Genomic DNA, 57,671 nt, shown 5'->3' with positions numbered 1-57,671 from the left:
TTGATCCAGCCATTCCCGATCATTCAGAGCCTTGCACCCTATGGTAATCGCAGCCGTTCCCACGGCCCATGCGCCAAGCATACCCCTCATACGCTCAGCCAGAGTTTCCGCAGTCAGCAAAAAGCCCAACCGAATGCCGGGAAGACCATAAGTTTTTCCGAAAGATCTCAGAACACTCAAGGCAGGATGTGGAAGATAGGGAGCTACGCTGATATGATTTTCAAAATCAGCATAGGCTTCATCGATAATCAAATGACTTCCCACACGCGTGCAACGTTCGGCCAAAGCCAGAAGAGTCAGCGGATCGTGACAACGTCCATCCGGATTGTTCGGATTGCATAGAATACCAACACGACCCGGCTGCGCTGTTTCTTCCCTGAATCTCTCAATCTCATTGACAGTATGAACATCAGAACCAGCATTGCGCCATGCTGTCGCATGGCCACTGTAAGTGGGACCGAGCACAATGACCTGTCTGCTTTTCAGCACATAAGGAAGCAGAGAAATCAGAAGCTGCGTTCCCGGACCAGTAACAACAAGCTTTGACGACTGTACGCCGTATGCCTGCATGGCCGCATCAATCAGTCTTGTTTCTTCTCCGTGCTCAGGAAGACGGACCAGATCAGTTTGCTGCACTTCTCCGAATGGATAGGGATAAGGGCTGATACCCGTCGAGAGATCAATAAATGGCTCTAGAGCCTCTGGAAATGCCCGCATGACCAGTTCAACCTGTCCGCCATGCTCAGGGATTTCTGGCAGAACAGTCATGGTCTTTTCACTACACGAGCCAATGCCAGCAACGCTCCGATATCAACATGCTTTTCGAGATGATCAGCCCAAGAATCCAGAGCTTCTTCCACGTCCTCATTGTGATCTCTCAATGGGCCCGTATCCAGCCCGATCCTGTTGAGCAAAGCCTGTCTTGCTGCACCATTGGACAGCACCCCATGCAGATAGGTTCCCCATATACGACCATCTGCCGAACAGGCCCCTTGATTCTGCCCAGCTATTGACGCAAATGGTCGTTCACATGCGGCACCTGTTGTTCGCCCCATGTGAATTTCATAGCCACTGACAGGAACTTTTTCAGGGAGAAGCAGTCCCTCCACTTCGACAAGCTGCTTATCCAGCGTCAGACGTGTCGTCACATCCAGCAAACCCAAACCCGCTGTTTCAGTCACGCTTCCTTCCACGCCGTCAGGATCAGAAATCAACTGCCCCAACATCTGGTAGCCACCACAGATTCCCAGAACAGCCCCTTTCCGTCGGACATGTCCGGCAAGATCTACATCCCATCCATGATTTCTAAAAAACTCCAGATCAGAAATGGTCGCTTTCGATCCGGGCAGAATAACAAGATCGCAAACGGGAAGTGGCTGACCGGGTTCAACAATCAACAGGTCCACGTCAGGCATCGCATTCAATGGGTCAAGATCATCGAAGTTGGCGATGCAGGGCATATGCGGCACGGCAACTCTGACCCGTGCGCCGCGTTTGGAAACCGTCTGCAAATCGGCAGCATCTTCTGCAGGCAGAGCACGCACGGCATCACAGTGCGGGACCAGACCAAGTGCTTCCCACCCTGTCCTATCAGCAATAAAATCCATGCCATCAGCAAACAACAATGGATCGCCACGCATCCGGTTTACAATAAACCCCTTGATACGGTCAGAGTCTTTTGCATCACAAACAGCCTTCGTTCCCACAAGACTGGCTATGACCCCACCCCGGTCAATATCGCCGACCAGCACGACATCCATATCCGCCGCCTGCGCAAAGCCCATATTGGCAATGTCATGTGCACGTAGATTGATTTCGGAAGCAGACCCGGCCCCTTCCACCAGAACGATATCCGCCTGATCGGTCAATCCGTAAAATGCGTCGAGCACCTCAGGCATCAGTGTAGGTTTGATCGAAGCATATTCCTTCGCCTGAAAAGCTCGCTGAACCTTTCCCCGAACAACAAGCTGTGCACCAATTTCACTCTGCGGTTTCAGCAACACAGGATTCATATCTACGGTTGGCGGCACACCACAACCCCGCGCCTGCAATGCCTGTGCTCTTCCAATTTCACCACCATCAGCAGTGACCGCAGCATTGTTGGACATGTTCTGAGGTTTGAAGGGGCGCACACGCAAACCTCGCCGGGTCAGCACCCGGGCGAGGCCTGCCACCAGCACGGACTTGCCGACACTAGAGCCAGTTCCCTGAAACATCAGCGCACGCGCCATCAGAATTCGATACCTTCCTGCGCTTTCACACCCGCCTTGAAATGATGCTTCACAAGCGTCATCTCCGTGACCAGATCAGCAGCTTCCACCAGAGAAGCCGGAGCGTTACGGCCGGTTATCACCACATGCTGCATGGTCGGACGCGCCGCGAGATCCTCAAGCACCATTTCCAGCGGCAGATAATCATAACGTAAGGCGATATTCAGTTCGTCCAAGACAACCAGCCCCACATCTTCGCGACGCAACGCTTTGCGAGCGACATCCCACGCACGAACTGCCGCCGCAATATCCCTGCTTCTATCCTGTGTTTCCCACGTAAAACCTTCGCCAAGCGTGTGCCATTCAAGAAGATCATCAAACCGCTCAAGTGCGATTTTCTCGCCTGTGGACCAGGCTCCCTTGATAAACTGAACCACAACAACCCGCTTGCCGCGCCCCAGCATCCGCAAGGCCAGACCGAACGCTGCTGTCGACTTCCCTTTCCCCGGGCCTGTATTGATGGCGAGAAGACCTTTTTCAATGGTCTTTTCAGCAACTTCCTGATCCTGCACTTCCTTGCGTCGCTGCATCTTCATCTGATGTCGCTGGTTGTCTGCCTCATCAGTCATGCTTGTTTTTCCCATTCTGCCATCACATGAAAATACGAACCCGAGACCAGACCACGCTGCCCGCCGGCTGGCCCAAGCTCTTTCCCGGTTCCATCAAAAAGATTTACGAGAGGCTGATCTGAACCGGGATCAGTCACTTGGGCGTAATGAAACTCATGTCCCCGAAAACGTGTTCCTGCTTCTCCCAGTGCACAGGATGCGCGTAGCACAGCTTCACGGTAGCCCAGATTGATCTTTCGTTTTGCAAAACTAGTGACATGCCCAAGCAGACCAGCCATCGGATGAAGGATGCCTTGCGCATCTTCCAGCGCCTTTCCCAGCACCATGAACCCACCACACTCACCATGAACAGGGCGGGATTCTGCAAACTTTCTCAATCTATGATGAAAGTTTCTGGATGATGATAAGACTCCAGCATGTAATTCAGGATACCCTCCTGACAACCAGCATACATCGCACGACGGATCTGGAACTTCATCCGCTAACGGTGAAAATGGCACAATTTCCGCACCGGCTTGTCGCCAACTCTGTGCGATATGTCCGTAAAAAAACGAAAAAGCCGCATCATCGGCTAAGGCAATCCGCTGTCCGGGAGGCGACACAGCCACAACCGGTGAAGCAGTTTCCACGGACAGTGGTTTTGCCACCGCCAGCAGGGCGTCCATATCCAGCGCCTTGAGCGTCCGATCCGCCAGACGATGTAGCACTGTGTGCAATTCGGACTGCTCCCGTGCCTGCACCAATCCGAGATGACGTTCAGGCAGCACCAGCGTCTTATCCCTCATAAACGCACCCAATACGGGCAGGCCAGCGGACTGAACCGCACCTGCCGCCATAGCAAGATGACGCGGTGAAGCAACCTGATTGAGAATAATGCCCGCAATCCGCACATGCGCATTCAGCGTTGCAAATCCATGCGCTACGGCGCCAGCCGATTGGCCCTGCCCCGAAACATCGAGCACAAGCACAACAGGAATATCAAACCGGGCAGCAATGTCGGACGGTGCTCCACGTGCTCCTTCCGGCTCCATCAGGCCATCAAACAGCCCCATGGCGGATTCCACAATCAAAAGATCCGTGTCCTGCAAAGCACTCGACAGCAATCCTTCAAGCACGGGCGAGGGCATCGCCCAACTATCGAGATTGAAACTTGGTTGTCCTGTCACAGCTTCATGAAAAGCTGGATCAATATAATCCGGTCCTGTCTTGGCTCCCCTCACCCGTATACCTTGTTCTCTGAGTGCTGCCAGCAATCCCAGAGTCACGGTTGTTTTTCCGCCACCAGACCGCGGTGCGGCAATCATGAGAGCCTTCGGCATCATGCCCGTCACAGCAGTTTTCGAAATCGTGCTCATGCCTGGCCACTCAAGCTATCATACGCACTGTTTTTCCGGGGATGCCACAGCCCCCGTCGCAGCATTTCCTTGAGTCGATCGTGAATAGCCTGATGTGCGGCAGGATTCGCTGCTCTTATGAAAGAATCATTGTCAGAATCAGCCAGCATCGCGTCAAAAACCAGATCGAACTGATGATCGAGCCGCACTGGCAGCGTAGCAGCGAAAGCAGCCAGCGCGTCCACTCCACGCGACATTTCCGCAGCTCCCCGATAACCATGTCGTCGCATCCCTGACAGCCAACGGGGATTTGTCAGTCGTCCTCTCACGACACGTACAATTTCTGCCTCTGTATTCCGCAGTTTCGGGCCATCGGGATCTGATGTATCGCCGTGCCACATAACCGGTTTCTTATCGAAAAATGCCGCGACAGCAGCCAGTCCGCCTTCATGCGCAGCCATGTCAGACGTTTCCAGAATATCCGTTTCGGCATGATCCTGTATGTGCAGAATAACATCCGCCTGCCCGATCTGACGGCTCAGACCGTCATTACCCTGAAACTGAGCCTGTTCCTTGTCATAACTCCAGCTATTGGCATCAAGATACGCATTCGCAAGATCAGCACGTTCCGTCCAGCTTCCTGTCTGCAAGACATTTTCCAGACCGGTGCCATATGATCCGGGTGCGGGCCCGAAAACACGTGGAGGAACAGAAGCGTTGTCTACACAAGCTGCGGCGAGCGGATTCCATTCGTCACTTTCCCGGCGCGCAGCAACAGCTTCAACGGCTTGTCGAAAAAGACCAATTTGTGCTGGGAAGGTATCCCGGAAAAAACCGGAAATACGCAATGTGACATCGACACGTGGACGATCAAGCACTGGCATGGGAACAATGTCGATCCCACTGACCCTGCCACTGGTGCGATCCCATAGCGGTTCGACCCCCATCAACAGCAGCGCGAGCGCCAGATCCTCTCCACCAGTCCGTAAACTTGCCGATCCCCACAGATCCATGACCAAATGACGCAGCGGCTCGCCTTCCTCCTGCAAATGCCGCGTCAAAATCTGCTCTGCCTGCGCACGAGCCAGTTCTACGGCAATAGGAGTTGGAATCGCCCGAGGATCAATTGTGAAAAGGTTTCTGCCTGTGGGCAGGACATCAAGACGCCCACGTGTCGGTGCACCAGCTGGACCGGGCTCAACAAAGCGCCCTTCGAGTGCCGCCAGAAAAGATTCACGCTCCTGCTGAGCGCTGAGAACGAGGCGCTGTATCACGCTCTTCTCATCAACACCGGAGCGATTCGAAACAGTTTTCGCCAGATCAGCACTTTTTGGAGCCATCTGTCCGAAGACATGCAGCCCATCGCGAATCTGGAGGTCCTTTACGTCGCAGAGATAGGCATCCAGTCGGGCAAGCGCTTCTGCCTCATCACCCTCGCCGGACTGCACACCACTTTCCGCCAGCACACCCATGCTGGATGCCCGATTGAGAATATCACGACGCAGCAATGTCACACGACGACGATCCATCCCGTCGGCTTCTGCATATTCATCGATCAGCGCTTCAAGTTCCGCCATATCTCCGGAGAGACCTGCTTTCACCACCGGCGGTGTCATATGTCCGATGGTCACGGCACCCAGACGTCGTTTCGCCGCCGCCGCTTCACCGGGATTGTTGACAATAAATGGATAGATCACCGGAATGCCTGCCGTCAGGACAGACGAGCAGCAGCTTTCGGACAATGCGACCGCTTTTCCCGGCAGCCACTCCAGCGTACCATGCGCCCCTAGATGGACCATAGCGTCAATCTTGCAGACCAGACGCAGCCACAGATAAAAAGCGATATAGCCGTGACATGGCGGCACATCCGGGTCGTGATACTGCGTTTTTCGATCCACATGCCGTCCCCGGTCCGGCTGCACGGCGATCACCACATTCCCCAAATGGCAAAAGCGGAAACAAAACAGACCATCGCGTAATAACGGCTCGTCCTCCGGCTCGCCCCATGCAGCCATGACCGACAGACGAAAAGACTCAGGCAGATTCTCAAAATGATTTCTGTAGTCAGAAAGAGACCAGACTGCGCATCCTGCTCCTTCCGTCAGCGTCGAGACCAATCTCTCAGAATCAGCGTTCGCAGAGTCACCACAGTTGTAGCCCGTATCTCGCAACATTTCCAGAATACTGGACAGACTGGCAAAGCTGTCCAACCCGACAGCATGCGCAACCTGTGCTGAGACACTTGCCTCACTTGCTCCGGGATAATCGGACAGGATGATTGCCAATTTCCTGTCTGCTGCAGCGAGATGTCCGAGACGCGCCCATCCCAGAGCCTGCCGCACCGTGGCATCGATCCCCGGTCGCCATGCTTTCCGACGCGTCGGATAACCGGGAGTCGCCTCCTCCTTGAAGGAAATGGGAGCGGTCGCAATCCGGCCGTCCAGTTCAGGCAGGACAATCTGCATGGCCAGATCGGACTGGCTTAGGCCCCGAAAGCTCTCTCGCCACGCGCCTTCAGTGGACGCAGGCTGTACAAGCTGAAGAATCGTTACACCCGCTGCCTCAAGAGGGGATGTCACCATACCCTCTCCCCTGACAGCGAAGACCGTCGCATTGAGCACGATATCGGGTGCCGCTGCGAGCAGACGGTCTTCAACCCACGTTGCGACGTCTGCCTGTTTCAGGGATGAGACAAACAGGACTTCGGTCGCCATGCCGTGCTGTTCCAGCCTGTCGGCTAGTTCATCGATAGCGTCTGTGTCACCCGACAGCAGATGCGCCCGGTAGAAAACCAGTGAGGCACGCAATGCGAGATCATTACGGGCGTGCCGGTAAATACCCGCAGCGGGAAGAACCTCAGGCAATGCGCCGTCATCTTCACCCAACCCTGCGGTATAACGCATGAGTTTCAAGGCTTCATTAGTATTGCGTGGACCGCTTTCTTTCAGAAAACCACTCAGCCGTAAGCAGATTTCACTTTCTGCGGTGGACCAGGCGGCGAACTGGATATCTTCCCGATCATCACCGGGCAGCAGGATAAACGGAATCTCCTTGGAACGGCAGCAGGACGTCACTTCCTCGACGCCATACCGCCAGTATTCCAGCCCCCCCAGCAGACGGATCACTACGCACCGCGCATAGGCAATGGTCTGCTCGACATACAGGTCGATCGACATGGGATGACGCAGACGGGCGAGATTCACCAATCGCAGTGAAAACTCCGGTTTCGCCATTCTTTCGTAGGCACGCTCAAGAGAGAGCAGATCGCTGTCCGTGAAGGACAGGACGATGACGTCAGCGGGCGCATGGCCGAGATCTTCGGCCACGTCCTGTTCATCGATGGACAGTTGATCCCGGACAAGCAGGTGCATGAGAGACTCAGTGCGCCTGTAAGGCCGTTTCGATAGCCTGCCGATCCAGCCCTTTCTGACCGATGACAACAAGACGGCCGGTGCGATCGTCACCTGTCAGAGGCTTGTCGAAGGCATGACGCACCCGGTTGCCGACGCCTTGTACTGCCAACCGCATGGGCTTGCCCTTTACGGCGGCAAAACCTTTCAGGCGCAGGATATCGAACTGGACCGCGACCTTAGCCAGATGCTTCACAAAGGCGTCCGCACTATTCTGCTCAGACACGGTAACGACAAATGAGTCGAAATCATCATGTTCGTGCTCATCAGCGCCGTCATGATGAGAAGGACGCGCCATGAGATCATCTTCCGCGCCAGCATCAAGTCCGAGCAGCACTGCTGGATCAAGTTTGCCTTCCACGGCCCGAAGCATTACCCGCTTACGCGGCAAAAGTGCTGTGATTTCCGCCTCTACGTTTTCCAGTTCCGCTTCATCCAGCAGATCGGTCTTGTTCAGAACCACCAGATCGGCCGACAGCAGTTGATCCTCGAACACTTCTGCCAGAGGATTATCGTGATCGAGGGAAGGATCGGCTGCCTGCTGGGCGGCGATCGCTGCCGGATCGTCAGCAAATCGGCCAGCCGCGACCGCAGGCGTATCGACCAGTGTAATGACACCATCCACAGTCATCCGTGTACGGATATCCGGCCAGCCGAACGCCTTGAGCAGCGGCTTCGGCAGAGCGAGACCCGATGTTTCGATCACGATATGCTCAGGCGGTTGCGGCCGGTCGATCAGAGCACGCATGGTCGGCAGGAAATCATCCGCAACGGTGCAGCACAGGCAGCCATTGGTGAGTTCGACGATATCCTCATCCGGACAACCTTCGATGCCGCAGGATCGCAGCGTTTCGCCATCAATTCCCAACGAGCCGAACTCATTGACCACGATGGCAATTCGTCGTCCGTGCGTCTGCGAGAAGAGATTCCGCAGCAGCGTGGTCTTGCCCGCTCCCAGAAAACCAGTGATCACGGTGACAGGAATTTTTACGCCAGCAGCAGATGTTGACGTTGGGGCTATGGAATTCATGTCGGCTCCTGTGCTGTGGGAAGCAGGGCTGGAAAGCGGCCCAGAATCATGTCGTTCAGGGAAGAAGGACGCTTGGACGGCATGACGGTGCCGGTTTTCGATGCTGCATACAGACCTGCGTAGGTTAGAAGGTCATCGGCTTTGTCGGGATTGAGATGGGCAAGCAGCCAAGCCCATTTTCCGGGCATCGAAATGGTTGCTGTGCAACCACTGCTACAGGCGGCCAGACATGAGACCGGCTGAAGAATCACACGCGCTGCATCGGCCTTATCGAGCAATGTCTCGTAAAGTGTGCGCCCAAGCGGCACAGCTTCCGGAGCGGAGCGTCGGCATGTCACACAGACATGGAGCGTCGGGCGAGCGGACTGTGTCTCTTCGTTCGGGCTGGCAGGCAGATCATTCATGTCCTGTCCTTACGTCCTTGCAAAAACAGGGTGCGGTCAGCAAGGCCTCCAGCGGGAGGGGGCACACGACAGGCGCAAACCCTCATGATCCGGGCACCCCGCCGGTCCATGACACTTCTTGTTCATGACGGCAGGTCTCCTGGCTCACGGTCGGAACAATTGTCCCGGACACCCGATCGCCTTCCCGGAACTCTCCAGTGGCGTCCTCCCATTATGGGAGAAAAGGGGCGTCACAAACCGCCTACAGTTGCGGGGGCAGCGCCGGAGTTGGTCCATGACCGCACCGGCTTCCCTTTTCAGTTCCTTGCGGAACACCATCCCCATCTGTCTATCGGTGGGGCCGGAGCGTGTCAAAATAGACCTCTCCCTTCGCCGTGCATTCAATGGCACGAAAATGTTTATCAGAACTATTTTCTGACTGATTTGTTGGCTGCCTTTGGAATCAAAATGATTGCTCGGTTGGTTTGACAGAAACCAGCATGTTCAGCACCACTTATCTATGTCTTTTCCGACAAATCATGGAATCCGAGTGCGCTGCTGGGTGCTCGGATTGAACCGATGCTCAATATTGTGCTCTGCAACTGCGTGAGCACTAGACAGTATACGCACGCACCCCACACCTTTCTCTGCGTCAAAGACCAACCTGAACACACCGTCTGATGTGCAGGTTTCTACCTATCAAGATCACCTCTATGGAAATATGACACAAGAAAAGGCACCGCACTTACGTAATAAATATATTTACAATAAATCACAATTAAAATATCAATATTATACGTTAATTTCTTATTTAAATTAATAAACAAAAAGCACAAAAGTAATTTAAATATAAAAATAAATGCATTTATTTATTTATTTAAATAATCTATTGCAGAAAAATCGATCAGACCAAGCCACTTCACTGAATAATCACAATACAAATCGCCCTCACCAACACCCTCTCCACATTGTGAATATTAACAACCATTAACGATAGGCCGATCATCCTATTGTTTAATAAAGAAAAACAGACTTCATTCCAGACAGCATCCATTAAACGAGAACCACAACATAAAACTGCAATCACTTGAAAGATTGTCAGAAAGTTAAATTAATCACTTTTGTTTTCATTTTTGATTTGTTGTTTACCTTTTTGATTCTTTATGGCAGAGCAATCCATGCAGTTCAAAAAGTGAACAACAAACAAGATCACGAGGTTTTCAATGGTCTCGAATGCTTCAGGCAATGCCTACAAGACAATTCTGTTCGATGATGAGAATTCATCGACATATCTCACATCCGGCCAAAACTATGTGGTTCAGAATATCGGCAGCATCACAGCTGATCTGACCGTCTGGAATAACAATACTGCCTATATCTTTGGCGATGTAGACGTAACTATGAGTGGTACGAGCAGTAAAGTTAGCTTTGCAAACTCCACCAGCGACAACAATCTGACTATCTCAGGTGGAAACAATACTGTTTCAGATTTTGCGGGAACAGTGAATGCCGCTAATTCTGTTGGAAATACTTTTATTGATGCCACCGGCACTCTTTATACTGGTGCTTACAACAACTTCGTCAATGCCGATGGTGCCACCATCGTAGCAGGCGCCAAATCCCAGTTCCTGCAGTGCACCAATACTACCATCACCACAGGTTCTGATTCGGTTTTTGATACGTTCAATAACGGAACGATCAATGCAGGCATGAAGACGATCGCAAATGTGATCTCCAATTCCGATGTCACGCTGGGACGTAACAGTTCAATTGTTACCCTGACCGACAGCAGTCTGACGACGGACGGCACAGGCACGACCGTCGGAGCGTTGAAGAATTCGCAGGTCAACTGGGCTACAGATGGTAATGGTGACTTCGCTTCTGAAGGTTATGGAAGTTTTTACGTTACCGGTTCCATTCAGGGCACAAACTCTATCCAAGGCCAATCTGTTTACGCTTCTTTTGGCACCATGGATTCAACCGCACAACTGAACCTCAATGTATGGGGAACGGGCTCCACCATTACAGGCGGCACAGGACATCAGTCCGTCGTCCAGGATGGCACCGGTTCGATGACTTTCATCAGTGCCGCAAGCAACTCTGGCTCCTTCACTGCCACAGGCGGCACCGGTGGCGACACATTCCAGGCTTATAGCAGCATGCAGATGACCGGTGGTTCCGGTACAGGCAACACCTTTGACATCATCAAAACGGCAGCTGGCGCCACGGATGTCATCACCGACTTCACAGCCTCCGCTCATAACGTCATTGAACTGTCCGGTTTCGGTCTTACACAGTCTGATCTGGGATCTATCCTGCAAAACGCTACCACGAATACATCTGGCACACTGCTTCATATTGACGACCACACCTCAGTGCTGCTGTCGGATGTGCACGACAATAATTCTCTGCAGGCCAGCAGCTTCACGTTGTCCTGAGCTTTTTGTTGATGGGCAAGTTCTGCTGGAGTGAATCCAGCAGAACTCCTTTGAAGATAAGCAAAAAAGAAACGTTTTTAAAACGCTATATAAAATAATTAATATTTACACACTTTAGGAAATTGTTTTATTGGTATCGGATTTTAAAAATAAGTCGTTACTATAAACATCCAATCCATAACATTACCAAGAACACTACCTCTCTGTGACTTTACATCTCCGCTCTCATAGCGTTTTCAGCCATGTCATGCGATTCCTGCTTTATGATTCATTAGGCAAGATACAGCGTAATATTATCGCTTCCAGATGCTCCAAGGAACGTCACGGCATTGCCGTCTGTCAGACCCACAACGAAGTTCCCGTTGATAACCTGCTCTGATGTCACACCCATAATGCCGAAATTGGCCTCTGTATTCACCACAGCACCGGAAACAGTCACATTTCCTGTCTGGTCACCCGCAATCAGAATATGATCAGTCCCTTGTGTCACATCGATTTGCAATGCACCGGAACCTGCAGTCGAGAGATCCAGACCGCCCTTACCCGCGACAATACTGACAGCACCAGATCCTGTCGTCACATCCAGATGCCTGGCGCCTCCCGTAATTGTTCCCGAGGCATCTGAAGAAGCTGTTTGGATGACTTTCAGAGTAGCGTCACCGGAACCTGTATCCTGAACATCAAATGTGCCGGTGCCGGTAACGTAGAACTCGGCATTTCCTGAACCTGCGTCATTGAAGTTTGTTGCACCCGCAGCACTCCAAACGGAGACAGTCCCATCATTTTGGGCGACGACGGTATTTGTTCCGCCGTCCAGAGCAACCACTCCGTTGTTGACGACAATATCATTCGCCCCCGAAAGAGTGCTGGTCACGGAAACCGATGAGTCATTCGCTTGATTCGATGCATCGGTCGTACCGACAGTGCTCAACAGATTTGCTTCTTTTGTATCCGGCGTGGTTGTGCTCTGCTCTGTCGAGGCTACCAGGGAGGCGACATTTTCCTGTGAGACACCCGCATTTACCGCGCCCGTTGCCACAGTATCTTCGCTGGTCGAGACATTTGCACCGGAATCTGTCAACGCAGTCCAGGGAACGCCATAACTTGCCTGAGGCAATACAGCATCGTTTAACGAGCCGATATTCGCAGCAGAAGATACTGTCTGTGCTTTCGTCTGATCTTCCATTGCGGAAGTATCAGCGCTGCTCTTCAGAACAGCGGAACTATCACTGGTCAGTGTCTGGGAAACACTTGCCGGGTTTCCAAAAATGACAACAGGTTCATCACTTCCCTGATCAGAAGAAGCCTTCGCAGCCATTTCATCAGAGGATAAGGCCATCAGATCTTCATTCTCACCGGAAATAGACAGACCAACCGCTGTGGAGAGATCACCTGTTTCCGAAGCCGCAACCAAAGAAGACGAAAAATCGCTCTCTTGTTCTGATCCCAATGATGACTGGCCGCCAAGTGTCGTTGAAACTGAGGACACGCCTGCCTGCTGTGTATCGGCAACTGAAGAACGTCCGTACCAGCCGCCTTCCACATAAACGACCGGAACTTCACTCGTGTTTTTCTCGAGTTTGGCAGAAGCATTACGACTGATGTTGCTCATGAATTCACATTCCATCAGCACTCCACCTTATTACGTCTGCAAGTTTTTCATCTACAGAAGCAACATCGTGATGTGCGGCATTCGGGAACCGAACAATTGTCCGGCGACAGAGCCCTGACGTTAAGAAAAATTAGTTAACAAACTCTGCACAAACCCTTAAAATCTTATGGATAATAAGAACAAATACAGAATAAATTGACTCATTTACTTTTTTATTCTAATAAAAATATACTTTTATAAAAAACGATACAGACATCACGCAGAGACAACCATCTCAGAAAAAGCTCTCCCCAAGTGATTTGACCAACCAGGCTCACTCAAGACAGGAATATCCTGCGCCAGTTCGTCAGAAACCAACGATGCCCTGTCTCCAGAACACGATGCAAATTCAGCGCTGCATGGCCAGAAACGCACAAATCCTGACCAGCACACGGGAACCTTTCTGATCAGGAAAAAATGCTCAGAGCTTTACCCAACCAGACAACTCGGAACGGACAAGATGTTCCAGCAGGTCAATGGCTTGAGGACAGGCATTCAGGCACGGAACAAGCGTCAATTCCTTTCCTCCCGCCGCCATGAACTCCTCTCTCAGTTCGTTACCCAGCTCATCCAGCGTTTCGATACAATCCGCCATGAATCCCGGAGTGATAATGGCGACGCGCGTAATACCCTTTGCGGGTAATGCCGCAACAAATGGAGCTGTGTAGGGCTCCAGCCATTTTGCCGGTCCAAAACGCGACTGAAACGTCAGAGGCATGTATTCATCGGACAGACCCATGGCAGCACGCAGAGCCACGACCGTCCGTTCGCAGTCCTCACGATACGGGTCACCCTTGGCGACATACTCGTTTGGCAAACCATGAAAAGACGTCACGACCATTTGAGGCTTTTCAGACAAACCCGACAGGGCAAGCTGTAATGTCTCGGCAAGGGCCTTGATATAAACAGGATCATCCGCAAACGCTGGCAGGGTGCGGATGGCAGGCTGCCGTCTTACCGTCATCAGAAAACGAAACAGCTGATCATTGGCCGTGGCCGTCGTCGTCGCGCTGTACTGCGGATAAAGCGGCATGAAAAGGATGCGATCACACCCTTCACGCATCAGTTCCGTTACAGCCTCACCTACTGACGGCGAGCCATAACGCATACCCCAACCGACCCGGACATCATCGGTCTGAAATCGCGCCGCCAGCAACTCCGCCTGTTCTCTTGTATAGGTGCGCAGGGGACTTTCGTTTTTTTCCTCGTTCCAGATCCGCTTGTAAGCCTTGCCGCTGCGGCCCGGCCGGACCGTCAGAACCACGCCCTGCAATATCGGCTGCCAGATAGCGGGATTGGCCTCGATCACGCGCTGATCGGAGAGAAACTCCGACAAGTACCGACGCACCGCACCAAAATTGGTGTCATCCGGCGTCCCGAGATTGGTGAGCAGAACACCAATGCGTCCACGCCCCATGGGAGCGGCGGCTGCTTCTTGGGATGTGACGTGAATAAAGGCCATAAACACCACCGGACAGTACATCCGACATGATGGCCGGAATAGGAAAGACAGTTAACAGGCCGGGACAGGTCACCTCCGGTGAGCCTGCCTCCAGCCTTTTATGATGAGAGTGCTTTTCTGGTCGCCGTAATCGTCGTTCCGGGTTCAGTCGCTGTCGCGGGCAAGACCAGAGAGACCGTTTCACCCGGTGACAGCTCACCCATCCGGGCGAGCAGATCACCCCCGACTTCCAGCGAATAAGGCCGTCCGGCAATCTGCACGCGCAGTCCCGTCAAAGGCTGGGGCGCAGGCACCACGAGCCCATGATGATCTGTCAGTTCTATACCTGATGCAGGAAACAGACTTCTGGCCGTGTAGAAAGGCATGGGCGCAAACAGAATGCCCTCTCCCCGTTCCGGAGCTCCGAGCACGACACTTCCGTCCTGTCTGGTGGCGATAAATCCGTTTCGGGCATCGGCATACGGACCTTCACTGTCCAGAATCCGGAAAGCGAGCGCCACACCTTCCTCCATGACCGGCTCGATCTGCGGCAGAGGCATCGGACGCGTTTCACGCTTCAGCAGCACGAAGGGATCCTCGCTTCGCGTCGGATCGATCCCGAAAATCAGCCCCGGCAAGCCATTGGGTAGATCGGCAGGCGCACGGGCCACCAACCGGTCATCGAGGGCATCGTTATGCAGAAACCGACCGTAGCTGTCGTAAAGCCAGATTTCATCAGCACGCGGTGTCTCCGCCACAGTTCTCTCCTTGCCGTCATTGTTTCTCCTTCCGGAGAAGCCCGATCGTCAGTCAGACCCTTTTACACCAGTTTTCACGCATTTCCGCATGAGAGAAGAAAGCGCAAGTCCATCCACCTTTTCAAGCGCGACAGGAAAGCCTTCTTCCTCACGGGGATTGGGCAGACTTCGCACCCGCGCCGCATACACATCAATCAGTAGCGTAAAATGCGTAAAGACGTGCTTGACCGTTCCCACACTCGTCCATTGTGGAACAAGAAGCCCGCCGGACACGCGATCGGCAAAAGGAGCAACCGCCTCCGCCTCATCCGTGCTCCACGGCTTCTCCCGCCACTCCGGCCCCGGCAGTTCTATCGTTCCCCCCAGCAGTCCATGCGGAGGACGCCGTCTGACAAGCATCTGACCGGCATCATCCATCAACAGGAAATGCACGCCATGACGGGTGGGACGTTCGGCCTTGGGAGATTTTTTCGGCAATTCCGCCTGTATGCCAAGTTTCCGCGCCTTGCAGGATTTCTGCCACGGGCACAGCACGCAGGCGGGAGAACGGGGCACGCAGAGCGTAGCGCCAAGATCAAACAGGGCCTGCGCGAAGTCCGATGGCCGCTTATGTGCCTCCGGACCACCGTTGAGCGTTACGGCCTTGGCCGCCAGCAGCTTCCTCGCTCCCGGCATCGGTTCCTGCACAGCGAAGATGCGGGCTGAAATCCGCTCCACATTCCCGTCGACAGGAACGACCGGAATACCGAAAGCAATCGCCGCTATGGCCGCCGCCGTATAGGCTCCAATGCCCGGCAAGGCCTGCAAACCGGTTACGTCGCGAGGAAATCCCCCCAGACGAACCACTTCCTCCGCGCAGCGATGAAGATTGCGGGCCCGGGAATAGTAGCCCAACCCCGACCATGCCTGCAGCACTTCGTCCAGTGGAGCACGGGCGAGCGCCGCAATATCAGGGAACCGTTTGAGAAAATTGTGGTAGTAGGGAATGACGGCAGCGACCGTTGTCTGCTGCAACATGATCTCGCTGATCCAGACATGGTAGGGATCAGCCGTTTCCCCCGGCAAGGCGCGCCAGGGAAGCGTTCTGCGGTTATGGTCGTACCATGCGAGAAGATCTGAGTCTGAGGGAATCACGGAGCCAGTTTATGAAACCCGCACGACCAGCACGCAAGAGCGAGACAGCAACAGCCGAGCCCCCACGTCGCTCTTTCAAGCCGCGCGATCTGGGCAGCATGATCCCCAACCTGACACGGGAAGCCTTCCGCAAACGCTCTCCGGCAAGCGTGACGCTGTTCATCGACTGGATGCAGATTGTGGGAGAGTCACTCGGAACGCGCACCGAGCCGCGCAAACTGTCAGCGGGCACGCTCACCATTGCCTGCCGTGGCCCTGTCGCCATGGAAATCCAGCATATGCAGACCGCCCTGATTGACCGGATCAACACGTGGTGCGGCCAGCGGATTGTTGAGCGTCTCAAGATGACGCAGGATTTCCAGCCCTCCAGTCAGGCGTCGGGTCGTCCCGTGCGTCGCACGCCTCCCAATGTGCCACCTGTCGTCGTTGATGATATGCCGGAAGGACCGCTGCGGGATGCTCTGGAAGCGCTGGGCACGCGTCTTGCCGAACGCAAAGCGACCCGGAAATAACCCCGAAGCTGCACTCCATCGCCCTGAAAGGAACACGATTCTGGTATTACAGAATCACAGGGCCGAAGTGCAGATTATTTACTTTCGAATCATGGGGACGTGAGAGAAGAGCCCACAACGAACTGCCTGGCGTTTCTTCCGGGTACGAATCACTGACCCTAAGAAGAACCCCGGAACCAGGTTTTATGAAAGACTCTCCCGAAACACACGAGCCGGATTTGCAGGCGGATCGTGACTTCCTCATCCGCTGGCGACAGTCATCGGCTCGGGACACCGCCATCATGCTGCGCGCCAGCCTGCTGCGCCGCACCAATCCCGAACTGGTCAAAGATGTGGAAAAGCAGGCAAAGCCGTCGCTTTCTCCCGTAGACTGAACCAGTAGATCCTAACGAAAACAGGGGCCTTTCGGCCCCTGCTTGTTTTGACGGCGTTATTCCGCACGCTGCTTATGGAATGCAGACCAGCTTGCGGTTGATGAACTCCTCGATGCCGAACTCGGAGAGCTCCCGGCCATAACCGGAGTTCTTGATGCCTCCGAACGGCATCTCGGGACCGCCGCCGCCCATCGCATTGATGAACACCATGCCTGTCTCGATCCGCTCGGCGATACGCCAGCCACGCTCAGTGTCCTTCGTGTAAACCGAACCACCCAGTCCGAACGGCGAGTCATTGGCCAGAGCAATGGCTTCTTCCTCGTCACGCACGCGGTAGATCGATGCGATCGGCCCGAAGATCTCCTTGTAGAAGATCGGGTTGTCCTTCGTGATGTCGGTCAGGATACCGGCCTGAATGAAGAAGCCATCCCGGTTGAGACGCACGCCACCCGTCAGAAGCTTGGCACCGCCTTTGACGGCGATATCGACCTGCTCCAGCACCAGCTTCATGGCGTTTTCGCTGCTCATCGGACCATGCGTGTTGTCCTTGTCCAGCGGGTCACCATAACGGAACTCGCTGATGGCGGATTTCAGCCGCGCGGTGAACTCGTCAGCAATGCTCTCATGAACGATCATGCGCTTTGCAGCCGTGCAGACCTGACCGTTATTCTCAAAACGACCATAGACAGCGTTCTTGACGGTCAGATCCAGATCCGCGTCTTCCAGCACGATGAAGGCATCCGTGCCGCCCAGCTCCATGGTGCTCTTCTTCAGAGCCTTGCCTGCCTGTGAGGCCACAGCGCTGCCGGCCCGCTCGCTGCCCGTCAGCGCCACGCCACAGACTTCCGGACGCCCGATCAGGGTCTCTGACTGGTCATTGCTGATGAACAGATTGGTGTAGGCTCCCTCCGGAGCGCCTGCGTCGATGAAGAGTTGCTCGAACGCCAGCGCGCACTGTGGCACGGTCGGGGCGTGCTTCACCATGACCGTGTTGCCCGCCATGAGGTTTGGCACAGCCACGCGGGCAAGCTGGTAATACGGGTAGTTCCATGGCTCGACACAATAGATCACGCCAAGGGACTGGCTGATGACCTGCGCCTTGCTACAGGATGTCTTGATGTCCTTGGGTGCCAGGAACTGCTGGGCGTTGTCAGCATAATAATCGAGAATATCGGCGGAAAACTCGATCTCACCGATGGATTCACCGATGGATTTGCCCATCTCGGTGGCGATCAGGGACGCGTGCTTTTCCTTGTCGCGACGCAGGGCTTCTGCGGCGGCTTTGACAATCTTTTTGCGCTCTTCGAAGGAACGGTGACGCCAGTCATCTCTCCAGAGCGTATGGGCCTTTTCCAGCCTGGCGATCATCTGAGCGTCGGTATGCTCGTCAAAAGTCTTCTCGACCTTGCCCGTCGTCGGGTTGAGTGTCTTGTAGGCAGACATGACGGTCTCTCCTCTCTGCTATCCGGATAGCAATCCTTACCCGAGCCAAAAGCGGGTGTGCGGCGGCATACTCCAATGATTTTTTCAAAACGAAAAGGGGCCGGGCAAGGCTTTTACCCTAATTTGTTTTATTTTCGCACCAAATCCTTTCCTCCGGAGAGATCACCATAGTTTATTTCTTCACTTAAAAAATCATACACTTTTCCAAAATGGGAAAGGAAAACTAACCGCTCCATATTAACGAAAACATAGACATTCGTCATCAATTCCGAAAGCCGGACAGATCTCAGGAACGCTTTTTCTGCAACAATCCCCACATGCGGGGCGTCGAGATCTTCACAGCAGTCGAAGGCTGGACGACCTCATCATTCTTACGTCAGACCCACAACGTGCCCGATAATATGTCTGTCTGAAATATAAAACACGGAACCCTGTCCTCTATCAGTCGTTGGAAAGCCATCACGTGGTCACCCTGCCCCCGTTTCCGGGAGTGGATGAGATGACCCGACTTTCTTTCCAGATCTGATGGAGGCATTCATGCCCAAGGACTCCAGTCCTAACCCAAGCATCGATAACGGATTGCATGACCATCCCCCGGGCGCCGGGCACATCAAAACAAAAGATACGGTCGCTCCGGGTGGCGAGCTTCATCAGACCATTGCCCATAACGGTGACCATTCTGATGGGGTCGCTCATCTGACCGACAACTTCGGTCACCGGATTTCGGACAACGAAAACTCCCTGAAAGCAGGCAAACGCGGCCCAACCCTGCTGGAAGATTTCATTCTCCGTGAGAAGATCTTCCACTTCGATCACGAACGTATCCCTGAGCGTATCGTGCATGCCAGAGGTTCGGGCGCGCACGGCGTCTTCGAATGCACCAAAGCCATTCCCGAACTGACAAAAGCGTCGATCTTCCAGAAAGTCGGAACGACCTGTCCCGTCTTTACACGCCTTTCCACTGTGACAGGTGGCGCTGGCTCTGTGGATACGCCCCGCGATGTCCGTGGCTTTGCCGTCAAATTCTATACTGACAGCGGCAACTGGGATCTTGTCGGCAACGATATTCCGGTCTTCTTCATTCAGGATGCCATCAAGTTTCCGGACCTTGTCCACAGCGTGAAGATGGAAGCCGACCGGGGCTATCCGCAGGCCGCAACCGCCCACGACACGTTCTGGGATTTCGTCAGCCTGATGCCGGAATCACTGCACACAGTCATGTGGGCCATGTCTGATCGCGGTATCCCCCGCTCCCTGCGCATGATTGAAGGGTTCGGCGTCCATACCTTCCGTCTTGTGAATGAGAAGGGTGAAGGCAAGTTCGTCAAGTTCCACTGGAAACCGGTGCTCGGCATTGAATCGACCACATGGGACGAAGCCGTCAAAATCGCTGGAAACAACCCTGATTTCCACCGTCAGGATCTCTTTGAAGCGATCAGTCAGGGTAATTTCCCTGCGTGGGATCTGGGCATACAGGTGTTTGACGAAGCCTGGGCCGCCAAGCAGCCTTACGATGTGCTCGACGCTACCAAGCTGATTCCGGAAGAAGATATTCCCGTCGAAATCATTGGTCGTATGACGCTCAACCGGAATGTAGATAACTTCTTCGCGGAGACCGAGCAGGTCGCCTTCATGCCGACCAACATCATTCCCGGCATCGACTTTTCCAACGACCCTCTTCTGCAGGGCCGTCTGTTCTCCTATCTCGACACGCAGAAATCCCGTCTGGGAACAACAAACTTTCACCAGATTCCCATCAACGCGCCCAAATGCCCGTTCAGCAATTTCCAGCGGGACGGCATGATGCAGACCCTCGTGCCGGTCGGTCGCGCCAATTATGAGCCGAACAGTCTGGCGGAAGCCGGAGAAACCGGCGGTCCACGCGCCTGCCCGACAACGGGTTTCAAAACGTTCGAAGAAAACGCCGAGGACAATGACCCGACCCGCAAGGTTCGCGTGCGTTCAGAAACCTTCGCGGATCATTACAGCCAGCCACGCATGTATTATCGCTCCCTCACAGAAAGCGAGCAGGCGCATACGGCGTCGGCTATCGTTTTCGAACTCTCAAAGGTTCAGATTCCGCATGTGCGGGAACGGGTCGTGGCCCAGTTGCGCAATGTTGACGAGTCCCTCGCCAAGCGGGTTGCAATAGGTCTGGCCATAGAGCTGCCGGCGAAGGCGAAAGCTGCCAAGGAACCGATCGATCTGAAGATTTCTGATGCGCTTTCGATTCAGAAACAGGCCAAAAACACCCTGAAAGGCCGTCAGATCGGAATCTTGTTCGCAGAAGGGTCAGATCTGGCTGAAATCAAAAAGTTCAAGGATCTGATCGAAGGAAAAGGTGGCACAGCGGTGCTCGTCGCTCCCAAGGTCGGGGGCATTCCGGTCAAGGGCGGGACACTTGAAGCCGATGGATTGCTCGCCGGATCGCCTTCCGTGCTTTTCGATGGAATCATCTCCATCCTGATGCCAGATCAGGCCAAGAAACTGTCGCATGATTCTGCGGCTGTGCAATGGTTCATGGATGCCTACGCCCACTGCAAAACCATTGCTCACTGCAAGGGCACGCAGATCATTCTCGACCGTGCGGGCGTTGAAAAGGACGATGGCGTTGTCCCGCTCGATGAGTTCGAGAAGGTCGGCGTGAAGCGGCATTGGGCACGCGAGCCCAAAGTGCGTGATCTCGCTTAAAGCCGGGTCATTACGGGGCTTTGCCCCGTGCCGCACCAAAGGGGCAGAGTCTGACTCTGTCCCTTTGTTTGTAAAATACATGGTCCCTTAAGGCGCTTTGACTATGGATCGCTTTTTTAAAAGCAGCCTTTCTCCTTAACCACTGCTCCGGCGCGGAAAGAACCTGAACGGCACGGAACGTGACGGACGGGTGGAAAGAACCCCAACCGGCAAAACAGGTTCGTCATCCACAGCTGTAAAACGATACAGCTGAACCAGCCGCGCGAGGACGAGAACAGCCTCGGTCATGGCCAGTTGCGCGCCTATGCAAACATGCGGCCCCGCACCAAACGGCAGGAACGTAAACCGCTCCGGCTCCTTCCCGTTCAGAAAACGCCCCGGATCGAATGCCGCAGGATTTTCCCAGAGTTCAGGGTTTCTATGCAGCATCCAGAAGGGGAGCAGCATCATCGCGCCACCGGGAATAGACTGTCCGCAAAGCTCAACATCACTGACAGCCTCACGCCCTGTCATAAATGCCGGTGGGAAAAGTCTGAGCGCCTCTCGCACCACGGCTGTCGTGACAGTCAGTTTTGGCAAAGCAGCCGCAGCGTGATCAGATGACAGATCGATTGGGCGGACCTCTTCCGCTATAGCCTCCTGCCACTCAGGCGCATTGGCCAACAACCAGACAGCCCAGAACAGAGCGGTTGCCGTCGTCTCATGCCCCGCCACAATCATCGTGGCGACTTCATCCACCACGGCCTGACCGGCAATACCGCCTTCCTCTCCAAACGCCTGCATCAGAAGGTCAAAAAGGTCGCGCGCGTCATCCTGCGCGCCAATCTTCGGCCGTTCAGCAATAATCGCCTCAATCAGCGCGACCCAGCGTCGGCGAAAGCGTTTCCGTCGCCAATCCGTCAGTGTTGGCACTGACGGCGGCAACAGGAAATCTGCCGGACGCGGCTGACCAATTCCCGACATGAAGGACGTCACCATCGTTCGCAACTGCGTGCCGAAGGTTTCGCTCGTCATTGAAAACATTGTCACAGCGGCAATATCGAGCGCGAGTGTCTGGGTCAGGGAAAAAACATCGACCGGCTTTTCCATACTGACACGAGGCAGTGTCATATCCGCGCAGGCCGCTATGTGTCTGGCGAGTGTCGGCACCGTCCTCGGTGTGAAAGCCGGTGCCATCGCCTTTCTCTGACGACGCCAGACAGCGCCTTCACTGACCAGAATACCCTCTCCCACAATAGGACTGAGCACACGTCGCCCCATGCGCAGACGCTGAAAGGATGCCGCGTCCGTGGAGAGCACCGCCTTGATGGCCTCCGGTCCGGCTGCAACCACCAGAGGTCTGCCCAGCGCACGCAGCGACAGGACGGGCTCATAAAAACAGCGGGCTGGAAAAGCTCCAAATCCGTTCTGTTTCAGACGGAACAGGACACCGAGGCCCGTGATATCATCCGGTGGCAATTGCGGCATGGGAGGAGAGAAAAGGACAGCCATACCAGCGAAATAACGGGAAATGGAATGAACGGCCAGTCTGTGAAACGTGCAGACAGATATGTCAGAGCGTCAAATGCGCCTTCGCATAAGACTCTTCAGGATTATTCATTTTTACTCCTGACAATCTTCCATCACTCTGCTGGACTGCTGATTTCCTCAGTGCAACCAGAAACAAGACTGGAAGATCCTCAAGGGTTTCTTCCCGTTATAATCCTTTCGGAGTTTCCCCCACGATGACATCACTCCCGGAACGAGAAGCCGGTTCAAAGGTCGCCCCGTTTATCCTCAACCGCTGGTCACCGCGTGCCTTCACACCTGATGAAATGACACAGGAAGATCTGCTCACCATCCTTGATGCAGGTCGATGGGCGCCTTCGGCCTACAACGCCCAGCCGTGGCGTTTCATTTACGCACGACGCAACACACCGGGTTGGGAGCGGTTCCTCTCCTGGCTGATCCCATTCAACCGTGCATGGGCCGAGAACGCCTCCGCGATCGTCTATATCGCCTCACGCACCGTCACCGACAGCGCCCGCACAGGCGAGCCCATTGAGGCGCCATCGCACGCTTTCGATGCCGGAGCCGCCAGCATCCTGATCCAGCTGCAAGCCAATCAGAACGGGTGGCACACCCACCCGGTCAGCGGGTTCGACAAGGAGCTGGCTCACGCCGGTCTGGAACTCCCCGAAGACCATGTCGTGCATGCGGCCATCATCATCGGACATCGCGGCCCTGCAAGCCAGCTTCCGGAAAATCTACAGGAACGGGAAAAGCCTTCGACCCGCATCCCACTCGATGCTCTGGCGTCTGAAGGCCGTTTCATTCCCCCGACGACGGCATCCTGATCAGCAAGGCGGCGATCACCAAAAGATCGCCGCCTTGCTGACTCAGATTGGGTGTTATTCCGCCACCACCCGTTTATTGTCGATCCGGTCGAGCAGTTTCTCCAGAGCACGAAATCCCTCTCGCCATATCCCCAGATTTTCCTGATTTCCGATATGACCAACCTTGCCTGCGGGAAACAGGTCAGCGCCCCAGCAATGCGCCATAAACCGGGCACGGGCCGGAGATAGCCACTCATCATTATCGCTTGTCACCAGCACAGATGGAAAACGCAGAGTTCCCTGTGGCAAAGGCGCAAAACCCTTTATCCGCCCTCTTGCCGGAGCCCGTGTTTCCTCCGCGTCTGCGGGCGCTACCAGTAACGCACCGGCAATCTCCAGATCTGCGCAATGAACTGTCAGCAACGCACCCAGACTATGCGCAACAACAAGCACTGATCGCGAACAATGCTGGACTGAAGAGACCAGTGTCTTTTTCCATGTTTCCAGATCAGGGCTGCTCCAGTCATGCTGCTCGACAGAACGCACGGAAACCCCTTGGTGAAGCAGAAAATTTTTCCACAATGACTGCCAGTGACGTTCTCCTGATCCATCCAGACCAGGGACGATCAGCACATCAAACGCCATCAGACGCAGCATGAGAGTTTTCAGTCCATCATCCGTCTCGTCATCCAGCCATGAACCCGGACGCGGTAAAAACTTTTCGGAACCGAATGACGAGGCAATCTGCATGACTGGTCTCCTGCTGAGGGAAGTCACTCCATTGGTGCGTCCATGCCGGGTCTATCCCTTGACGGCTTCAAAAGCTGTCCGACCGGCTGCTTCAAGAACAGCATCCGCCTGTGGTGTATGAATACGTCCACACAGGACATTCCGATAATGTCGTTCCAGAGGATTGTTCTGACTGAGGCCGGGGTTCCCTGTCACTTCCACAGCCCGCGCCACCGCCGCAATGGCGTTTTCGGTCACAAGGCGCTTGATCTGCCCCGCTTCCACCTGCGTGATGGTTTCATCCGCTATTTTTGAAAACACACTGTCCAGCAAGGCTCTGTTGGTGAGAAGAAGTCCATCGATCTCACCCACCACAGTGTGAAAACGCGGAAGTGTTGAAAGAGGACGCCCCAGCGCCGTGGGCACGCGCGCGTTCAGAAAATCAATCAGCCAGTTTCGTGCCGAGCGGGCCACCGCATCATAAAGCGCCGCCACCACAGCCGTATGCGCCGTCGCGAGGATCGATGGTTCAGGTTTGCTACCACTCTCATGGAAATTGATGAGATAACGTTCTGGCACCTCCACATCTTCAAAGATGATGGTGTCACTGCCCGTCGCTCTCATCCCCAACTGATGCCAGCTTTTCTCAATCCGAACACCGGGGGAGGCGAGTGGCACCAGAATCTGCCCGATACGGGGCGTTTCTTCTTCCGTTGCGCCCCAGACAATGCCCCAATGCAGTGCCGAGGAACCCGTCGAGAAGATTTTGCGACCGGAAAGCAGCCAGCGATCTCCCTCTCGTCGCACCCGTGTTGCCGGAATGCCGCCGCGGGCCGGTGTGCCAAGTTCCGGCTCGACACGCAGACCATTGAGCAGCGCTCCCGAATGGACGATGGAATCAAAGACTTCCTTCCGCACATCCTCGGACCATGTGCGGGACACAGCAACTTCCAAAGTCTGAAGATACTGCATCGCAAGAATCAGGGCTGTGGAAGGATCGCCTTCCGCCACACGGGCAACGATGTGCGCGATCTGACGCAGGGTGATCCCGCCTCCCCCGTGGCTGCGGGGCACTGCCAGGGCAAGCAGTCCGGCCTTGCGTAAATCTTCCAGATTATCGAATCCGATTTCACCACGGCGGTCATGATCGGCGGCCCGCTCGGCAAAGCGTCTGACCAGTTCGTCCGGCACTTCGATTTCAGTAAGAGTGGGTTCGATAATCCGTGATCCGTCCATGATCAAAAATATCCGCTTTCATCAGGGTGGTGTCAGATTCTGCTCAAAGGCTTCATCAAAAGCATCCGATCGCGTAACAAAACCGGCGGACCGATAGGTAGCGACAACAGATGCCTCAGCTCTGATGGTATCAGATGTCACGGGCGCGGGCGTGGCAATAAGTTTTTCAGCAACAGAAACGGCCACATCGTCAGGAATTCCGGTCTGTCGGGCCAGTATGTGGGCATACTCCGCCTGATGCCGGGTTCCCCACTCATAAGCAGCCGTCATACGGCGATAAAAATCCACCAGATGGGCGCGTTTGCTTGTCAGAGCCTCCGTGCTGGCCACAAAGAAACTGTTGTTCGGCATCAGGTCAGCGGCATCGGCCACGACATGGCCATGCCCGGCGACAACAGCAAGGGAGACATAGGGTTCCCATGTGGACCATGCATCCACACGTTGGGTATCGAGCGCCGCCTTGGCCTGTGCGGGAAGAAGGAAAACGATTTTTGGCGCCGGAGCGGGAATGGCTCCCGTAGCGAGCAGACGCAGCAGCAGCAGATGACCAATGGACCCTCGGCCTGTGGCAATTCTCTTGCCCGACAACTGGGCTGCACTGGTGATGGAAGAACCCTCCGGCGCGACCACCGCGGTCGCCTTGCCGCCGCCACGGGGAGGAATCAGCCACGTGGCCCGAATGGGTAACCCCGCTCCCCATGCGAAAATGAAGGGACCGTCCCCAGCGATTCCCGTGTCCACGGCTCCGGCTCCAAGAGCCTGAAGGAGCGGTGCAGCAGCCTCAAATTCTACCCAGCGGATATGATAGGGCACGTCCTTGTCCACGCCTGATGCCTGCATCAGGGCTTTCTGTTGCCCCTTCTGGTCCGCGACTACCAGTTCGTCATCCGCCCAGGCCGAGGCGACAGGAAATGCGCCAATGACCAACATCAGCATGGAGATCACGGTGTAGAAGTGAAGCGCCCTGAACGGACGGCTTGGTGCTATCTGCTTCATCCCCAAAAACCACCACTTAATGTCGCACAATTCAATTAAATCACACAAATGAATGATATGAAAATATTTCACCTTGTGAGAGGGTGTAAATATGAAAGAGTGCGCTCACTGAAATAACGACAGCGTGGAGTCACCAGACCATGTCAGGCGCAATCCAGCACAGCACCACCCCTTCCCTATCCCGGTTTGCCATCCCATCCGTCGCCACGTTGTCTTCCCCCCGAAGAAACTGGCTTGGGAGAGCGCCTTACCGGAATGTCGCCCGTTATCTCTCTCCCCTGCTGATGATCCTGTGCTGGCAGGCTGCCTGCTCCACCGGCCTGCTTTCCACCAGACTGGTCGCGTCTCCGATCCAGATACTGGGTACCGGCTGGAGCCTTGTTCAGGACGGCACTCTTTCGACCAATATGGGTGTCTCCCTTCTTCGTGCCGTTGCAGGCCTTTCTCTCGCTCTTGTGGCGGGAATCAGTCTCGCCCTGATTTCCGGCCTATCCCGGCTTGGCGAAAACATTGTTGACGCCCCGCTCCAGATTTTTCGCACGCTGCCCGTTCTGGCGCTTGTTCCTCTTTTCATTCTCTGGTTCGGCATCGGAGAAACGCCAAAGATCCTTCTGGTGGCTCTCGGTTCCACGTTTCCGATCTATCTCAACCTTCACAAGGGCATCCGTTCGATCGACCCCAAACTGCTTGAGATGACACGCACCCTGCGCCTGTCGCGTAGCCAGACGATCCGCGACGTGATCCTCCCGGGCGCGTTGCCCGATCTGCTGGTTGGCGTCCGTTTTGCAGTCGGCATTTCATGGCTGATGCTTGTCGTGGCCGAGCAGGTCAACGCTGACAGTGGTATCGGACACATGATGATGGATGCACAGGATTTCCTCCGCACGGATATCATCTTTGTGGGTCTTGCCATCTATGGGCTTCTCGGACTGATCTCTGACCAGTGCGTGCGGATACTGGAACACCGGGCGCTGGTCTGGCGTCCTGCTCACGCCCAGCGGACGGGGAACATCGGATGAACTACATCTCTTCCTTGGCCCCGGTCGCCACTGATCTCCAGCCAGCAGTTAGTGTGCGCGGTCTGAGCCGTCGCTTCGGAAACGGTTCTCCTGTGCTGGACAAACTGAATCTGGATATTGCCCAAGGCGAGTTTGTCGCTCTCCTTGGTCGGAGCGGTTCGGGCAAATCGACATTACTCCGCGCCCTCTCAGGACTTGATCCTGTCAGGGAAGGACAGATTTCATGCCCGCAGGAATCTGCTGTCGTGTTTCAGGAAAGCCGTCTCCTGCCATGGAAAAAAGTCTGGCAGAATGTGATGCTGGGAAAAGCTGGCGCAACACGCGCTGGCGCACGTCAGGTTCTGGAAGAAGTGGGACTTGGACATCGCACGGACGCCTGGCCACTGACCTTGTCCGGAGGAGAAGCTCAACGTGCCGCACTTGCACGCGCGCTCATTCGGGAACCGAAATTCCTGATGCTGGATGAGCCGTTTGCCGCACTGGACGCGCTGACACGTCTGCACATGCAGAATCTGGTGTCAGCCCTCTGGCAACGTCATAAAAGCGCGGTGTTACTGGTAACACATGATGTGGACGAAGCGCTTCTGCTGGCGGATAGGGCTGTCGTGCTTGAAAAAGGGCATATCCGGGCTGAAGTGTCCATTTCGCTTCCTCGCCCACGACGCCATTACGATCCTGCTTTTGTGCACTTGCGTTCAGTGCTTCTGAAACATCTTGGTGTTGATGAATAGAAGAAACGGAACAGTGACGTCATGACTCTAGAGAGGTGTTCAACGATCTGTAGCATGGCAGTGCCATGCGATATCGCCATTTTGGAACGGTGAAGCATACCGACAGATTGCGTGGATCATCGAATTTACAGACTATTATTCCCAGACACTCAACAGTCTGCTTCCCGTGCCGCTTTGCGAAGCTCCTCACACAGCGTGTGTATGATCGGCCGGGCGCCATGTCCCGTAAACTGCTCTATATAATAATTGCCCAGTCCCGGAATGGCCGGAATGGTTTTACAGACTTCCAGCCCAAGCGCCTGCACCAGATTTTCGGATGCGGGCCAAGGCACCAGCGCCAATGCGTGACTTTCCTTGATCATCATGAGCGCAAGAGGCGTTGTATCAACGGATTCAACTGTCAGGGCAGGATCATCGGCCATACCAGGATATCGCGTCAGCAACGTATTCCACCCGACCGCATGCGACCGCACATCCAACAATCTGAAATCCGTTATATCACTGGCATCTGTTATGGCCTCGATATCCGGCGCCTTGCCGACAACAACATGCGTTATGCCCATCAGCCAGCCCGGATGCGAAAGCGTGGACATGCCATGATCAAACCGGATCGCCAGATCCGGCTCGGTGTGACGCTGTATATCCTCTATGATCAGATCAATGCGAACTGACGGATGCGCCTGCTCGAAAGCGACCAGACGACGTGGCAACCAGCTCATGGCCATCAACTGACTGGCAACGAGAGAAATCCGCTCTTCATTTTTTCTTGGAAAAAGGGAAGCCGTCTTCGACTCAATGGCTCGCAAAGATACCTGCACAGTCGAAAGATACCTGCACAGTCGGTAGAAACTCATTCCCCTCCACGGTCAATCGGACCCTGTTGGGACTTCTGACAAACAGCGGTTTCCTGAGATAGGTCTCAAGGGCAAGGATCTGCTGGCTGACCGCAGCCGCCGACATGTTCAACTCACGTCCCGCCGAGGCAAAACTCTGATGCCGTGCCGCTGCATCGAAAACGCGTAGCCAATTCAGGGACGGAATACGGGATGGCTGCATCCGTTAAGCTTAAGCTGAGCTTATGCTTTCTGCCAAGAAAAAATATGTTCCGATATCGCATTTAAAAATCTAATGAAGTTACGTAGTTTTTTGTCATACCCATCAACAGGAAATCATGAATGCCTCTTCGTGCGACCTGTCTTGCGATAGCAGGAATGTTCCTGACATGGTCAGGTTCCAGTCGGGCTGAAGAGTATTCGCGCACACTCACCATCGCCACGGAAGGCACCTATCCTCCTTGGGCTTTTGCAAAACCGGATGGTTCGTATGCCGGTTACGAAATGGATCTTGTGAACATTCTCTGTCAGCGCATGAAGGTAACGTGTCGGGTTGTGACGCAGGACTGGAATGGTCTGATCCCCGGACTGCGTGTCGGGCAGTACGACGCCATCATCGCTTCAATGGGCGTCACGGAAGAACGCAGCAAGGTCGTCTCTTTTTCCATTCCCTATACACGCGCACCCAATGGCTTTCTGACAACAGCCGCCGACCCATTGGCGCATCTGCCGTATGGGGAAAGCTCTTTCGATCTCACTCAGGAGCCACAGACAGCGCGATCAGCGCTGGACACCCTGAAAGCCGCCTTCGCTGGCAAGGTGATCGGCGTTCAGACAGGCTCCACAGCCGCCGTCTTTGCTGAAGCCTACCTTCAAGGGCTGACAGTCCGGGAATATCCATCTTTCGAGCAACTTGGTCTCGAACTGACGGCCGGACGCATAAACATCGCAATCGCCAATGTCACAACCTTCAAAACCCTTATGGAAGCGGCTCCCAAGGGCTCCCTCGTGATGACGGGTCCGACATTTTCCGGCGGCGTTCTCGGGTCCGACACAACCAACATGGCGTTCCGTCCGGACGATGACGCCCTCCGCAACGCTTTCAATGCCGCACTTGCTTCCGTCAACAGGGACGGCACGAACCAGGCCCTGTCTGAAAAATGGTTTGGCACGGATATTTCAATCCATGACTGAAAAATTCTGAAGATTCCGAAAGATTTTCTCACGGACACCGTCCGGTTTCGCTTCCTCATTCCGATTGCAGAGTTAAGATGTTTTCTCCCATCGCACCACTCACGCACAGCATAACGGTTTATCTGGATGATCAGCCGATCACCGCCAGCAAGGGGGAAAGCGTGGCCGCCTGCCTGCTGCGCGCTGGCGTGGCGTTCAACCGACTGACGCCCGTGTCCGGTGCGCCCCGTCTGCCTTACTGCATGATCGGTCAGTGCTTCGACTGTCTGGTGGAAATTGACGGCATCGGTAATCAGCAGGCCTGCCTGACAATCGTCCGCGACCGCATGCGGGTCCGTCGTCAGAATGGTGCCGCCGTCGCTCTGGAACACTCCGCACAATGACGCAGACAACCGACATGCGCCCCTCCGTGCCAATGGATGCTGACATCATCATTGTGGGATGCGGTCCGGCAGGCATGACAGCCGCCATCGAACTGGCCGAAGCAAACTGCTCGGTCATCGTGCTGGACATGCAGCCGACACCGGGCGGTCAGATCTTCCGCAATCTGGAAGACAACATTTCTCAAAAGAGCTCTGACAAACAGAAGCTTCTTGCTGCACTTGGTCCTGCCTACCGCGCCGGAGCGGACCTGATCCGACGGTTCCGCGCCAGCTCGCGCATCGACTACCGCCCCCTGACAACCGTGTGGGAAGTCCGACCGGACGGGACCGTGGGATGGCTGCGCGGGGTGGACGCAGGCTACCTCCGAGCCACCACTGTCATTCTGGCTCACGGCGCTATGGAACGGCCCGTGCCTTTTCCCGGCTGGACACTTCCCGGTGTCATGACGGCGGGCGCCGTCCAGACACTCCTGAAAGCAGGCAATCTCAAACCGACCGGTAACGTCGTTCTGGTAGGAACAGGCCCTTTGCTCTTGTTGTTGGCGACACAGCTTCACAAGCTGGGCGTGAAACCAACTCTCATCGCGCGCACCGACCGTTTTTCCGATGGTCTGCGGGCTATGCGTCACCTGCGCAGAAATGGCCTCCTTCCAGTGATCAAAGGACTGGGATGGCTGGCACAGCTGAAACGTGCTGGCGTGCGCATGGTCTCGGGCCTGTCTGACATCGCCGCCGAGGGTGAACAGAAGGTCGAGGCCGTCAGCTTTACGGCCAAAGGACTCAGAGTGCGTCAGGCCTGCGATCTGCTGGTCGTGCATGACGGCATCGTGCCTGCCATCGATATTCCCAATGGAGCCGGCCTAGCTTTGCAATGGGATCAGGCCAACGCCAGTTGGCGTCCGCGCACAACCCCGGACGGTCTCGCCTCATCCACCCTGCCGCCTGACCTTCAACCGGAGCGCTGCGCTGTCCGCATCACGGGTGACGCCAGAAGGATCGGGGGAGCAGAAGCCGCGATCGCGCATGGACAACTGACAGCACAGGCCATTCTCGCCGAACTTGGCAAAGGCAGCGGCATTTCCAGCAAGAGTCAGCAGGCCGTTGACAGAACCCTGTCTGTCCGACCTTTTCTGGACACAGCTTTCCCACCGGGTCTGTCCGCCACCCTGCCGGACGACAACACAATCGTCTGTCGTTGCGAGGAACTGACCGCCGGAGCCCTGCGCGAGAAAATCCGCACCGGATTCAGCAACATGGACGCTCTGCGCGGTGAAACACGGTGCGGCATGGGGCCCTGTCAGGGACGCAACTGCATGATCACCGCAGCACGCCTGATCGAGGAAGCTCATGGTGCCTGCGTCCCCACGCCACCGGTTTTCAGGGGACGACCTCCGATACGTCCCCTTCCCCTCGGTGCACTCGCCGGTCTGAACGGCCTGGACCCCAGCGCGACCGAGTTGCTCACACTGGAAGACAAGCCTGAACATGATGTGGAGGCGACGAGCGATGTCCCGGCAGAGTGAAACCGCCCTTATCATCGGTGCCGGACTTCAGGGCTGCTCGATCGCGCTGTTTCTGGCGAGAGCTGGCTGGAACGTCACGCTGCTCGACAAGAATGTCGCAGGCCGACACGCCTCCAGCGTCAATGCGGGCGGGTTGAGAATGCTGATGCGCGACTGGCGGGAATACCCTCTTTCGCAACGCGCCATGGAGCACTGGGAACATCTCGACCGACTGGTCGGAGAAAAGGCTGCCAGCGCCTGTGAAGTTCGCCTCGGGGTCAGCCAGATCGGCCTTGCGCTTGATGACGCCGAGATGTCATGGGCCGTTGGCCGTGCTGAAGACATGAAAAAGCGTGGACTTGGAGAAGAAGAGCTTCTTTCACGCGAGGACGTGCGTGCCCTGCTTCCCGGCGTCTCTGACACCGCTCTTGGCGGTCTGATCTCCCGACGGGATGGTCACGCCAACCCGGCCGCCGCCACCCGCGCATTTCGGGAAGCCGCCGTCGCGGCGGGTGCCCGGATTGTGGAGAATTGCCGCGTGCTGGGGCTGGAGCGTGTCCGGGGCGGAGGATGGCGGGCGGAAACATCGTTTGGCCAGCATGAAGGCGGCGTTCTCATCAATTGTGGGGGTGCATGGGGAGCGCGGGTGGCGGTCATGGCCGGACAGACGTTGCCGCTCAAGACCGTCGCGCCGTCGATGATGGTCACGGCACGGACCCAACCATTTCTCACCCCCGTTGTCATCGGCATCGACAGGCCGCTCTCCTTCAAGCAGAGCGCTGTCGGATCGCTGGTCATCGGTGGCGGCATTCTGGGAAAGCCGTGTCCTGATCAGGACACATCATTCACGGTCATGGACCGCATGCCGCAGAGCGCAGCCGCGACTCTCGAAGCCTTTCCGGCGCTGGCGCATGTGCCGGTCCTGCGGACATGGACCGGGCTGGAAGGCGCAACGCCTGACGGTATTCCCGTCATCGGTCCCGGACAGGACACGCCGGATCTGTGGCATGTCTTCGGCTTCTGCGGGCATGGCTTCCAGCTTTCTCCGGCTGTCGGAGAGGCTGTCGCCAAGTCCCTCGTCAGCGGCACCCTTGAAGCAACACTGGCTCCCTTTGACTGCGGACGCTTTGCCTCCAGAGTGGCCGCATGAATACCTCGTCCCTCACCCTTGTCGGTTTTGGGCCGGATGGCTGGGGCAAACTGCTGGTCATCGCGGCTGGCCTGACCCTGATTGCTGCTTTGTGCAGCTTTGCGATCGGTGGTCTGCTGGGCACAGCCGGAGCCGCATTGAAACTGTCATCCGCGCCTCTCCTGCGCTGGATCGGCACTTTCTACACAACCGTATTGCGGGGAATACCGGAAATACTGATTGTCTATCTCTTCTATTTCGGCGGCTCGCTGGCGCTGACCCACCTCATGCATCTGGCAGGTTTTCCCGGCTTCTTCTCGCTGCCGTCCTTCGTGATCGGGGTTGTCGCCATCGGTCTGGTCTCGGGCGCGTATCAAACGGAAGCCTATCGCAGCGCGTATCTGCGCCTTGACCGAGGCCAGATCGAAGCCGGCAAGGCCTGCGGCATGAGCCGAACTGTTCTTCTGTGGCGTATCATCGCTCCCCAGACGCTCCGTTTCGCTTTGCCCGCACTCGGGAACATCTGGCAATCCGTCCTGAAGGAGACCGCGCTGCTGTCCATTATCGGTCTCGTGGAACTCCTGCGGCAATCAACCATCGCTTCCGGCGCGACCCGACAGCCGCTTCTTTTCTATGGCACCGCCGCGTTGCTGTATCTGCTCATGGGGCAACTCACGGGTTTCGGCATCAGGTCCGTTGAAAAACGTCTTGGCCGATGCTGGGAGCGATAGAAATGGACTGGCCATTCCTTGCCCGAACAGCAGGCGAACTTCTGACCGGCGTTCCCCTCACTCTCCAACTCACCGGCATCGCGCTGTGTGCAGGATTTGTCCTTGCCGCGAGTGTCGCCGCACTGGCGCACAATCGGCTTGCTCCTTTGCGCTGGCTGGCTCGTCTCTATGTCGGGCTGTTTCAGGGAACACCCCTGCTGGTCCAGATCTTTATTATATATTACGGCTTCGGACAGATCGAATATCTGCGCTCCTCCTTCCTGTGGCCATTTCTGGCACAGGCTTACTGGTGCGCCATTATCGCGCTGTCCCTGAACACCTCAGCCTATGGGGCCGAGATCATTCGTGGCGCTATCGCAGCAGTTCCCCGGAACGAGATCGAAGCCGCGCAGGCCATGGGCATGTCCGGTTTCCTGCTGCGTCGCCGGATCATCTGGCCGCAGGCCCTGCGCTATGGGCTCGCAAATTACGGCAATGAAGCGATTCTGCTGCTCAAGGCTACGTCACTCGCCAGTGTCATCACGCTGATGGATGTGACAGGTATCGCCTACAGGCTGGTTTCAAAAACCTACCGATCTGAGGAGATTTTTACCATTTCTGGCATGATCTATCTTTCGCTGACTTTCGTGATTGTCGGCTGCGTCCACATGTTGGAACGCTGGCTTCTTCCCCGTAACCGGGTCTGACCCACGCAAACGATCTTATCCGGAGCTTTTCATGGAAACGACCCAGCCACACATCATACCAGCCAGCGCTGCCACGACTGCCCCCGTCATCACGACGCGACAGTTGACCAAGCGCTATGGCGCGCTGGAGGTGCTGCGCGGCATTGATCTCGACGCGCACGAGGGTGAAGTCATTTCCATTCTGGGCGCATCGGGTTCCGGCAAATCGACTTTCCTGAGATGCCTCAATCTTCTGGAGATTCCCACCAGCGGCTCTCTGACTGTTCTGGATGAAAACATCAGATTTCGCCAGCAGGGGAACGAACTGCGCATTGCCGATCAGAAGCAGGTCAACCGGTTGCGGTCGCAGGTCGGCATGGTGTTTCAGAACTTCTGTCTGTGGAGCCACAAGACGGTTTTGCAGAACGTGATGGAAGCGCCGATCCACGTTCAGGGGCGAAACCGGCAGGAAGTCAGGGATGAGGCGCAGAAAGCTCTCGACCGCGTCGGCATGCTGAACCGTGCTGACTATTACCCCAGCCAGCTTTCGGGTGGACAGCAGCAGCGCGTCGCCATTGCGCGCGCCCTCGTCATGCAGCCGCGTGTACTGCTGTTCGACGAACCGACCTCAGCACTGGACCCGCAGCTGGTGGGAGAAGTCCTGAAAGTGATGCAGGATCTGGCCGCGGAAGGCCGAACAATGCTGATTGTGACACATGAAATGGCTTTTGCACGGGATGTCTCAAGCCGGATCGTTTTTCTGGAGCAAGGCACAGTGCGCGCGCAGGGAACGCCACAGGCCCTGTTTCAGGGTGGCATGGACGAACGATTTGACCAGTTTGTCAGCCATTTCATGCGCAAGACCTGACATACTGAATGGAGAGAGACGGACAGGACAGGCCCGGCCTGTCCGCACTTCGCGGTCAGTGACCATGAACAGGAAAAGGAAATGATATGAAAACATGCCAGATTCTGGGCATCCCGACACAGAGCGGAACATCCGAACGAGGATGCATCATGGGCCCCACGGCCTTTCGCATCGCGGGCCTGCCGGAAATTTTGCAGAATCTTGGATGGGAAGTGACCGATGTGGGTGATGCAGTACCCGCGCAGCCTCCGGCCGTCAGCCATCCCAATCCCGCCGTGCGTAATCTGGATGCGATCATAGCGTGGACTGAAAGCGTGACCCGCCGGGCCTACGAGATGGCCAGCACATGTGATCTGCCGATTTTCCTCGGTGGCGACCATTCCATGTCTGCGGGCACGATCCCCGGCGTGGCGTGCAGGGCGCAGGAACTGGGCCAGCCGCAATTCGTGCTGTGGCTGGACGCTCATACCGACCTGCATACCCTCCACACGACCACGAGCGGCAATCTACACGGCACGCCGGTCGCCTACTTTACGGGACAGCCCGGTTTCGAGGGTTTCCCGGTTCCCGCCGCTACCGTCGATCCGCGCAATGTCTGCATGATGGGTATCCGCTCGGTCGATCAGGCGGAAAAACGCCATGTCGCGGCCATTGGTATGACCGTCTTTGACATGCGCACGATTGATGAACAGGGCATCGTCGCACCGCTGAACAGTTTTCTTGATCGTGTCAGACACGCCAACGGTCGTTTGCATGTCAGTCTCGACGTGGACTTTCTCGATCCCGAAATCGCACCTGCCGTCGGCACGACCGTCGCCGGAGGGGCTACGTTTCGGGAGGCGCACCTCATCATGGAAATCCTCCATGACAGCGGTCTAGTCACCTCTCTGGATCTGGCTGAACTCAACCCGTTCCTCGACGTACGCGCCAAAACGGCACGTCTCATGACCGATCTCGCAGCAAGTCTGCTGGGCCGGCGCGTTCTCGAACACAAGACAAGGACTTATTGATATGTCGTCCTCTGCTCCCGCCCCCTCGCACCTCGCTTTCGTGCCGTTTGTCTCGGTTGAGAACATGATGGCGCTTGTGCATCGCATCGGCATCGACACATTCCTGCGGGAACTGGCCGACTATCTAGAGGCCGACTTCAAGCGATGGCCGGAATTCGACAAAACCCCGCGCATTGCAGCGCATTCCGCTGAAGGCGTCATTGAACTGATGCCAACAAGCGACAGCAGTCTCTATGGCTTCAAGTATGTGAACGGTCATCCGAAAAACATGAAGGAAGGGCTGCAGACCGTTACCGCTTTCGGAATGCTTGCTGACGTCAGCTCCGGTTATCCCACTCTTCTCTCGGAAATGACCATCCTGACGGCCCTGCGTACGGCGGCAACGTCCGCCATGGCGGCCCGGCATCTGGCTCCGGCCAATTCACGCACAATGGCCATTATCGGAAACGGCGCCCAGTCGGAATTCCAGGCCATCGCGTTCCGTGAACTGGTCGGCATCCGCGCCCTGCGGCTTTATGATATTGATCGTGCCGCTTCGGAAAAATGCGCCCGCAATCTGGCAGGCATGGGTTTCGACATCACCATCTGCGACACAATCGAAGCGGCTGTAGAAGATGCGGACATCATCACGACTGTCACAGCAGACAAGCAGTGCGCCACGATCCTGACCGACAACATGGTCGGTGCAGGCGTCCATATCAACGCTGTCGGAGGCGACTGTCCCGGCAAGACTGAACTTCATCGTGACATCCTGTTGCGCTCCTCCATTTTTGTCGAATATCCGTCACAGACCCGCATTGAAGGCGAGATCCAGCAGCTTCCGGAAGATCATCCCGTGACCGAACTCTGGGAGGTCATCGCAGGCAAAACATCAGGACGAACAGGAAAAAGCCAGATCACCCTGTTCGATTCAGTCGGTTTTGCAATCGAGGATTTCTCGGCGCTCCGCTACGTTCGTGACAAGCTGGAAGAGACCGGATTGTTTGAGAAGCTGGACATGGTGGCGGACCCCGATGATCCGCGCGATCTGTTCGGCATGCTTCAGCGTTCGAAAATGGCGGTTGCCTCCTGACCATCAAGAAATGATTCAGGCTGGCTGCATGATGGCCTGTGCAGTCAGCCTGACAACAGACCAGCGGATTCACGCATCAAAGCTGGGGCCTGACAGGATTTCGCCACGCTGATGGGAACATCAAAACAAGATAAAAAAACACCTCGTTAATAAAAAACTCTTTTGAAAAACAATAATCTTTTTAATCCAATACCACCCGATTTCCGTCTTTCCATGGCGCATCAGCTTCAAATAACGGACGCAAAACCGTGGAAGCAATCTAGGGAAGAAAAACACAGTTACGTATATTGACCGTAAGTTAGCCTTACGCTTGCTATCAAGAAAAAATACATTCCGATATCGAATTAAAAAATCTAAAAAGACTTCATAGACCTGATGTAACAAACGCAATGAGAAAAGCATGAACATTTTTTCAAACGCTATAGGTGAAACCAAAATACAACTTCAAAATCTTTATAAAATCAGAACAATTTAAAGGTGTTTCTACATAACCAGAATATCTATGGAAGATGCCGATTCCACTCAAAAAGCATGATGTATTTTTATACAAAACACAAAAATTACAAAATAAAAAACAATAAAATAGCACTCCCAATGAATACATGAACAACAAATCCGAACAATTCTCTCAACAAAAAGGGTGACCTACTAGTCTGAAACGCAAAAGAACACATACACCCTCACTAAGCCACAACCACTCAACCGAGTTCCATTCAACCCAGAAATCGGTCCAAGCAGGAATGAAATAGGAATAGCCTCATGAAATCATATTTTTTACGTCATTCCTCCCGTCTTCTGGCTGCAGTTCCAGCATATATTGTGCTGCCGACCCTCCCCTGCCTGCTTCTGGCATCAACATCGTCTTTGGCTGCAACAGCAACTACAGTTGCTGGCTCTCAACCAGTCGATGCAAAACATGTTGCCACAGGCCGCACACGCACTCTCTCCACGCAGCATCATCCGAAAGCGATCACGCACAAGGGCGACGCGGAACAGATAAGGGTAACCCGTTCACGGGCACAGCGTCATCTTTCTACTCCAGGCACAGTCAATGTGATCAGTGGCAAGGAGCTTCGCTCTCTTCACCTTGAAAGCCCGAAGGATATCGCAGCATTTACGCCAGGCGTGACGGCAACCAACGCCGTCTCTGGCTCGGCTCCGATTTTTTCCATTCGCGGTGTCGGTCTTGATGACTATGTCGGCACCAACATGGGTGGCATCGGCATTTATCTGGATGGTGTGTTTGCCCCCTTCCCCGTATTCTATACAGGTCAGATGCTTGATATCGACAGTATCGCCACGGAAAAAGGTCCTCAGGGCTTTGACATGGGTCGCAGCACAACTGGTGGCAGCATCAATATCCAGTCAGTAAAACCCTCTGATAAATTCGGAGGTTATGCAGAATGGGGTTACAGCAGCTATAATACCAATCGCGGCCGTTTCGCCATCAACACTCCGATCACCAGCAAAATCTCCAATCGACTGGCTTTCAATTATGTAAATGGTGATGGCTGGCAGAAAGATATCAATACAGGCAAGCGCTATGGTGCGCAGGACCTTCTGGCCATTCGCAATCTGACAAAATTTGAAGTGGATGACACATCGTCCGTGCTGCTCAATCTGCATTACACGCGAGATAAAGGCACCTCTACTTCTCCGCAGGATCTGGGACCGGTGTCAAAAGGCGATACAGGCCTGCATCCGGCGGCCAACGCCGTAAGTGCAGGCAACACATCCGGACAGAGAAACGAGAACGGTGGCGGTCTTTCTGTCAATTATACCAAAGAGTTCAATTTCGGAACATTCTCATCCATGACAGCGATCGATTTCTATCGTCGCGATGATACCGATAATTATGACGGCTCAGCCCTGCACATTTCCGATTACAGATGGAATGACACAGCCATTGTACAGTCCCACGACATGCATTTGCGTATGAATCTGGCAAAGATCTTCCATCTTACCGTTGGTGTTTTCGAATCTTACGACAAGATTGACGGCGACTATACCAGCCTGCGTCTGCAATCGAGCAGCGCGATCAATCTGAATAATCATTTTTCCCAGCAGAACCTGTCGACAGGTGTTTACGTCAATACAGTAACCAACATAACCAAAAAACTGGATTTCATCGCCTCGGGTCGTTTCTCTTATGATGAGCGTGGCTTTAACGGCGGCTCCCGATATTCAGCCATCGCTGCCGACAGCCCCAGGCTTTTTGCCCCATACTATGCGCAGGTCGGCGACGCCCTAACCGGTGTGAATGCTCGCCATGAGTATCATCGCTTCACTGGTCGCGTGGGGCTACGCTACAAGATTGCACCAGATACTTATGCCTACGGCACAATTTCAAACGGATACAAGGCAGGCTCATATTTTGCGGCTCCCGTTCTAGCAGCTGGCGCCCTTGATTACGTCAAGCCGGAAAATCTGATCGCTTATGAAATCGGTATCAAATCCTCCCTCTTCCATAACAAACTTATGGTGGAAGGCTCCCTATTTGATTACGAATATCATAATCGCCAGACATTGTTTTTTGCACCGATTACCCCAACCGCAAACTCCCTGACGCTTGGCACCATTCCTCGTGCACGCACACGTGGTGGTGAACTTTCCACAACATTACACAACCTTGTACCCAACCTCGATCTCCGCGGCTCTTTTGCCTATCTTGATGCGCGCGCCAAAAGTCCAGTCAACTACATCAATGGACTGTCTCTTGATCCACCGGTAACGCGTAATTCTTCACTCCCCTTTTCTCCTCGTTTTTCGTGGAGCGCCGTCACACGCTACAATATTGATGTGGATCGTTATCGCGTGACACTACAGGCCAGTTACACATGGAAGGACAACATGTGGGCAGCGTTGGGCGATAATAATGCCAAGACCAGCAAGATCAGTTCTCTGGGTCTGCGCATGGAATTCGGCCCTCAAACGGGAAAATGGAATGCCGCTGTATATGTCGACAATCTGCAGAACAGAAAAGGCAATACCTATTCGTTTACTGGAAGTGATAATAATCGCATCCAGTATATCCAGTCACCACGCTGGATTGGCTGCGAGCTTCATTACAACTTCTGAAAAACTGCTTGAAGATCTATGTCATCCTTTAGACTCAGGACTTTTTTCTGAGGTAGAAGATGAAACTTGTGGCGCTGCGGATTGCGACATGAATGTATGAGCGCAGCGATCATATCTGGTTGCGATGCATCGCCAGTTTTTGAGCTTTACAAACATGTTTTCGATGAGATGGCTCTTTTTGTACAGTTACCCGTTGTAAGGCAGCTTTGATTTTGAGTTCTTCTTCGGCGGGGTACTGGCAGTGATAATTCGGTTGGTTCGAGACTGACTGATTTTATTATTGTCGTATTCCTATTAGCCGAGAACGTCTTCTGTCTTATCCAGCAAATCTACTAGCAGAACATCCGCATCTTTAAAATCACTGATCTGTTCTGCTAGCAGATAAAGTCGAGTAGTTTCATCCCCAGACCATCTTGAGTTCAGGCCGCCTTTTATGAGTCCGATATGGCAGGGAAAGCCCTTTTTTAACTAGGGAAGCAGGTGCTTTATGTGCTTTGAGATCTGTCTTGTCGATCATCAGACGCTTTGAACAACCGGTCCTCTCACAGCGCAGTAAAAATCCGGTCGAAGCGCGGCTTCGGTGCACATCGCAAAAAGAAACTAGGCCCGGGGCGCTGCCGGGAAAGTAGCCCGTCTTCGGCCCGCTGAAACGGCATGGCCCTAGCCATGCTATCATGATCCCCAATCCCGGACATTAAAGGCTGAAGTCGATCATTCGAAAGAAAGTGCAGCCAGATTCAACCGTTTACAGCGCTTCCCCACTCAATAGACTAAACTGCACATGATTGAGCTGGAAAGCCGTCTCGCGGCTCTTCTCCACGTTTTCCCGAAGCTCCGACCACAAAAAAAGCCGCACGGGCTGAGACCCAAGCGGCTGTTGTATCGGAGCGTTCGTTTAAGATGGTTGCGGGGACAGGATTTGAACCTGTGACCTTCAGGTTATGAGTTAGGGATTTAAGCCTACGCCCCTCCCCGCCCCAGCCGACAGAACTACGCCTTACCACGCAGAACCCTTTATTTTCCTTGAAAAAACGTCCCATCAGGCTACGCAATTGTCGTACCGGCTACGCCCGGTTTCGCATTCATCTGTTTCCTATGTGTTTCCTGCGATGAGGGCAAGCATGGCCAAGCTCAGCAAGAAAACCGTCACCTCTGCCGACCCGACAGAGAAGGATTATTTCCTCTGGGATGACAGCATTCCGGCCTTCGCAGTCCGGGTGTGGCCATCCGGCCGAAAGGTGTACGTCATTCATTATCGCGCCGGCGGCCGCATGCGCCGCTACACGATCGGACAACATGGGAGCCCATGGACGGCCGATCTAGCGCGTGAAGAAGCCATCAAGGTTCTTGCACGGGTTCATAGCGGCGAGAATCCCTCGGATGCTCGTGTAGAAGAACGCAAGGCGATGACCGTCAGGGAATTCAGCAACCGTTTTCTGGGCGAATATGTGGATGTCCACCTCAAACCAACGACCCAGAGCGAGTATAAGAGAGCTGTGGATCTGTTCATCGTTCCCAAATTCGGGACATGGCGGATGGCCGATATATCGCGGGCGGACGTCTCCGAATTCCATGGCGATATGCGACATATCCCTTATCAGGCCAATCGGACGCTCGGCGTACTGTCCAAAATGTTCAGCCTGGCAGACCTATGGAGCATTCGGACTGACGGTCTCAATCCGTGCCGCGGCGTTCAGCGCTATAAGGAAGAGAAGCGGGAGCGCTATCTAACCCAAGAAGAATATACGCGCCTCGGCGCCGCGCTCAATGAAGCAGAGGATATGCCTGAGGCCGTCTGGGCAATCCGTCTGCTCGTCCTGACAGGTTGCCGGCTACGCGAAATCCAGACTCTGCAATGGAGCCACGTTTTCTTCGACCAATCCGAATTCAGGCTCCCTGACAGTAAAACGGGGGCTAAAATCGTCCTGATCGGACAAGCGGCCGTGAACGTAATCAAAGCCATCACCCGGCTGGAGGACAATCCTTATGTCATTACTGGACGGGAAAAAGGTGGCTATTTGACTGACCTACAAAAACCCTGGCGCCGCATTCGCAAAGCCGCGGGTCTGGACGACGTCAGGATTCATGATCTGCGCCATTCCTTCGCTTCTGACGCACTGGAAATGGGAGCTGACCTGACGATGATCGGTCGTATGCTGGGACATAGCGATATCAAGACGACAGCTCGTTACGCTCACTTAAAGCGGGAGAACGTGAGGCTCTCAACCAATCTTGTTTCCGAGAAAATCTCCGCAGCACTGCTGGGATGCTGAAAATAACAAACATCAACTCAGCGCTACTTGCGTGCAATGAATGGTTCGTTGCAGAAATTACAAAGGAAATAGATAATCTGATCTTTACGCGATTGAGGTCAACTTCGCCCTCACCCAGATCGCTCGAATGATCTCCATACTTATGAGGATCATGGTTATCGCCCCCCTGCTCGGCCCCTTGGCTGGCGGTCAACTTATCGAGCTGATTGGATGGCGTGGAATTTTCTGGACTCTCAGCGTGGTTGGAGTTTTGACACTATTAAGCATTCAACTGCTTCCGGAACGCTTCCTCTCTCGCTGCGGCAATGCCGCCCGTTTCATGATTGTATAAGAAGCAACCGTAGCATGGCGGGTTACGCTCTCCACTACCTGCTAGTCGGCAAAAAGATACCGAACTGTATCATTGGCGATGCAGTCATTCCACGGTGGATGAAGCACGTAATAGGGCATTGTCATCTACTCTGGCAAAATCCAGACCTCCTTGGGCTGCCCTGATACGGTATTCGGCCAGCCGGTATAAAGTGCGAGTTGGGTAACGAGGCCTGAAATGTCACGCGGCGTCACGCCGTGCTGAAGCGTGAGCTGAACATGGGACGTCAGTTGTGCCGCTTTGCCCGTGGCGATCAGCACGGACAGAGTGACGATGCTACGATCGAGGGGACTGACAGATTTTTCGCGCCAGACTTCTCCGAACAGCACTTTGTCCGTATAGTCGGCGAGCCCCGGAGCAAGAGCCTGCATGGCTTTGGGAGCGACCGAAGACCGCTTCTGAGAGAGCTGGTCCTGCTCCCATCGTCAGAGCCGCTGCTGCGGTTGGCATTATTTTCATGTCGCTTTCTCCGCGCATCGTCATGTGGTCATCGTTTTTTTCAAGGGAAAGAGATGCGCCATTTTCAGACGCCAGGCGGCATTTTCTGTGTTACTGAGAGCCTTGCGATATCGTGCGTGAGTTATCCCTCTGTCAGAGAAGCCATGTCGATGACAAAGCGGTAGCGTATGCCGTTGGTTCGTAGAAGCATCCTATGAAACGGTCTACCAATATCCAGAACGCGCCCCAATTCCTTATCCGCTATCAGGCTCTCGACCATGTCCAGATCGCTGCCCTAACTGTGTAAAGCGCTTACCACATTATCCTGCGCCTGTGCGGCATCGTGCTCTCGTGATTTTTCGCCGCGTACCTCGTGATATCCTCTCACCAGAAGATGTTGGTCCGCACCCGTTATGAGGACGCTGCCGCAGAAAAGGGTTTAGTGCTCCATTTGCATACTTTTCTTCCGATCAAGCCGATAGCCCGTTACAAATGCGTTGGCCCGTTCATTCAGACGAACCCATTCTGACAACATGTCAGGGCCTATATCTAACTTAGACGCGATCAACAGCATTGCAGAGTAAAGTAGCTGATGATTTCTATTTTTTTGGATCATACAAACCGCACGTTCACGAAATTTGGGTAGAGAATGTTTCGGTTTATTAGTAATTACCATCTTTTATGTCACGGGCACTCCTACCTTCATAAAACTCAGAATGCTTTATTTCCTGAAAAGACGATCTAAGCGTAATCGTCCCCGACTATCACTCAGCCTTACGGCCGTTAAAACGGCAGCTAATGTAGCACCGATCATATTACCGCTGACAATCAGGCTCATCAGAACAATCTGATACTTCGAAGCTTCCATCGGGTTCATTCCCGCAAGAATCTGTCCTGTCATGATACCCGGCAATGTAATGATACCTGCAGCAGCCATCTGATTGAGCGTTGGAATTAACGCGGCACGAATTGCCTGCCGAATGGAAACATTCATTGCCTCCGTCCTGGTCGCACCCAGTGTCAGTCGTGCCTCTATGGCCGAACGTTCGCGCGATATCGTCGAAAGCAGTGTATTCATTGTCAGGCTAACAGCATTCATGACATTGCCCAGCAGCAGCCCTGTCATCGGAATTGCTGTGCGTGCCTGATACCATGGATGCGGCTGTAACGCCGTTAACAGACCAAGCAAGACGACAATCACTGTGCCGATAATGGTACTGCCACCTCCTATGCCAAAGTGCCAGTCTGGCGTCAGGCGCACCAGCTGCCGCGTACCAACCTCATATGAAGCGGCTGCAAACATGAAAACAAGCATCGCTATCGTCAGCCACACAGAGGAGCGACCAAAGATCAACAACAACACACTGCCGGCCAGAACCAATTGTACTACCATCCGCAAAGCCGCTATAAACAGCGCCTTCTGGATACCCAACGAGAACACGAGCGATAGTATTATACTGCCGAAAATCATTCCTCCTGCCAGTAACATGTCACCCGGAGTCATTAAGATAGCCGTCAAAACGCAACCCCGCTAAAATGGCCGTCGACGATATCGCAACGCTGATCCGCCATCCGCGATGCCTGCGCGAGATCATGCGAGACAAGAATAATTGTGGCTCCCTCTTCCATTCTGGCACGCATGACGGCTTCAACTAAGAGCGTAGTTCTACTGTCCAACGCCGAGCACGGCTCATCCATCAGCATGACCTGAGGGGCATTCAACAATCCGCGCACCAGAGCAAGGCGCTGCCGCTCACCTGTAGAGAGACGATGTATGGGGTCGTACAGCACACCGCGCCGCAAACCCAGATGTTCCATCAGAACGTAGGTTTGATCGTTGTCTGGCAGATGATCGAGTACGACATCGCTCCACCATCCTGATTCTGCTGGAAGATATAAAACCTGCTTCCGCCATGAGTGGGACGGCATAGCCGAACAGAAACGGCCATTCAAAGCCACATCCCCTTGATGAGGATCAAGATCCGCCATCATGCGCAACAAGACAGATTTTCCTGTCCCGGACATGCCAGTCACCACCAAGCATGTGCCTGCCGGTACATCAATATTAAACGGTCCCGCATGGGCATTACGTAACCCTCTCGCAGAAAATCCACGAGTAAGGACATCAACTGACGGTCGGAGCGCCTGATGAGAAAAACGTGAAAACATTAACCCTGCCACATTCATCCAACATAAGGCTTGTCGGTTCGTAGAAACAACCTGCGGGAAGCAACAAGCCGCATAATCAACCAAGTAACCACCATGTTCTTTCCGACGTCTGCAGCGCTCAAGAAGACCTTTAAGGTGGGTGTTTTTATCTTCTATTTTCTTTCAATTATTTGGCCTTAGAATTTTAAGGCCATCTACTCATCATCCCGGCATATTCGCTACACCAACAAAAGAGGAAAAAGACTTTGTGACAATTTCACAAACCAAGATACTGCGACCTTCTCCATCGACAATAGGAATCTATGATTTCAATTATGCTTAAAATTAACATTATCCGTCATTAATAAATCCCAACAATAGTCTATAGTTCTTGAGTTATTATTTATTTATTCGTAAATAACAAATTACGGCATATTAGGAAATAATTGCACTTTATTTTTTCAGGGCAATTAAGGAGAAAAATATCTATGCTTCATACATTTTCTTTCTTGGAATTCAGATTAAGAACTCATCAATTAAACGAAAAAAACTCGACAACACGTCCCTAGTACACTGGATCTTTGTGCAATGATCGATACCTGTAAGGTACTCATGGTCTTTCCCCTCTTCAACGCAAGCTCATTCTGGAACTATCAAGAAACCTGCGATCTGACTAACGCACGCTATCCTGCGGCACCGCTTGGTCTTATTACAGTTGCCGCGCTGCTGCCTGAAAACTGGGAAATACGGCTGGTAAACAGAAACACCGAACATCTGGATGATGCAGATTTTGGCTGGGCCGATATTGTCATGACGGGCGGGATGCTGCCGCAACGCAACGATGCCCTGCATATTATTGAAATGTGTCGAGCTCTTGGCAAGCCGGTCGTAATTGGTGGCCCCGATGTTACGTCCAGCCCGCACCTTTACAGTGCAGCAAATTTTCAGGTTCTGGGCGAAGCCGAGGAAATCATGATTGATTTCATCACGGCATGGCGACGTGGTGACAGGCAAGGCGTATTCAAAGCGGAGATGGGCAAAACAGATGTTACAAAAAGCCCTTTGCCGCGTTTTGATTTATTGAAGCTGGATCAGTATCTGCACGTTGGTGTTCAGTTTTCGCGTGGGTGTCCCTTTAGTTGTGAGTTCTGTGATATTATCGAACTCTACGGTAGGGTGCCGCGCACCAAGACCAATGCACAGGTCATAGCAGAGCTTAATGCCCTGTACGCTCTTGGCTATCGCGGACATGTTGATTTTGTGGATGACAACCTGATAGGCAACAAGAAAGCACTTAAAAAATTTCTACCAGACCTCAAACAGTGGCAGAATACAAAGAATTTTCCATTTGAATTCTCAACAGAGGCTTCAATTAACCTGGCGGATGATCCCGATCTGCTGCGTAGCCTGTCTGAGACAAATTTCTTTGCTATATTCGTGGGCATCGAAAGTCCAGATACAGAGTCTCTCGTGCTTATGCAAAAAAAGCAGAATACAAGGCGGAGCTTACAGCAGAGCATCGAGACAATCCACAGAGCAGGAATTTTTGTTAATGCCGGCTTTATCGTCGGGTTTGATAGCGAAAAAGGCAGCATTGCTAAAGGCATGATTGAATGTATTGAAGACACATCGATCCCGGTCTGCATGGTAGGTCTGCTTTATGCCCTGCCCACAACCCAATTGACACGCCGTCTTTTTGCCGAAGGTCGTCTTTTTTCCGGCAGCGAACAGACCCAGTCGGGCGATCAGTGTACTGCAGGACTCAATTTCGAAACAAAACGCCCACGACGTGACGTGCTGAATGATTACAGAACAGTGCTTGCTGCAATTTATGATCCGACTGCTTATTTTGGCCGGGTCCGCAGGCTTGGCCGAATGCTCAAGCGTGAACGCACACACCGAATGATAAAAGGAGATCTGCGCAGCTTTATCCGGCTGCTTTTCCGCATTCACCGGGCCGGACCGGGAACGACGGGGCAGTTCTGGCGTATGATACTGGACTGCGCTTTGCATAACCCCAAAGCACTCCCTTATGTAGTCATGACAAGTGCGCTTTACCTTCACCTCGGTCCATTTTCACGTCAGGTCATTGCTGAAATTGACGGAGAAATAGCAAATATAGATCAAGGCCGGTGGAGCCCTCCACCTGTAATGCAACCCATTGAAGCCGAGCTTATGGCAATCTGACCTGTATTAAGATCTGGAAGCAATGTGCACACACATCGTTTTCCGGCTTCCAGTTTATCCAGTGCCATGGGGGACCATTTTTTCAACTCACGCACAGAAAGTTGCCTGGTCATCGGACGGGCATCAGATCAGAGGCTCGGGAAGTTAACTGCTTTAACCGAGCCGGATTGCAGATCCAGATCCTTATCGAAGGAAGGGTGCACTGTGCAGTTGTCTCTGTTCTTTGATGCCGACACGTCACAGAAGATATAAAACCCAGTGTTTTTCATCGGTGTTCGGATGGGGATCCGATACGGTGCCCGACAATATTCTGACTGATGAAGTTATGACTTTGGCAGAGTGATCTCGCAGCGTAATCCCGGATTATTGTCCTGAAGGCGAATGCTCCCCCCATGCAGGCGGACAATTGCACGCACCATGCTTAACCCCAGTCCGGTGCCGGGCACTGTTCGGCTTGAATCCAGCCTTACCATTTTCTCAAACACACGCTCTCGCTCAGCAAGCGGAATACCAGGGCCTGTATCCGTCACAGCAAATACAATTGCGGTTTTATCCAATTCTGCAGACAAAACAATTCTGGTGCTTGGGGGAGAATGATTTATGGCATTTTCGATCAGGTTGGACAGCATTTGGATTAATAAAACACGACTGCCCTCAATCATCACGTCAGGTTCAGGTGCGCTGACAACAAGAATTTTTCCACAGTCCTCTGCAACGGCTTGATAAAAATATCTTATCTTATCAAATAGATTTTTAACAGAACACAACGCAGCGTCCGGGACACGATCTCCGGCCTCAATCTGTGCGAGCCTTAAAACGGAAGAGAATATCTCAAGCGCATCATGGAGGTCTGCTTTCGCCCGGATAAGGGCGGAATCCCTGATTTCTGGGTGTAAAGTCTCCATCGCTTTATCCAAATGCTGCCCCAGCCGAGCCAGAGGGCGTCGCATATCATGCGCGATATCATCCGAAACCTGGCGCACGCTGGCGATCAACGCCTCATTCCGGTCAAGCATCGCGTTCAGACTGCCAGCAAGATGGTCGAATTCGTCTCCTGTCGCATTAAGGCTAAGCCTACGAGAAATATCACCACGCATAATCTCGCGCGCCGTCATGCTGATAGTCTCGATTTTTCCAAGTACAAGACGACTTAAAGTGAAACCACCGCCAAGACCAATCAAAAGGAAAATGAGACTGTTCCATGCCAGTGTCAACCAAAGGCCTCGCCGAAGAGATTGAAGCGGCGTAGCATCAATACCAACAAAGAAGTATCCGCCATCACGTAAAACCGTACCATATCCGATCACAGGATGACGGTCTGGCGGCAATGTGCGGTGCGTCCATGATAACCACCTCCAGCCAGCAACCGGACGCAAATGCAGCATATTGCTCGTGACGGCGTGTGTCTGAGCATCCTGCAGAAGGTAGTAAAAGCCCGGTTCATTCTGAACAAGTTCTTTGATGACAGGAGAGAGGTGACTGACGTCCTGACCTTGTGCTTCTGAAAAAGCTTCGTCGCGCTCATTCGCAACAGCCTGTGTGATCTGTCGAGAAAGCAATGCCTGACTACGATATCCAGATAGCGCCGTTACCATGAGCCCGCTGACAAGAAAACAGCCTGCAAATAATGCCACAATACGAAAGGACGAACTCCGAAAAACTGGAAGTCGCCGAGTTGTCATCTGGGGCATATCCATACTTTCAGGAGTGCCGTAACACATAACCCTGACCTCTGACCGTATGGATCAGAGGTGGAGCATCTCGCCCAAGGCGTTCTCTCAATCGGCTTATGTGAGTTTCGACTAAATTGGTGCGGATCGGGAAATCAATGTCCCACACGGCTTGCAGAAGCATTTCACGCGTTACCAGCATGAGAGGATGCCGCATGAAATATTCAAGGAGTTTCAATTCCTGCTCCTGAATGTAGAGTTTAAGTCCGGCACGACGCACCTCTCTGCTCAGTAGATTGATTTCGACATCGGCAAAAATCAGGCGTGTTTCCTGATGTTGCGCATTGATGCGACGTAAGATGGCCTCAAGCCTTGCCGATAATTCTGCCATTGAAAACGGTTTGACCAGATAATCGTCTCCTCCACTCTTCAAGCCTGTAACTCTGTCGTTAATTCCGTCCATTGTTGTCAGAAAAAGGACTGGGGTCTGGATGTTAGCCGCGCGCATGGTTGTCAGGATGGTCAGACCATCTACTCCCGGAAGTCTGCGGTCGAGAATAATGCAATCCCACGTTTCCTCCAGTGCAAGAGCACACCCCTGTTTCCCATCAGCGACCGTCGTAATGTCAATATGTGTGAACATGGGAGACGACTTGATATAAGCCGCCGTCTCGCAGTCATCCTCAATTAACAGGATGCGTGAAACACCCTCCTGATGATCCGCTATCATGAGGCGCTCTCCTTTATACCATACGTGTTTGACGGAATGTGCTCTCGGCCGAAAGGAAGCTTGTCCAGCACTAAGTATAGAACGGGCGTCGTATAAAGGGTCAGAGCCTGACTTACGACGAGACCACCAAGGATTGTGATACCAAGTGGCAAACGCAGTTCGGCACCATATCCGTGACCGAAAACCAGCGGCAAGGCACCGAACGCGGCCGCGAAGGTCGTCATCATGATAGGCCGAAAACGGAAAATACACGCCTGACGAATAGCGTCCTCAGCGTTAAGGCCCGATCGTTCTGCGGCAATGGCAAAATCGATCAGCATGATGGCATTTTTTTTAACAATACCCACAAGCAGAAGCAGTCCGATCATGGCCATGAGAGAAAACTCTTCGCCACACACCCAAAGGCCGAGCATCGCACCCACACCCGCTGATGGTAATGTGGAGATTACGGTAATCGGCTGGACGAAACTTTCATACAGTATGCCCAGAATGATGTAGATCCCCAGAACAGCGCCCCCGATCAATAACGGCTGATTGTTGGCTGAATTGCGTAACTGTGCTGCGTTGCCTGCGTAGTCTCCCTGAATTGATGCTGGAAGTCTGGTCTGAGCAACGACACGATCGACTGTCTTCATCGCCTGATTTAAAGATACGCCTGGCGGAAGGTTAAAAGAAATTGTTGCAGCGACTGCCTGACCTGCGTGATTAACGGCAAGCGCAGTCTTATTCATTTTGCGGGTCGTCACGACAGAGAGAGGAACCATGGTTTCATGGGCCGTCGAAACCGCTGATCCTGATGACGCGGAAGCCCCCCCCGCCAGACTATTGGCAATCTGGTTTGACATGCTCTGCCTGCTGGCACTGTTTGTCGATCCTGTTGTCTGTCCCTGCTGAACCCGGATGAGATTAGACTGGGCTGCACCGCTGGCGCTTCCCCCAGAAGTGCTCACCCACGTCTGCATAAGTGACTCTGGCGATTGCCAGAAGCGTGGCGACACTTCCATGATCACACGATACTGATTGAGGGGGTTGTAGATGACAGAGACCGCCCTTTGCCCATAGGCGTCATAAAGAACATTACTGACCAGTTGCGGCGTGATCTGCACACGCGCAGCGGCGTCACGCACAATCCGCACATCCATACTGTCACCCCCCAGCAAGACGTCCGAGGATACATCCATCAGTGTTTTCTCCCTGCTCAGCTGCGTCACAAGCTTCTGGGTGTAACGATAGAGTTCCTGTGGGGCATTGCCCTGAAGACTGTATTGGTAAGCCGCATTGCTCGGACGCGCACCGATCCGGATTGCTCCACGCTGAAGCGCGAAGAAGCGTGCATCTTTTAAAACGCGGGTGCGTTGACCCAGCCGACTGATCGTTGAGGCCACAGTATCGCTCCGCTCCGCCTTATCTGTCAGGCGGATGAAAATATTACCCTGATTGGAAGAGCCTCGTCCGCCGAGGAAGCCTGCAACACCCGCAACATCCGGATCCTGCAGGAGTATGCTCTGAACAGTTTCCATATCGTGCGCCATAGCCTGAAAGGAAATTGTCTCATTCCCCATGACACGACCAAGAAGCATTCCGGTATCCTCGTCAGGAAACAGCCCCTGAGGAAGCCCCTGATACAGCGCCACTGTCACGCCCAGTGAGAGAGGAAGAGAGAGCAGGACGACCGTCGGGTGCCCTAACGCGACCTCCAGAGTGCGCTGGTAGATGTTCTGCGTCTGCTCATGCCACCGCTCAAGAATGCGGGTGAAAGCATTCTCCGCCGCATGTGTTCCCAGTCTGGCGCACAGCATGGGAGTGAGGCTGAGCGATAAAATTGCTGAGACGCACAGGGTCAATGAGACCGTGATGGCAAATTCGTGAAACAGGCGTCCGGTCAGACCGCCCATCAGCAGGATCGGTAAAAAGACCACGATAAGCGACGCAGTGATTGAGATAATCGTAAACCGCACCTCCTTGGCTCCCTGCCTCGCGGCATCCAGCGGTGGCAGGCCCTCCTCAGCATAACGCGCGATGTTTTCGGCAACAACGATGGCATCATCCACAACGAAGCCTGTCGCAATTGTCAGAGCCATGAGGGACATAGTGTCGAGGCCGTAACCAAGTAGCCACAGAAAACCAAGTGTTCCGAGAAGGGACGCCGGAATGACAATGGCAGGAACTACGACAATGCGTGGAGAGACGAGAAAAAGCAGGACGATCGCGATCACGAGAACAACAGAAACTCCGAGTGTCAGGCGGGTATCCGCAAGAGAGGCCCGGATGACCTCTGACCGATCCATAACAGTGGCAAGCCTCATTCCTGGCGCAAGAGTGCTTTGAATGACCCCGTATTCGCGATGAAACTGATCTATTGCTGCAACAGCGTTAGCACCGGCCTGCATGTAGACTTGCGCAATAATCGCTGGCTTACCGTTATAGTAACCGGCATTGCGCACATCTTCCACGCTATCAATAATAGTCGCCACATCAGTGAGATAAATTGGTCTGCCGTTACGCCACGCGACAACAAGCCTCTCATAATCTGCCGCACGATGTATCTGGTCATTGGTTACAATCTGAAATCTCTGTCCAGCAGTATCGATATAGCCTTTTGGTGTGTGTGCGTTGGCTGAAGCCAGTGCGGCACGGACATCTTCAAAGCCAAGTCCATATTTGTATAATATGAGCGGATTAATCTCGACACGCACGGCTGGCAGAGCACTGCCGCTGATCTGCACAAGGCCCACGCCGTGAATCTGCGAAAGGCGCGGCAGCAGGTTATTGGTTGCCTGATCATACAACATCGGCAGAGTATGAGTATCCGAAGCCAGAGCGAGGATCAGCGCTGGAGGATCGTTCGGGTTGGCTTTGGAGTAGGTTGGGTTCTGGCGCAACGTCTTGGGCAGATCGACACGCGCTGCCTGAATAGCCGCGGCGACATCCCGCGCTGCGCCGTTAATGTCACGCGAGAGCGCAAACTGAAGCGTCACACGCAGCATCCCGTTGCTGGACTGAGACGTCATTTCCTGAAGTCCGGCGATGGTGCCGAGGTGACGTTCCAGAGGCTCAGCAATGGAGCTGGCAATCTGCTCTGGCGTTCCGCCAGGCTGAAGCGCTTGTACCTGAATGACCGGGAAATCAATATTCGGCAAATCTGACACAGGAAGCATGAGATATCCCATGAATCCAAACAAGCAGAGAGAGACGGTCATTAAAATTGTAGCAACCGGTCTGGATATAAACCAATCCGTCATACTGGTGGGCGTTTCAGTTCAACATGATGAAGATCCTCACAGGGATCGGCGTATTACCGTTATTGAACTCGCGTCATAGAGCAAGATACAGTAGCCCACGTTGGGAATTATTAATAGATATGTGATTTCCCTAAATACGAATATACACTATATTTAGTATAATAGATAAGAAAAATTCATATACACGTTTTATGAGAGCCAAAAATTATGTTTCTTCGACTTTTTGTTGGCGTGGTTATGTTTTTTTTATGGATTCAAGATCTCCGAAATCGAAAGCCGTAACAATAATTCATATGCACAAACGTAGCTGCTATTGGGACACCTGACATGATTTTTGGGTTTGTTACTTTGTTTATAATCTCGATCGCCGCATTTGCGGTCAGCGCTGTCTCGGGTGGAGGGGCTGGTCTCATCATGATGCCTGTGCTGGGATTACTACTTACAGCCGATCATGTACCTGCCGCACTCTCTATTGGCACGGCTGTCAGTTCGATGTCCCGCATTGCTCTTTTTTTTCAAACCATTCAATGGCAAATCGTATTGCGTTTCGTGCCCTTGGCTCTACCAGCAGCGTGGGCGGGTATTCTACTCCTAAAACATATCCAGCCAGCCTATCTGGACTTTTTTCTCGGATTATTCTTGCTAAGTAACCTCCCACTCATGCTTCGTCGCCGTAAGTCAGAAGATAAAATTTCAGAACCACGTAGTATAACATGGCTGCCAGTAATCGGTGCCTTAGCTGGATTCATCTCGGGCTTCACTGGAGCGGTTGGACTATTGTTTAATGGCTTCTACCATCGTCTGGGCTTACGCAAAGAGGAGATTGTTGCAACTCGCGCGGCCAACGACATTCTGCTTCACCTCGTAAAAGTAGGTCTTTATACATTTTATGGGCTTGTCGACCAAAACACCGTTGCCGCAGGCATTATTGTCGCAGTTGCTGCTCTGGCATCTTCTTTCATCATGAAAGCATCGCTACATCTTATTCCTGACCATCTGTTCCGACAAATAGGGCATAGCGCAGCTGTAATTGCTGGCATCGCAATGATAAGCTTGGCAGGCAGCCAAATTACTTCGCAAAATCATATAGAATTTCATTTTATCCAGAATAATAAACAAGTAGAACTCGCTGTGGACTGGAAACAACATCAACTATCGATAGAGCTAGAGAGCCCGACAGAGTTGGAGATAAGCCACATCTTAAAATCGCAAGACGCTTCTGTCGAAAGAATTGCTTCAGTTCTTCATTTTTCTCCTACTCGTGGCCTATACGTAACTCACCTAGAGAAAAATTTTTTTAATCTGTCTCTCTTTAAAGGAGAGGCAAAGTCTACAGTATAAAAATAACAAATTTTTATATCCTGTTAATGAGGAAATTTGAACTGAATTTAGTGACCTATTTTACTATGAACGTTCCCTAGACTTAACTACGAAAGTAACAGATTGAATTTTTAATCCATGCTCAATTGTAAAACGACGTAAAAATATTTTAACTTCCGGAGCGTTACAGCTAATTTTTTGTCCGGTCTCGATGTTAACAAATATAATAGAGAAACTCTCCTGACTCTCAGGCATTATGCTATATCGCCAAAGGCGATCTGGCGTAACATCCCGTCGAAGAATAAGCCTATCAACCATTAAATTAAGGGTGCGTTGAACTGAGGCTTGAGAGGGACATCTCCTATTCTCCGTTAAAAATTTTAACGTTTTCCAAATATCATTTGCCGTAGAGTTTGCACCAGATTCAAGAATTCCAAACAAAAGCGCTCTACGCACATCAGTCATCTTAATACCTGCTTGCTGACATCTATCTTCTAGGATGTCTATGCTCCGAGCGGTAAGATTCATACTGGAAGGAATCCCCTTGAATACAGATGAAAAACAATTACGCTCTGAACAAGCCAACATTGTCTCCATCCTCTTACTTTTTTATGAAAGAAAGAGAAAAACCTACATCTTTCTCTTTCCCAGAAACGAAACCAAAAAATTACTATATTAATTTTAGGGAATATTCTGTTTACATTTTAAAACTAAGTTGGAATGTTACGGCACGCCCTGCCGCAATCCGAGAATAGTTAGTGTAAATACGATCATAGTAACGCTTATTGGTAAGATTCTGAAGATTAGCTTGAAGATCTAGAGAGTTTGTTATCTGATAGTCTGCTACCAAATCAAGGCGTACGTATTCTGGAACAAATGTCGAATCATTCACATTGGTATAGCGCTTGCTCATATATGTTATTCCACCACCCGCTTTGAGATGCGGTAGAATACGATATGTACTCCAGAGTGCTATGGAATTTCCGGGTGTATATGGAAATCGCTTTCCGACATTGGCATTAGTTGGACCGCCGCCAATAACAGTGCTATCAAGATATGTCCATCCCCCAAACATTTCCCACCGGGGCGTAATGTTACCCGCTACATTAATCTCCGCGCCCCGTACACGTTGAGTACCAGCATCTATCTGATTCCCAAAACCATCAGAAACCTGAGCATTTGTCATTTTGCCGTCAAATAATACCAACGGGTATTACGTGTGACTCATCTGTGAAGTGACGTGTCGGGCCTATTCTGATTCTGTCTTGTGAGGGAGGATCGGAGATGGCTGGTGCGATTGCATTGCGGACGGATTATACTGCTGAGGCGCTTCGGCGGCTGGCCTCTCGTGCACGGGAGGCGAATGTTGCACGGCGCCTTTTGTCACTGGCTGCGGTGCGCGAGGGTGTCAGCCGCGGGGACGCGGCACGGATTGGTGGCATGGACCGGCAGACCCTGCGGGACTGGGTACACCGGTTCAATGCTTTGGGGCCAGATGGCCTGCGGGATCAATGGCGAAACGGCTCAGTCTGCCGCCTGACGGCGGACCAGCAGGCGGAACTCTCGGCATTGATCATGGCAGGCCCTGACCGAAACCGGGACGGCGTGGTCCGCTGGCGCCGCGTTGATCTGAAGCGGGTAATTGAGGAGCGCTTTGGCGTCTCGTATCACGAACGCCACGTTTCTACTCTTCTGAAACGACTGGGTTTCAGTCACGTCAGCGCACGCCCCCGCCACCCGGGACAGGATCCGTCCGTCATGGACGCATTCAAAAAAACTTCCCGACAATCCTGAATTCCCACACCGGCCATCTGCCGCGCGGCAAACGGATCGAAATCTGGTTTCAGGACGAAGCGCGGATCGGGCAAAAGAACGGTGTCGTCCGGCAATGGGCCAGACGGGGAACCCGACCACGCCAGCCGGCCGACCAGCGCTATGCCAATGCCTGGCTGTTCGGGGCAATCTGTCCCGCGCGAGGCAAGGCCGCAGGTCTCGCACTCCCGTTTATTGGCACGGACAGTATGCAATTGCACATCGACGAGATTTCGCGCTCCGTGGCTCGGGGAGCCCATGCCGTCGTGCTCCTTGATCGGGCGCCATGGCATACGACCGCCAAACTCAGGCTACCGCGCAATCTCAGTCTGATCTTCCTGCCGTCGCGTGCTCCCGAACTGAACCCGGTCGAAAATGTCTGGCAGTTCCTCCGCGCCAACTGGCTGGCAAACACCGTCTTCCATGACATGGACCACATCATCAATGCTGCTTGTAACGCGTGGAACAATCTCGTCGCACTCCCAGACACCATCCGTTCCATCGGCCTCAGAAAATGGGCTCATAAAGGTCAAAGGTGATAGCCGTTGGTAT

Annotated in this window: 48 protein-coding genes and 1 riboswitch (1 of these 49 running past the window's edge); of the genes, 22 read left to right on the top strand and 26 right to left on the bottom strand. The window is 53.5% G+C overall.

The features are described from left to right. The 7 genes in view from cobD to B3759_RS04885 are tightly spaced (at most 32 nt apart) and all read right to left on the bottom strand, a layout consistent with a single transcriptional unit that may run on beyond the window. Nucleotides 1–768, bottom strand: the 5' portion of a protein-coding gene (gene cobD / locus B3759_RS04915; protein WP_291364174.1) for a threonine-phosphate decarboxylase CobD. 258 nt of this gene lie to the left of the window's left edge; 768 of the gene's 1,026 nt are visible here — the first part of the coding sequence; the start codon lies at nt 766–768; its stop codon lies beyond the left edge, outside the window. Further along, nucleotides 765–2,231 carry a cobyric acid synthase gene (locus tag B3759_RS04910; protein WP_291364172.1) on the bottom strand — a complete coding sequence of 489 codons (1,467 nt, stop codon included), beginning with the start codon at nt 2,229–2,231 and terminating at the stop codon, nt 765–767. The genes cobD and B3759_RS04910 overlap by 4 nt, the downstream gene beginning before the upstream one ends. Further along, complete coding sequence (gene cobO, locus B3759_RS04905) at nt 2,231–2,839, bottom strand: cob(I)yrinic acid a,c-diamide adenosyltransferase (RefSeq protein ID WP_291364170.1); 609 nt, start codon at nt 2,837–2,839, stop codon at nt 2,231–2,233. The genes B3759_RS04910 and cobO overlap by 1 nt, the downstream gene beginning before the upstream one ends. Next, nucleotides 2,836–4,158, bottom strand: a complete 1,323-nt coding sequence (locus B3759_RS04900; RefSeq protein WP_291364231.1) for a cobyrinate a,c-diamide synthase — start codon at nt 4,156–4,158, stop codon at nt 2,836–2,838. Before B3759_RS04900 ends, cobO begins: the two co-directional genes overlap by 4 nt. Before the next feature lie 32 nt (nt 4,159–4,190). Next, nucleotides 4,191–7,544, bottom strand: coding sequence for a cobaltochelatase subunit CobN (gene cobN, locus B3759_RS04895; RefSeq protein ID WP_291364168.1), 3,354 nt, complete (start codon nt 7,542–7,544; stop codon nt 4,191–4,193). Nucleotides 7,545–7,551: 7 nt separating this feature from the next. After that, the gene (cobW, locus tag B3759_RS04890) at nt 7,552–8,613 is read right to left on the bottom strand and encodes a cobalamin biosynthesis protein CobW (RefSeq protein WP_291364166.1); all 1,062 of its coding nucleotides are present in this window, start codon (nt 8,611–8,613) and stop codon (nt 7,552–7,554) included. Then, nucleotides 8,610–9,017 carry a DUF1636 domain-containing protein gene (locus tag B3759_RS04885; protein WP_291364164.1) on the bottom strand — a complete coding sequence of 136 codons (408 nt, stop codon included), beginning with the start codon at nt 9,015–9,017 and terminating at the stop codon, nt 8,610–8,612. Before B3759_RS04885 ends, cobW begins: the two co-directional genes overlap by 4 nt. Nucleotides 9,018–9,129: 112 nt before the next feature. Then, a riboswitch (cobalamin riboswitch) is annotated at nt 9,130–9,351 on the bottom strand. A gap of 868 nt (nt 9,352–10,219) precedes the next feature. On the opposite strand from B3759_RS04885, the gene B3759_RS04880 reads away from it, so the two are divergent. After that, nucleotides 10,220–11,434, top strand: a complete 1,215-nt coding sequence (locus tag B3759_RS04880) for a hypothetical protein (protein WP_291364161.1) — start codon at nt 10,220–10,222, stop codon at nt 11,432–11,434. 271 nt (nt 11,435–11,705) lie between these two features. On the opposite strand, the gene B3759_RS04875 is transcribed toward B3759_RS04880, so the two are convergent. From B3759_RS04875 to B3759_RS04860, 4 genes are all read right to left on the bottom strand, one after another. Continuing rightward, nucleotides 11,706–13,046 (bottom strand): hypothetical protein, encoded by a 1,341-nt coding sequence (locus B3759_RS04875; protein WP_291364159.1) that lies wholly within the window; start codon nt 13,044–13,046, stop codon nt 11,706–11,708. A 460-nt stretch (nt 13,047–13,506) separates the two neighbouring features. Next, a complete protein-coding gene (gene hemH, locus B3759_RS04870) occupies nt 13,507–14,547 on the bottom strand; it encodes a ferrochelatase (RefSeq protein ID WP_291364157.1) in 1,041 nt (346 codons plus the stop codon). 98 nt (nt 14,548–14,645) lie between these two features. Further along, nucleotides 14,646–15,284, bottom strand: a complete 639-nt coding sequence (locus tag B3759_RS04865; RefSeq protein WP_291364155.1) for a hypothetical protein — start codon at nt 15,282–15,284, stop codon at nt 14,646–14,648. A gap of 48 nt (nt 15,285–15,332) precedes the next feature. Then, nucleotides 15,333–16,418, bottom strand: a complete 1,086-nt coding sequence (locus tag B3759_RS04860; protein WP_291364153.1) for an A/G-specific adenine glycosylase — start codon at nt 16,416–16,418, stop codon at nt 15,333–15,335. An 11-nt stretch (nt 16,419–16,429) separates the two neighbouring features. Between B3759_RS04860 and B3759_RS04855 the strand changes: the two genes are divergently transcribed. Then, entirely contained in the window at nt 16,430–16,930 is a 501-nt protein-coding gene (locus B3759_RS04855; protein WP_291364151.1) for a DUF721 domain-containing protein, read from the top strand. Between the two features lie 185 nt (nt 16,931–17,115). After that, nucleotides 17,116–17,304 (top strand): hypothetical protein, encoded by a 189-nt coding sequence (locus B3759_RS04850; protein WP_010666525.1) that lies wholly within the window; start codon nt 17,116–17,118, stop codon nt 17,302–17,304. Nucleotides 17,305–17,376: 72 nt separating this feature from the next. On the opposite strand, the gene B3759_RS04845 is transcribed toward B3759_RS04850, so the two are convergent. Next, nucleotides 17,377–18,747, bottom strand: a complete 1,371-nt coding sequence (locus B3759_RS04845; RefSeq protein WP_291364149.1) for an NAD-dependent succinate-semialdehyde dehydrogenase — start codon at nt 18,745–18,747, stop codon at nt 17,377–17,379. Between the two features lie 537 nt (nt 18,748–19,284). Between B3759_RS04845 and B3759_RS04840 the strand changes: the two genes are divergently transcribed. Continuing rightward, nucleotides 19,285–21,438: a catalase gene (locus B3759_RS04840; RefSeq protein WP_291364147.1), complete on the top strand. Its 2,154-nt coding sequence runs from the start codon at nt 19,285–19,287 to the stop codon at nt 21,436–21,438. Between the two features lie 135 nt (nt 21,439–21,573). On the opposite strand, the gene B3759_RS04835 is transcribed toward B3759_RS04840, so the two are convergent. Beyond that, nucleotides 21,574–22,929 carry a cytochrome P450 gene (locus tag B3759_RS04835; RefSeq protein WP_291364145.1) on the bottom strand — a complete coding sequence of 452 codons (1,356 nt, stop codon included), beginning with the start codon at nt 22,927–22,929 and terminating at the stop codon, nt 21,574–21,576. Nucleotides 22,930–23,162: 233 nt separating this feature from the next. Here B3759_RS04835 and B3759_RS04830 point away from each other — a divergent pair, with 233 nt between their 5' ends. Further along, nucleotides 23,163–23,774, top strand: a complete 612-nt coding sequence (locus tag B3759_RS04830; protein WP_291364143.1) for a nitroreductase family protein — start codon at nt 23,163–23,165, stop codon at nt 23,772–23,774. Nucleotides 23,775–23,828: 54 nt separating this feature from the next. Here the strand turns inward: B3759_RS04830 and B3759_RS04825 are convergent, their stop codons facing one another. The 3 genes from B3759_RS04825 to B3759_RS04815 are packed head-to-tail and all read right to left on the bottom strand — an operon-like array spanning nt 23,829 to nt 26,714. Next, nucleotides 23,829–24,503 carry an RBBP9/YdeN family alpha/beta hydrolase gene (locus tag B3759_RS04825; RefSeq protein WP_291364141.1) on the bottom strand — a complete coding sequence of 225 codons (675 nt, stop codon included), beginning with the start codon at nt 24,501–24,503 and terminating at the stop codon, nt 23,829–23,831. Between the two features lie 51 nt (nt 24,504–24,554). Beyond that, on the bottom strand, nt 24,555–25,718 hold the full coding sequence (locus B3759_RS04820; RefSeq protein WP_291364139.1) for an acyl-CoA dehydrogenase family protein: 1,164 nt from the start codon (nt 25,716–25,718) through the stop codon (nt 24,555–24,557). A gap of 21 nt (nt 25,719–25,739) precedes the next feature. Beyond that, entirely contained in the window at nt 25,740–26,714 is a 975-nt protein-coding gene (locus tag B3759_RS04815; RefSeq protein ID WP_291364138.1) for an ABC transporter substrate-binding protein, read from the bottom strand. A 284-nt stretch (nt 26,715–26,998) separates the two neighbouring features. Between B3759_RS04815 and B3759_RS04810 the strand changes: the two genes are divergently transcribed. Together B3759_RS04810 and B3759_RS04805 are read left to right on the top strand one after the other, a co-directional pair. Further along, complete coding sequence (locus B3759_RS04810; RefSeq protein WP_291364229.1) at nt 26,999–27,733, top strand: ABC transporter permease; 735 nt, start codon at nt 26,999–27,001, stop codon at nt 27,731–27,733. Beyond that, the gene (locus tag B3759_RS04805) at nt 27,730–28,464 is read left to right on the top strand and encodes an ABC transporter ATP-binding protein (RefSeq protein WP_291364137.1); all 735 of its coding nucleotides are present in this window, start codon (nt 27,730–27,732) and stop codon (nt 28,462–28,464) included. Before B3759_RS04810 ends, B3759_RS04805 begins: the two co-directional genes overlap by 4 nt. A gap of 149 nt (nt 28,465–28,613) precedes the next feature. On the opposite strand, the gene B3759_RS04800 is transcribed toward B3759_RS04805, so the two are convergent. Both B3759_RS04800 and B3759_RS04795 read right to left on the bottom strand, forming a co-directional pair. Next, nucleotides 28,614–29,183 (bottom strand): hypothetical protein, encoded by a 570-nt coding sequence (locus tag B3759_RS04800; protein WP_291364135.1) that lies wholly within the window; start codon nt 29,181–29,183, stop codon nt 28,614–28,616. A gap of 73 nt (nt 29,184–29,256) precedes the next feature. Beyond that, nucleotides 29,257–29,520, bottom strand: coding sequence for a LysR family transcriptional regulator (locus B3759_RS04795; protein WP_291364133.1), 264 nt, complete (start codon nt 29,518–29,520; stop codon nt 29,257–29,259). Nucleotides 29,521–29,639: 119 nt separating this feature from the next. Between B3759_RS04795 and B3759_RS04790 the strand changes: the two genes are divergently transcribed. The 12 genes from B3759_RS04790 to B3759_RS16890 all read left to right on the top strand — a co-directional run bounded on the left by B3759_RS04790 (nt 29,640) and on the right by B3759_RS16890 (nt 43,533). After that, on the top strand, nt 29,640–30,491 hold the full coding sequence (locus B3759_RS04790) for a transporter substrate-binding domain-containing protein (RefSeq protein ID WP_291364131.1): 852 nt from the start codon (nt 29,640–29,642) through the stop codon (nt 30,489–30,491). Nucleotides 30,492–30,568: 77 nt separating this feature from the next. Continuing rightward, nucleotides 30,569–30,874 (top strand): (2Fe-2S)-binding protein, encoded by a 306-nt coding sequence (locus B3759_RS04785; RefSeq protein WP_291364129.1) that lies wholly within the window; start codon nt 30,569–30,571, stop codon nt 30,872–30,874. Continuing rightward, a complete protein-coding gene (locus B3759_RS04780; RefSeq protein WP_291364127.1) occupies nt 30,871–32,397 on the top strand; it encodes an NAD(P)/FAD-dependent oxidoreductase in 1,527 nt (508 codons plus the stop codon). Before B3759_RS04785 ends, B3759_RS04780 begins: the two co-directional genes overlap by 4 nt. Beyond that, nucleotides 32,381–33,526, top strand: coding sequence for an NAD(P)/FAD-dependent oxidoreductase (locus B3759_RS04775; protein ID WP_291364125.1), 1,146 nt, complete (start codon nt 32,381–32,383; stop codon nt 33,524–33,526). The genes B3759_RS04780 and B3759_RS04775 overlap by 17 nt, the downstream gene beginning before the upstream one ends. Next, nucleotides 33,523–34,236 (top strand): ABC transporter permease, encoded by a 714-nt coding sequence (locus tag B3759_RS04770; RefSeq protein ID WP_291364123.1) that lies wholly within the window; start codon nt 33,523–33,525, stop codon nt 34,234–34,236. The genes B3759_RS04775 and B3759_RS04770 overlap by 4 nt, the downstream gene beginning before the upstream one ends. A 2-nt stretch (nt 34,237–34,238) precedes the next feature. Then, nucleotides 34,239–34,922 (top strand): ABC transporter permease, encoded by a 684-nt coding sequence (locus tag B3759_RS04765; RefSeq protein WP_291364121.1) that lies wholly within the window; start codon nt 34,239–34,241, stop codon nt 34,920–34,922. 31 nt (nt 34,923–34,953) lie between these two features. After that, a complete protein-coding gene (locus tag B3759_RS04760; protein WP_291364119.1) occupies nt 34,954–35,769 on the top strand; it encodes an ABC transporter ATP-binding protein in 816 nt (271 codons plus the stop codon). Nucleotides 35,770–35,855: 86 nt separating this feature from the next. Then, nucleotides 35,856–36,779 (top strand): arginase, encoded by a 924-nt coding sequence (gene rocF / locus B3759_RS04755; RefSeq protein ID WP_010668063.1) that lies wholly within the window; start codon nt 35,856–35,858, stop codon nt 36,777–36,779. Nucleotide 36,780: 1 nt separating this feature from the next. Further along, nucleotides 36,781–37,851 carry an ornithine cyclodeaminase gene (locus tag B3759_RS04750; protein WP_099348152.1) on the top strand — a complete coding sequence of 357 codons (1,071 nt, stop codon included), beginning with the start codon at nt 36,781–36,783 and terminating at the stop codon, nt 37,849–37,851. 759 nt (nt 37,852–38,610) lie between these two features. Further along, on the top strand, nt 38,611–40,929 hold the full coding sequence (locus tag B3759_RS04745; RefSeq protein WP_291364115.1) for a TonB-dependent receptor: 2,319 nt from the start codon (nt 38,611–38,613) through the stop codon (nt 40,927–40,929). A gap of 1,121 nt (nt 40,930–42,050) precedes the next feature. Beyond that, nucleotides 42,051–43,202: a site-specific integrase gene (locus B3759_RS04740; protein WP_077929797.1), complete on the top strand. Its 1,152-nt coding sequence runs from the start codon at nt 42,051–42,053 to the stop codon at nt 43,200–43,202. A 91-nt stretch (nt 43,203–43,293) separates the two neighbouring features. Further along, nucleotides 43,294–43,533, top strand: a complete 240-nt coding sequence (locus tag B3759_RS16890; protein WP_338422094.1) for a hypothetical protein — start codon at nt 43,294–43,296, stop codon at nt 43,531–43,533. 125 nt (nt 43,534–43,658) lie between these two features. Here the strand turns inward: B3759_RS16890 and B3759_RS04735 are convergent, their stop codons facing one another. The 3 genes from B3759_RS04735 to B3759_RS04725 form a co-directional block, all read right to left on the bottom strand. After that, on the bottom strand, nt 43,659–43,943 hold the full coding sequence (locus B3759_RS04735; RefSeq protein WP_077929795.1) for a carboxymuconolactone decarboxylase family protein: 285 nt from the start codon (nt 43,941–43,943) through the stop codon (nt 43,659–43,661). Between the two features lie 788 nt (nt 43,944–44,731). Then, a complete protein-coding gene (locus B3759_RS04730; protein WP_173574186.1) occupies nt 44,732–45,529 on the bottom strand; it encodes an ABC transporter permease in 798 nt (265 codons plus the stop codon). Then, a complete protein-coding gene (locus B3759_RS04725) occupies nt 45,526–46,197 on the bottom strand; it encodes an ABC transporter ATP-binding protein (RefSeq protein ID WP_291364111.1) in 672 nt (223 codons plus the stop codon). The genes B3759_RS04730 and B3759_RS04725 overlap by 4 nt, the downstream gene beginning before the upstream one ends. A 549-nt stretch (nt 46,198–46,746) precedes the next feature. On the opposite strand from B3759_RS04725, the gene B3759_RS04720 reads away from it, so the two are divergent. Beyond that, entirely contained in the window at nt 46,747–48,345 is a 1,599-nt protein-coding gene (locus B3759_RS04720) for a B12-binding domain-containing radical SAM protein (RefSeq protein ID WP_077929794.1), read from the top strand. Between the two features lie 323 nt (nt 48,346–48,668). Here B3759_RS04720 and B3759_RS04715 read toward each other — a convergent pair whose 3' ends face one another. Genes B3759_RS04715 through B3759_RS04705 form a run of 3 tightly spaced genes read right to left on the bottom strand, consistent with a single transcriptional unit; the run spans nt 48,669 to nt 53,987 of the window. Next, nucleotides 48,669–50,036, bottom strand: coding sequence for a sensor histidine kinase (locus tag B3759_RS04715; protein ID WP_291364108.1), 1,368 nt, complete (start codon nt 50,034–50,036; stop codon nt 48,669–48,671). 10 nt (nt 50,037–50,046) lie between these two features. Then, complete coding sequence (locus B3759_RS04710) at nt 50,047–50,745, bottom strand: response regulator transcription factor (protein WP_173575469.1); 699 nt, start codon at nt 50,743–50,745, stop codon at nt 50,047–50,049. Then, a complete protein-coding gene (locus B3759_RS04705) occupies nt 50,742–53,987 on the bottom strand; it encodes an efflux RND transporter permease subunit (protein ID WP_291364105.1) in 3,246 nt (1,081 codons plus the stop codon). The genes B3759_RS04710 and B3759_RS04705 overlap by 4 nt, the downstream gene beginning before the upstream one ends. Nucleotides 53,988–54,314: 327 nt before the next feature. Here B3759_RS04705 and B3759_RS04700 point away from each other — a divergent pair, with 327 nt between their 5' ends. Continuing rightward, nucleotides 54,315–55,328: a sulfite exporter TauE/SafE family protein gene (locus B3759_RS04700; protein WP_077929791.1), complete on the top strand. Its 1,014-nt coding sequence runs from the start codon at nt 54,315–54,317 to the stop codon at nt 55,326–55,328. Nucleotides 55,329–55,391: 63 nt separating this feature from the next. Here the strand turns inward: B3759_RS04700 and B3759_RS04695 are convergent, their stop codons facing one another. Continuing rightward, nucleotides 55,392–55,835: a Fur family transcriptional regulator gene (locus tag B3759_RS04695; protein WP_291364101.1), complete on the bottom strand. Its 444-nt coding sequence runs from the start codon at nt 55,833–55,835 to the stop codon at nt 55,392–55,394. A 169-nt stretch (nt 55,836–56,004) separates the two neighbouring features. Continuing rightward, a complete protein-coding gene (locus B3759_RS04690; RefSeq protein ID WP_349679288.1) occupies nt 56,005–56,514 on the bottom strand; it encodes a TonB-dependent receptor domain-containing protein in 510 nt (169 codons plus the stop codon). Between the two features lie 77 nt (nt 56,515–56,591). On the opposite strand from B3759_RS04690, the gene B3759_RS04685 reads away from it, so the two are divergent. After that, nucleotides 56,592–57,658, top strand: a protein-coding gene (locus B3759_RS04685; protein WP_099050323.1) for an IS630 family transposase whose coding sequence is annotated in 2 segments (ribosomal slippage) — nt 56,592–57,078 and nt 57,078–57,658 — 1,068 coding nt in all. Because the reading frame shifts where the segments join, the coding sequence is not laid out codon by codon here. The last annotated feature ends 13 nt before the right edge of the window (nt 57,659–57,671 follow it).

Origin of the sequence: Acetobacter sp. UBA5411 (genome assembly GCF_002409645.1) — a bacterium.
Classification (GTDB): Bacteria; Pseudomonadota; Alphaproteobacteria; order Acetobacterales; family Acetobacteraceae; genus Acetobacter.
The sequence above is the reverse complement of the archived record's forward strand: the minus strand, read 5'-3'. Positions and strand labels throughout refer to the sequence as shown.

Excerpts from the sequence above, each read along its gene's own strand:
- B3759_RS04875 (WP_291364159.1), bottom strand. The coding sequence starts at position 13,046 with ATGAGCAACATCAGTCGTAATGCTTCTGCCAAACTCGAGAAAAACACG.
- B3759_RS04800 (WP_291364135.1), bottom strand. The coding sequence starts at position 29,183 with ATGAGCTGGTTGCCACGTCGTCTGGTCGCTTTCGAGCAGGCGCATCCG.
- B3759_RS04695 (WP_291364101.1), bottom strand. The coding sequence starts at position 55,835 with ATGAATCTTACCGCTCGGAGCATAGACATCCTAGAAGATAGATGTCAG.
- B3759_RS04785 (WP_291364129.1), top strand. The coding sequence starts at position 30,569 with ATGTTTTCTCCCATCGCACCACTCACGCACAGCATAACGGTTTATCTG.
- B3759_RS04735 (WP_077929795.1), bottom strand. The coding sequence starts at position 43,943 with ATGCAGGCTCTTGCTCCGGGGCTCGCCGACTATACGGACAAAGTGCTG.
- rocF (WP_010668063.1), top strand. The coding sequence starts at position 35,856 with ATGAAAACATGCCAGATTCTGGGCATCCCGACACAGAGCGGAACATCC.
- B3759_RS04705 (WP_291364105.1), bottom strand. The coding sequence starts at position 53,987 with ATGACGGATTGGTTTATATCCAGACCGGTTGCTACAATTTTAATGACC.
- B3759_RS04840 (WP_291364147.1), top strand. The coding sequence starts at position 19,285 with ATGCCCAAGGACTCCAGTCCTAACCCAAGCATCGATAACGGATTGCAT.
- B3759_RS04740 (WP_077929797.1), top strand. The coding sequence starts at position 42,051 with ATGGCCAAGCTCAGCAAGAAAACCGTCACCTCTGCCGACCCGACAGAG.
- B3759_RS04885 (WP_291364164.1), bottom strand. The coding sequence starts at position 9,017 with ATGAATGATCTGCCTGCCAGCCCGAACGAAGAGACACAGTCCGCTCGC.
- hemH (WP_291364157.1), bottom strand. The coding sequence starts at position 14,547 with ATGGCCTTTATTCACGTCACATCCCAAGAAGCAGCCGCCGCTCCCATG.
- B3759_RS04805 (WP_291364137.1), top strand. The coding sequence starts at position 27,730 with ATGAACTACATCTCTTCCTTGGCCCCGGTCGCCACTGATCTCCAGCCA.
- B3759_RS04910 (WP_291364172.1), bottom strand. The coding sequence starts at position 2,231 with ATGGCGCGTGCGCTGATGTTTCAGGGAACTGGCTCTAGTGTCGGCAAG.
- B3759_RS04845 (WP_291364149.1), bottom strand. The coding sequence starts at position 18,747 with ATGTCTGCCTACAAGACACTCAACCCGACGACGGGCAAGGTCGAGAAG.
- B3759_RS04750 (WP_099348152.1), top strand. The coding sequence starts at position 36,781 with ATGTCGTCCTCTGCTCCCGCCCCCTCGCACCTCGCTTTCGTGCCGTTT.
- B3759_RS04830 (WP_291364143.1), top strand. The coding sequence starts at position 23,163 with ATGACATCACTCCCGGAACGAGAAGCCGGTTCAAAGGTCGCCCCGTTT.
- B3759_RS04810 (WP_291364229.1), top strand. The coding sequence starts at position 26,999 with ATGATCCTGTGCTGGCAGGCTGCCTGCTCCACCGGCCTGCTTTCCACC.
- B3759_RS04780 (WP_291364127.1), top strand. The coding sequence starts at position 30,871 with ATGACGCAGACAACCGACATGCGCCCCTCCGTGCCAATGGATGCTGAC.
- B3759_RS04710 (WP_173575469.1), bottom strand. The coding sequence starts at position 50,745 with ATGATAGCGGATCATCAGGAGGGTGTTTCACGCATCCTGTTAATTGAG.
- B3759_RS04850 (WP_010666525.1), top strand. The coding sequence starts at position 17,116 with ATGAAAGACTCTCCCGAAACACACGAGCCGGATTTGCAGGCGGATCGT.
- B3759_RS04745 (WP_291364115.1), top strand. The coding sequence starts at position 38,611 with ATGAAATCATATTTTTTACGTCATTCCTCCCGTCTTCTGGCTGCAGTT.
- cobN (WP_291364168.1), bottom strand. The coding sequence starts at position 7,544 with ATGCACCTGCTTGTCCGGGATCAACTGTCCATCGATGAACAGGACGTG.
- B3759_RS04795 (WP_291364133.1), bottom strand. The coding sequence starts at position 29,520 with ATGCAGCCATCCCGTATTCCGTCCCTGAATTGGCTACGCGTTTTCGAT.
- B3759_RS04815 (WP_291364138.1), bottom strand. The coding sequence starts at position 26,714 with ATGAAGCAGATAGCACCAAGCCGTCCGTTCAGGGCGCTTCACTTCTAC.
- B3759_RS04720 (WP_077929794.1), top strand. The coding sequence starts at position 46,747 with ATGATCGATACCTGTAAGGTACTCATGGTCTTTCCCCTCTTCAACGCA.
- B3759_RS04700 (WP_077929791.1), top strand. The coding sequence starts at position 54,315 with ATGATTTTTGGGTTTGTTACTTTGTTTATAATCTCGATCGCCGCATTT.
- B3759_RS04900 (WP_291364231.1), bottom strand. The coding sequence starts at position 4,158 with ATGCCGAAGGCTCTCATGATTGCCGCACCGCGGTCTGGTGGCGGAAAA.
- cobW (WP_291364166.1), bottom strand. The coding sequence starts at position 8,613 with ATGAATTCCATAGCCCCAACGTCAACATCTGCTGCTGGCGTAAAAATT.
- B3759_RS04820 (WP_291364139.1), bottom strand. The coding sequence starts at position 25,718 with ATGGACGGATCACGGATTATCGAACCCACTCTTACTGAAATCGAAGTG.
- B3759_RS04835 (WP_291364145.1), bottom strand. The coding sequence starts at position 22,929 with ATGGCTGTCCTTTTCTCTCCTCCCATGCCGCAATTGCCACCGGATGAT.
- B3759_RS04880 (WP_291364161.1), top strand. The coding sequence starts at position 10,220 with ATGGTCTCGAATGCTTCAGGCAATGCCTACAAGACAATTCTGTTCGAT.
- B3759_RS04725 (WP_291364111.1), bottom strand. The coding sequence starts at position 46,197 with ATGAATGTGGCAGGGTTAATGTTTTCACGTTTTTCTCATCAGGCGCTC.
- B3759_RS04765 (WP_291364121.1), top strand. The coding sequence starts at position 34,239 with ATGGACTGGCCATTCCTTGCCCGAACAGCAGGCGAACTTCTGACCGGC.
- cobO (WP_291364170.1), bottom strand. The coding sequence starts at position 2,839 with ATGACTGATGAGGCAGACAACCAGCGACATCAGATGAAGATGCAGCGA.
- B3759_RS04715 (WP_291364108.1), bottom strand. The coding sequence starts at position 50,036 with ATGCCCCAGATGACAACTCGGCGACTTCCAGTTTTTCGGAGTTCGTCC.
- B3759_RS04855 (WP_291364151.1), top strand. The coding sequence starts at position 16,430 with ATGAAACCCGCACGACCAGCACGCAAGAGCGAGACAGCAACAGCCGAG.
- B3759_RS04790 (WP_291364131.1), top strand. The coding sequence starts at position 29,640 with ATGCCTCTTCGTGCGACCTGTCTTGCGATAGCAGGAATGTTCCTGACA.
- B3759_RS04760 (WP_291364119.1), top strand. The coding sequence starts at position 34,954 with ATGGAAACGACCCAGCCACACATCATACCAGCCAGCGCTGCCACGACT.
- B3759_RS04775 (WP_291364125.1), top strand. The coding sequence starts at position 32,381 with ATGTCCCGGCAGAGTGAAACCGCCCTTATCATCGGTGCCGGACTTCAG.
- B3759_RS04770 (WP_291364123.1), top strand. The coding sequence starts at position 33,523 with ATGAATACCTCGTCCCTCACCCTTGTCGGTTTTGGGCCGGATGGCTGG.
- B3759_RS04825 (WP_291364141.1), bottom strand. The coding sequence starts at position 24,503 with ATGCAGATTGCCTCGTCATTCGGTTCCGAAAAGTTTTTACCGCGTCCG.